A 57,671-nucleotide genomic window follows, 5' to 3' on the forward strand; every position below is an offset into this window, starting at 1 on the left:
CGTGGACAATGGTGGTTTTTTTTACCCACAATCCACCGGCCCCAAGGCCATAGATTTTCGCCGTTTTATCACCACTGGCGGTCACTAAATGGCGGCCATCGGCGCTGAACCTGGTTGCGGTGATACTCGCATTGTGTTTAATGGTGGTTTCTATTACCCATGATCCAGGGGTCTCCTGACCATAGACTTTCGCCTTGTTATCTTCACTTCTGATAATCAGATAGCGGCCATCGGCACTGAACTCGACTGAGTAGATAAAACCATCATGAGAAATGCTGGTTATTTCTTTCCATGATCCATCATCCTGCAGGTCACATATTTTCGTTGTATTATCAAAACTGACGGTTGCAAGATGGCGGCAATCGTCGCTGAAGGCGTGTGAGTGGACAAAATTATTATGGTTAATGGTGGCTTTGACTTCCCATGACCCAATGGCCTGCTGGCCGCAGATTTTCATAGTGTTATGTCCAACGCGTATCAACGCATGACGGCCATCGGAGCTGAGGCGGGCCCAATCGACACTACCCGGATCAGTAATGGTGGCTTTTGCTTGCAATGAGCCATCGTCCTCCTGACCATAGATTGTCGCAACGTCAGATGTATTGACAACCAACAGATGACGGCCATCGGCACTGAAGCTGGCCCACTTGATCGAAGTATCACAGTTAATAATGTATTTTGCTTCCCATGATCCATCGGTCTTCTGGCCATAGACTTTCAGCGTATTATCGAAACTGGCGGTCAACACATGGCGACCATCAGCACTGAAAGTGGCTGAAATGACGGAATTATTATGGGAAATGTTGGCTTTTGCTTCCCATGATCCATCCTCCTTCGTACCATAGATTTCCACCCTCAAACGACTGACGACCAACACATGCCGGTTATCGGCGCTGAAAAAGGCTTCATAGATCCAACCATTCCTGGGAATGGAGGCTTTTACTTTCCATGATCCATCGGTCTCCTGACTACAGATCTTCACTGTGTTATCCAAACTGACGGTCACTAAGTGGCGGCTATCGGCGCTTAAGGTGACTACAAAGATATCATTAGGATGGGTAATTTCGGTCTTTGTCTGTAAGTTAAATGTTTCACATTGAGACATCAGTTTACTGTTATTGAAAAGGAGCAGAGCAGGAAAAGAAGTACTCTTTTGTTGTTTTACGAGTGATTCGACAGTGTCCTTATTCGCAAACGGTTTCAACCAGTCACAGAGTTGCTGCTCATTTTTTGCGGTAGCGATGTTCTCCAGTTGATATTGGTGTGGTGAAGGAAACCGGCGATACCAGGCTCTTTCCAGAGCGTTATGGTTTTCAACAAGATCGCGAAGGTATCTGCATACCTTTGCTAAACGGGTAATCTCCCGAAAACCCAGATAGCGAATGATCATGGTTTTTGATTCGTCGGGCAAAGAGAAGAATGAAGACTGATTTTGGTTATACACACTAACGTCCCTGCCTGCGCTGACACCCGTTGGCGCTTGCTCGAGTCGAGACTGCTCAGTTGTTGGCGAGAGTAAACCGTCATTGCTGGAACGTTGGTTCAAAGGGATCAAGAGCAGCTCCTCCAGAGCTTTAGAGTTAATATTTATCCCCGCATAGAAAAAGGATATTTAAAATGAATAAGTCTGGTTCCCATGCTTTCAGGTCCTGTGGGACTCAGCGTGGGAACGAGTTGACTACCGTCATTCCCGGCTTCATTCTCGTCATTCCCGCGAAGGCGGGAATCCACACTGACTCTCCACCAGAACCCTACTGCCCGGTGTCCCCCTGGCCTTGTTATCCCCGAGAAGGCAGAGATCCACCGTTGGCGCTGGATTCCCGCCTTCGCGGGAATGACGACTTCAGAGCGTGAGAACGAGCTGTTGAAGTTTTGCGACACCCTCAGAGCGTGGGAACGAGTTGTTAAATTGATTCGATCTGTTTGACTCGGTTTTGTCATGGAAGTTCAATCTATTGATATAACGCTGTTTGCTAATCGGTTCAGAGTAAAAATACGTTCATCCGATCATCAATCGTTCTTCCATAGTTCAGTGATTCTCACCTTGTGATCTTCACTGGTGGTCACCAGATGTCGGCCATCGACGCCGAAGGTGGCTGAGATGACGGCTTTATCGTGTACGACGGTGGCTTTTTTTACCCAAGACCCATCCTTCCCCAGACCATAAATTTGCGCGGTGTTATCGTCACAGGCGGTCACCACAAGGCAACCATCGGCACTGAAGGTGGCTGATCGGACCCTATCTTTGTGGGCTATGGTGGCTTTTTTTACCCAGGATCCACCGGCCTCAAGTCCATAGATTTTCGCTGTTTTATCAAAACTGGCGGTCACTAAATGGCGGCCATCGGCACTGAACCCTGCTGACGTGATATGATCATTGTGTTCAATGGTGGCTTTTTTTGCCCATGATCCGGGGTTCTCCTGACTATAGACTTGCGCCGTATTATCATCTCTTCCGGTCACCAGATGGCAACCATCGGCGCTGAACTTGACAGAGTAGAAAAAAATATCATGAGAAATCGTGGTTATTTCTTTCCATGATCCATCGTCCAGCAGGCCACATATTTTCGTTGTATTATCGGAACTGACGGTTGCAAGATGGCGGCAATCGTCGCTGAAGGTGTGTGAGTGGACAAAATTATTATGGTTAATGGTGGCTTTGACTTCCCATGACCCAATGGCCTCCTGACCGCAGATTTTCATAGTGTTGTGTCCAACGCATATCAAAGCATGACAACCATCGGAGCTGAGGCAGGCCCAATCGACACTACCCAGATCAGTAATGGTGGCTTTTGCTTGCAATGAGCCATCGTCCTCCAGACCATAGATAGTCGCAACGTCAGGTGTATTGACAACCAGCAGATGACAGCCATTGGCGCTGAAGCTGGCCAATCTGATCGGAGTATCACAGTTAATAATGTGTTTTACTTCCCATGATCCATCGGTCTTCTGGCCATAGACTTTCAGCGTATCGGAAATGGCGGTCAACGCATGGTGACCATCAGTACTGAAGGTGGCTGAGAAGACCCAAAAATTATGGGCAATGGTGGCTTTTGCTTCCCATGATCCATCCTCCTTCATACCATAGATTTCCACCCTGGAACGACTGACGGTCAACACATGTCGGTTATCGGTGCTGAAAAAGGCTTCATAGACCCAACCATTCGTGGGAGTGGAGGCTTTTACTTTCCATGATCCATCGGTCTCCTGACTACAGATCTTCACTGTACCATCTACACTGGTGGTCACTAAGTGGCGGCTATTGGCGCTTAAGGTGACTACAAAGATATCATCAGGATGGGTAATTTCGATCTTTGTCTGTAAGTTAAATGTTTCACATTGAGACATCAGTTTACTGTTATTGAAAAGGAGCAGAGCAGGAAAAGAAGTACTCTTTTGTTGTTTTACGAGTGATTCGACAGTGTCCTTATTCGCAAACGGTTTCAACCAGTCACAGAGTTGCTGCTCATTTTTTGCGGTAGCGATGTTCTCCAGTTGATATTGGTGTGGTGAAGGAAACCGGCGATACCAGGCTCTTTCCAGAGCGTTATGGTTTTCAACAAGATCGCGAAGGTATCTGCATACCTTTGCTAAACGGGTAATCTCCCGAAAACCCAGATAGCGAATAATCATGGTTTTTGATTCGTCGGGCAAAGAGAAGAATGAAGACTGATTTTGGTTATACACACTAACGTCCCTGCCTGCGCTGACACCCGTTGGCACTTGCTCGAGTCGAGACTGCTCAGTTGTTGGCGAGAGTAAACCGTCATTGCTGGAACTTTGGTTCAAAGGGATCAAGAGCAGCTCCTCCAGAGCTTTAGAGTTAATATTTATCCCCGCATAGAAAAAGGATATTTAAAATGAATAAGTCTGGTTCCCATGCTTTCAGGCCCTGTGGGTCTCAGCGTGGGAACGAGTTGACTACCGTCATTTCCGGCTTCATTTTCGTCATTCCCGGCTTCATTCTCGTCATTCCCGGCTTCATTCTCGTCATTTCCGGCTTCATTCTCGTCATTCCCGGCTTCATTCTCGTCATTCCCGCGAAGGCGGGAATCCACACTGACTCTCCACCAGAACCCTACTGCCCAGTGTCCCCCTGGCCTTGTCATCCCCGAGAAGGCAGAGATCCACCGTTGGCGCTGGATTCCCGCCTTCGCGGGAATGACGACTTCAGAGCGTGAGAACGAGCTGTTGAAGTTTTGCGACACCCTCAGAGCGTGGGAACGAGTTGTTAAATTGATTCGATCTGTTTGACTCGGTTTTGTCATGGAAGTTCAATCTATTGATATAACGCTGTTTGCTAATCGGTTCAGAGTAAAAATACGTTCATCCGATCATCAATTGTTTTTCCATAGTTCGGTGATTCTCATCTTGTGATCTTCACTGGTGGTCACCAGATGTCGGCCATCGACGCAGAAGGTGGCTGAGATGACGGCTTTATCGTGTACAACGGTGGTTTTTTTTACCCATAATCCATCCTTCCCCAGACCATAAATTTGCGCGGTGTTATCGTCACAGGCGGTCACCACAAGGCAACCATCGGCACTGAAGGTGGCTGATCGGACCCTGTTTTTGTGGGCTATGGTGGCTTTTTTTACCCAGGATCCACCGGCCTCAAGTCCATAGACTTTCGCTGTTTTATCATAACTGGCAGTCACTAAATGGCGGCCATCGGCACTGAACCTGGCTGATATGATATCCCCATTGTGTTTAATGGTTGCTTTTTTTACCCATGATCCAGGGGTCTCCTGACCATAGACTTGCGCAGTATTATCATAACTTCCGGTCACCAGATGGCGACTATCGGCGCTGAACTTGACAGAGTAGAAATTATTATCATGAGAAATCGTGGTTATTTCTTTCCATGATCCATCGTCCTGCAGGTCACATATTTTCGTTTCATTATCGAAACTGACGGTTGCAAGATGGCGACAATCGTCGCTGAAGAAGTGTGAGTGGACAAAATGATTATGGTTAATGGTGGCTTTGACTTCCCATGACCCAATGGCCTCCTGACTGCAGATTTTCATAGTGTTATGTCCAACGCGTATCAACGCATGACGGCCATCGGGGCTGAGGCTGGCCCAATTGACACCACTCGGATCAGTAATGGTGGCTTTTGCCTGCAATGATCCATCGTCCTCCTGACCGTAGATTGTCGCAACGTCTGATATATTGATAACCAACAGACGACAGCCATCGGCGCTGAAGCTGGCCAATCTGATCGGAGTATCACAGTGAATAATGTATTTTGCTTCCCATGATCCATCGGTCTTCTGGCCATAGACTTTCAGCGTATCATCCAAACTGGCGGTCAACGCATAGCGACCACCATCACTGAATGCGGCTGAAAGGATCATACGATTATGGGGAATGGTGGCTTTTGCTCCCCATGATCCATCCTCCTTCGTACCATAGATTTCCGCCCTGAAACGACTGATGACCAACACATGGCGGTTATCGGTGCTGAAAAAGGCTTCATAGACCCAACTATTCCTGGGAATGGAGGCTTTTACTTTCCATGATCCATCGGTCTCCTGACTACAGATCTTCACTGTGTTATCCACACTGGCGGTCACTAAGTTACGGCCATCGGCGCTTAAGGTGACGACTGAGATCTTGCTGGGATGAGTAATTTCGTTTTTTGCCTCTAAGTTAAATGTTTCACATTGAGACATCAGTTTACTGTTATTGAAAAGGAGCAGAGCAGGAAAATAAGTACTCAGTCGTTGTTTTACGAGTGACTCGACAGTGTCTTTATTCGCAAACGGCTTCAACCAATCACGGAGTTGCTGCTCATCTTTTGTGGTAACGATGGTCTTTAGTTGATATTGGTGTGGTGAAGGAAACCGGCGATACCATGCTCTTTCCATAGATTTATCATTTTTAACAAGATCACGAAGATATTTGCATACCTTTGCTAAACGGGTAATCTCCCGAAAACCCACATAGCGAATAATCATGGCTTTTGATTCGTCGGGCAAAGAGAAGAATGAAGACTGATTTTGGTTATACACACTAACGTCCCTGCTTGCGCTGACACCCGTTGGCGCTAGCTCGAGTCGAGACTGCTCAGTTGTTGGCGAGAGTAAACCGTCATTGCTGGAACTTTGGTTCAAAGGGATCAAGAGCAGCTCCTCCAGAGCTTTAGAGTTAATATTTATCCCCGCATAGAAAAAGGATATTTAAAATGAATAAGTCTGGTTCCCATGCTTTCAGGCCCTGTGGGTCTCAGCGTGGGAACGAGTTGACTACCGTCATTCCCGGCTTCATTTTCGTCATTCCCGGCTTCATTCTCGTCATTCCCGGCTTCATTCTCGTCATTCCCGGCTTCATTCTCGTCATTTCCGGCTTCATTCTCGTCATTCCCGGCTTCATTCTCGTCATTCCCGCGAAGGCGGGAATCCACACTGACTCTCCACCAGAACCCTACTGCCCAGTGTCCCCCTGGTCTTGTCATCCCCGAGAAGGCAGAGATCCACCGTTGGCGCTGGATTCCCGCCTTCGCGGGAATGACGACTTCAGAGCGTGAGAACGAGCTGTTGAAGTTTTGCGACACCCTCAGAGCGTGGGAACGAGTTGTTAAATTGATTCGATCTGTTTGACTCGGTTTTGTCATGGAAGTTCAATCTATTGATATAACGCTGTTTGCTAATCGGTTCAGAGTAAAAATACGTTCATCCGATCATCAATCGTTCTTCGATAGCTCAGTGATTCTCACCTTGTGATCTTCAGTGGCAGTCACCAGGTGTCGGCCATCGACGCAGAAGGTGGCTGAGATGACGGCTTTATCGTGTACAACGGTGGTTTTTTTTACCCATAATCCATCCTTCCCCAGACCATAAATTTGCGCGGTGTTATCGTCACAGGCGGTCACCACAAGGCAACCATCGGCACTGAAGGTGGCTGATCGGACCCTATCTTTGTGGGCTATGGTGGCTTTTTTTACCCAGGATCCACCGGCCTCAAGTCCATAGATTTTCGCTGTTTTATCAAAACTGGCGGTCACTAAATGGCGGCCATCGGCACTGAACCCGGCTGACGTGATATGATCATTGTGTTCAATGGTGGCTTTTTTTGCCCATGATCCGGGGTTCTCCTGACTATAGACTTGCGCCGTATTATCATCTCTTCCGGTCACCAGATGACGACCATCGGCGCTGAACTTGACAGAGTAGAAAAAAATATCATGAGAAATCGTGGTTATTTCTTTCCATGATCCATCGTCCAGCAGGTCACATATTTTCGTTGTATTATCGGAACTGACGGTTGCAAGATGGCGGCAATCGTCGCTGAAGATGTGTGAGTGGACAAAATGATTATGGTTAATGGTGGCTTTGACTTCCCATGACCCAATGGCCTCCTGACCGCAGATTTTCAAAGTTTCATGTCCAATGCGGATCAGCGCATAACGGCCATCAGAGCTGAGGCAGGCCCAATTGACACCACCCGGATCAGTAATGGTGGCTTTTGCTTGCAATGATCCATCGACCTCCAGACCATAGATTGTCGCAACGTCAGATGTATTGACAACCAGCAGATGACAGCCATTGGCGCTGAAGCTGGCCAATCTGATCGGAGTATCACAGTTAATAATGTGTTTTGCTTCCCATGATCCATCGGTCTTCTGGCCATAGACTTTCAGCGTACCGGAACTGGCGGTCAACGCGTGGTGACCATCAGCACTGAAGGTGGCTGAGAAGACCAAAAAATTATGGGTAATGGTGGCTTTTGCTTCCCATGATCCATCCTCCTTCATACCATAGATTTCCACCCTGAAACGACTGATGACCAACACATGGCGGTTATCGGTGCTGAAAAAGGCTTCATAGACCCAACTATTTCTGGGAATGGAGGCTTTTACTTTCCATGATCCATCGGTCTCCTGACTACAGATCTTCACTGTGTTATCCACACTGGCGGTCACTAAGTTACGGCCATCGGCGCTTAAGGAGACGACTGAGATCTTGCTGGGATGAGTAATTTCGTTTTTTGCCTCTAAGTTAAATGTTTCACATTGAGACATCAGTTTACTGTTATTGAAAAGGAGCAGAGCAGGAAAAGAAGTACTCTTTTGTTGTTTTACGAGTGATTCGACAGTGTCCTTATTCGCAAACGGTTTCAACCAGTCACAGAGTTGTTGCTCATTTTTTGCGGTAGCGATGTTCTCCAGTTGATATTGGTGTGGTGAAGGAAACCGGCGATACCAGGCTCTTTCCAGAGCGTTATGGTTTTCAACAAGATCGCGAAGGTATCTGCATACCTTTGCTAAACGGGTAATCTCCCGAAAACCCAGATAGCGAATAATCATGGTTTTTGATTCGTCGGGCAAAGAGAAGAATGAAGATTGATTTTGGTTATATGCAGTAACATCGCTGCCTGCAAGGGTGCCCGTTGGCGCTTGCTCGAGTCCAGGCTGTTTGGGTGTTGGTGAGAGTGAACCGTCATTGCTGGAATTATTGTTCAAAGGGGTCATGTGCAGCTCCTCCAGAGCTTCAGAGTCAATATTTATCCGCGCGTAGAAAAGGACATTCGAAATGGATAACTCTGGTTTCCATGCTTTCAGGCCCAGTGGGTCCCCGTGCGGAAATCCATACCTATCTCACGCTGTAGAGTCCGCTTTTCAGGGAAGGTATGCATTCCCACGCAGAGCGAGGGTGTCGCAAAACTCTCTCCGGCGTGGGAACGCGTTGACTCCCGTCATTGCCGGCTTCATTCTCGTCATTCCCGGCTTCATTCTCGTCATTCCCGGCTGCATTCTCGTCATTTCCGGCTTCATTCTCGTCATTCCCGCGAAGGCGGGAATCCACACTGACTCTCCACCAGAACCCTACTGCCCGGTGTCCCCCGGCCTTGTCATCCCCGAGAAGGCAGAGATCCACCGTTGGCGCTGGATTCCCGCCTTCGCGGGAATGACGAATTCAGAGCGTGAGAACGAGCTGTTGAAGTTTTGCGACACCCTCAGAGCGTGGGAACGAGTTGTTAAATTGATTCGATCTGTTTGACTCGGTTTTGTCATGGAAGTTCAATCTATTGATATAACGCTGTTTGCTAATCGGTTCAGAGTAAAAATACGTTCATCCGATCATCAATCGTTCTTCAATAGTTCAGTGATTCTCACCTTGTGATCTTTGCTGGCGGTCACCAGGTGTCGGCCATCGACGCAGAAGGTGGCTGAGATGACGGCTTTATCGTGTACAACGGTGGTTTTTTTTATCCATAATCCATCCTTCCCCAGACCATAAATTTGCGCGGTGTTATCCTCACTGGCGGTCACCACAAGGCAACCATCGGCGCTGAAAGTGGCGGATCGGACCTTATCTTTGTGGACTATGGTGGCTTTTTTTACCCAGGATCCATCGGCCTCATGGCCATAGATTTCCGCTGTTTTATCATAACTGGTGGTCACCAAATGGCGGCCATCGGCGCTGAACCCGGCTGACGTGATATGATCATTGTGTTCAATGGTGGCTTTTTTTGCCCATGATCCGGGGTTCTCCTGACTATAGACTTGCGCCGTTTTATCATCACCGATGGTCACCAGATGACGACCATCGGCGCTGAACTTGACAGAGTGGACAAAACGATCGTGATAAATCGTGGTTATTTCTTTCCATGATCCATCGTCCTGCAGGTCACATATTTTCGCTGTATTATCGAAACTGGCGGTTGCAAGATGGCGGCAATCGTCGCTGAAGGAGTGTGAGTGAACAAAATTATTATGGTTAATGGTGGCTTTGACTTCCCATGACCCAGTGGCTTCCTGACTGCAGATTTTCAAAGTTTCATGTCCAATGCGGATCAGCGCATAACGGCCATCAGAGCTGAGGCAGGCCCAATTGACACCATCCGGATCAGTAATGGTGGCTTTTGCTTGCAATGATCCATCGACCTCCAGATCATAGATTGTCGCAACGTCAGATGCATTGACAACCAACAGATGACGACCATCGGCGGTGAAGTTGGCCAACCTGATCGGAGTATCACAGTTAATAATGTATTTTGCTTCCCATGATCCATCGGTATTCTGGCCATAGATTTTCAGCGTATTATCCATACTGGCGGTCAACGCATGGCGACCATCAGCACTGAGTGCGGCTGAGAAGACCCAACCATTATGGGAAATGGTGGCTTTTGCTTCCCATGATCCATCCTCCCTCATACCATAGATCACCGCCTTGCGACGACTGATGACCAACAGATGGCGGCTATCGACGCTGAAAACGGCTTCTTTGATCCAACCATTACCGGAAGTGGAGGCTTTTACTTTCCATGATCCATCGCTCTCCTGGCTACAGATCTTCACTGTATTATCCAAACTGGCGGTCACCAGGTGGCGGCCATCGGCGCTTAAAGTGACTGCTAAGATTTTGCTGTGATGGGTAACTTCGTTTTTTGCCTCTAAGTTAAATGTTTCACATTGAGACATCAGTTTACTGTTGTTAAAAAGGAGCAGAGCAGGAAAACAAGTACTCTTTTGCTGTTTTACGAGTGACTCGACAGTGTCTTTATTCGCAAACGGCTTCAACCAGTCACGGAGTTGTTGCTCATCTTTTGTAGTAGCTATGGTCTTTAGTAGATGTTGGTGTGGGGAAGGAAACCGGCGATACCATTCTCTTTCCAGAGTTTTATGGTTTTCTAAAAGGTCGCAAAGATATTTGCATACCTTTGCTAAACGGGTAATCTCCCGGAAACCCAGATAGTGAATAATCCTGGTTTTTATTTCATCGGGCAAACGGAAGAATGAAGATTGATTTTGGTTATATGCAGTAACATCCCTGCCTGCAACGATGCCCGTTGGCGCTTGCTCGAGTCGCAACTGCACAGGTGTTGGTAAGAGTGAACCGTCATCGCCGGAATTATTGTTCAAAGGGGTCATGTGCAGCTCCTTAAGAGTCAATATTTATCGTCACATTGAAAATCAATAACTCTGGTTCCCATGCTTTCAGGCCCTGTGGGTCCCAGCGTGGGAATGAGTGATTCGATCTGTTTGACTCTGTTTTGTCATGAAAGTTCAAACTATTGATACAACAACACTGTTTGCTAATCGGTTCTGAGCAAAAATACGTTCATTCGTTCATCAATCGTTCTTCCATAGTTCAGTGATTCTCACCTTGTAATCTTCACTGGTGGTCACCAGGTGTCGGCCATCGGCGCAGAAGGTGACCGAGATGACTGCTCTGTCGTGTACAAGGGTGGCTTTTTTCACCCATGATCCATCCTTCCCAAGGCCATAAATTTGCGCCGTGTTATCCTTACTGGCGGTCACCACAAGGCAACCATCGGCACTGAAGGTGGCTGATCGGACCCAATCTTTGTGGACTATGGTGGCTTTTTTTACCCAGGATCCACCGGCTTCACGGCCATAGATTTTCGCTGTTTTATCATAACTGGCGGTCACCAAATGGCGGCTATCGGCGCTGAACCCGGTTGAGATGATCCTCTCATCGTGTTTAATGGTGGCTTCTTCTACCCATGATCCAGGGGTCTCCTGACCATAGATTTTCACAGTAATATCATCACTTCCGGTCATAAGACGGCGAGAATCAGCGCTGAACTTGAGAGAGTAGAAAAAATGATTATGAGAAACCGTGGTTATTTCTTTCCATGATCCATCATCCTGCAGGTCAAATATTTTCGCTGTATTATTGGAACTGGCGGTTGCAAGATGGCGGCAATCGTCGCTGAAGGAGTATGAGTTGGCAAAATTATTATGGTTAATGGTGGTTTTTACTTTCCATGACCCGGCCTCCCGACCGTAGATTTTCAAAGTGTTAGGTCTAAAGCGGATCAACGCATGGCGGCCATCGGAGCTGAGGCAAGCCCAATTGACACCACCCGGATCAGCAATGGTGGCTTTTGCTTCCAATGATCCATCGTTCTCCAGACCATAGAATGTCGCAACATCAGATGTATTGACAACCAACAGATGTCGGCCATCGGCGCTGAAACTGGCCAATCTGGTCGAAGCATCACAATTAACAATGTATTTTGCTTCCCATGATCCATCGATCTTCTGGCCATAGATTTTCAGCGTATTATCCAAACTGGCGATCACCACATGACGACCATCAGCACTGGTGATGGCTGAGATGATCCAGGGATTATGGGAAATGTTGGCTTTTGCTTCCCATGATCCATCCTCATTCATACCATAGATTCTTGCCCTGAGACGACTGACGACCAACACATGGCGGTTATCGGTACTGAAAATGGCTTTTTGGACCCAACCATTATCGGGAGTGGAGGCTTTTACTTTCCATGATCCATCGGTCTCCTGACTACAGATCTTCACTATACCATCCAAACAGACGGTCACTAAGTGGCGGCTATCGGCGCTTAAGGTGGCTATCAAGATATGGTAAGGATGGGTAATTTCGGTCTTTGTCACTAAGTTAAATGTTTCACATTGAGACATCAGTTTACTGTTGTTGAAAAGCAGCAGAGCAGGAAAATAAGTACTCTGTTGTTTTTTTACGAGTGACTCGACAGTGTCCTTATTCGCAAACGGCTTCAACCAATCACGGAGTTGTTGCTCATCTTTTGTCGTAGCGATGGTCTTTAATTGATGCAGGTGTGGTGAAGGAAACCTTTGATACCAGGCTCTTTCCAGAGCTTTATGGTTTTCAACAAGATCGCGAAAATATTTGCATACCTTTACTAAACGGGTAATGTCCCGAAAACCCAGATAGCGAATAATCATGGTTTTTGATTCGTCGGGCAAACAAAAGAATGCAGATTGATTTTGGTTATATGCAGTAACATCCCTGCCTGCAACCATGCCAGTTGGCGCCTGCTCGAGTCGAGGCTGCTCAGGTGTTGAACCGTCATTACCGGAATTATTGTTCAAAGGGGTCATGAGCAGCTCCTTCAGAGCTTCAGAGTCAGTATTTATCCTCACATAGAAAAGGACATACAAAATCGATAACTCTGGTTCCCATGCCGTGGGAACCCATACCTATCTCACGCTGTAGAGTCTGCTTTTCAGGTGTGGTATGCATTCCCACAGAGCGTGGGTGTCGCAAAACCTCTGGCTCCCATGCTCCAGCGTGGGAACGGATTGACTTCCGTCATTCCCGGCTTCGTTCTTGTCATTCCCGCGAAAGCGGGAATCCACACTGACTCACCACCAGAACCATACTGCCCGGTGCCCCCCTGGCCTTGTCATCCCCGAGAAGGCAGAGACCCACTGTTGGCGCTGGATTCCCGCCTTCGCGGGAATGACGACTTCAGAGCGTGAGAACGAGCTGTTGAAGTTTTGCGACACCCACAGAGCGTGGGAACGAGTGATTCGATCAGTTTGACTCGCTTTTGTCATGGAAGTTCAAACTATTGAGTGTTTGCTAATCGGTTCTGAGCAAAAAGACGTTCATTCGTAGATCAATCGCTCTTCTAGTTCAGTGATTCTTACCTTGTAATCTTCACTGGTGGTCACCACATGTCGGCCATCGACGCAGAAGATGGCTGATATGAGGGCTTTATCGTGTACAACGGTGGCTTTTTTTACCCATGATCCATCCTTGCTTAGACCATAAATTTGCGCGCTGTTATCCTCACTGGCGGTCACCACAAGGCAACCATCGGTACTGAAGGTGGCGGATCGGACCTTATCTTTGTGGGTTATGGTGGCTTTTTTTACCCAGGAACCACCGGCCTCATGGCCATAGATTTTCGCTGTTTCATCATGACTGGCGGTCACCAAATGGTGGCCATCGGCGCTGAACCCGGCTGAGGTGATAGCCCCATTGTGTTCAATGATGGCTTTTTTTACCCATGATCCAGGGGTTTCCTGACTATAGACTTGCGCCGTTTTATCATCACTTCTGGTCACCAGATGGCAACCATCGGTGCTGAACTTGACAGAGTGGACATAACTATCATGAGAAATCGTGGTTATTTCTTTCCATGATCCATCGTCCTGCAGGTCACATATTTTTGCTGTATTATCGAAACTGGCGGTTGCAAGATGGCGGCAATCTTCGCTGAAAGTGGTTGACCTGATTACATCATTATGGGTAATGATCGCTTTTACTTCCCATGACCCAGTGGCCTGCTGACCGTAGATTTTCAAAGTCTCATAATCAACGCGGATCAACAAATGACAGCCATCGGAGCTGAGGCGGGCCCGACTGACACTATTCGTATCAGTAATGCTGGCTTTTGCTTCCAATGATCCATCGTCCTGCAGACCATAGATAGTCGCAACATCAGATGAATTGACAACCAATAGACGACGGCCATGGGTGCTGAAGCTGGCAAACCTGATCGGATTATCAAAGTTAATAATGTATTTTGCTTCCCATGATCCATCATTCTTCTGGCCATAGGTTTTCAGCGTATTATCGAAACTGGCGGTGAATACATGGCGACCATCAGCACTGAATGCGGCTGAGATGACCCAACGATTATGGGAAATGGTGGCTTTTGCTTCCCATGATCCATCCTCATTCATACCGTAGATTCTTGCCCTGAGACGACTGACGACCAACGCATGGCGATTATCGGTGCTGAAAATGGCTTTTTTGACCTCATTATTGGGAGTTGAGGCTTTTACTTTCCACGATCCATCGGTCTCCTGGCTACAGATCTTCAATGTGTCATCCAAACTGGCGGTCACTAAGTGGCGGCAATCGGCGCTTAAGGTGGTTATAGAGATTTTGTCAGGATGGGTCATTTCGGTTTTTGTCTTTAAGTTAAATGTTTCACTTTGAGACATCAGTTTACTGTTGTTGAAAAAGAGCAGAGCTGGAAAATAAGTACTCTTTTGTTGTTTTACGAGTGACTCGACCGTGTCTTTATTCGCAAATGGCTTCAACCAGCCACGGAGTTGTTGCTCATCTTTTGCAGTAGCGATGGTCTTCAGTTGATATTGGTGTGGTGAAGGGAACCGTCGATACCAGGCTCTTTCCAGAGCTTTATGGTTTTCAACAAGATCGCGAAGATATTTGCATACCTTTGCTAAACGGGTAATCTCCCGAAAACCCAGATAGCGAATAATCATGGTTTTTGATTCGTCGGGCAAAGAAAAGAATGCAGATTGATTTTGGTTATATGCAGTAACATCCCTGCCTGCAATGATGCCCGTTGGTGCTTGCTCGAGTCGAGGCTGCTTAGGTGTTGAACCGTCATTACTGGAATTATTGTTCAAAGGGGTCATGAGCAGCTCCTCCAGAGCTTCAGAGTCAATATTTATCCGCGCGTAGAAAAAGACATTCAAAATCGATAACTCTGGTTCCCATGCCGTGGGAACCCATACCTATCTCACGCTGTAGAGTCTGCTTTTCAGGTGTGGTATGCATTCCCACAGAGCGTGGGTGTCGCAAAACCTCTGGCTCCCATGCTCCAGCGTGGGAACGGGTTGACTTCCGTCATTCCCGGCTTCATTCTCGTCATTCCCGCGAAAGCGGGAATCCACACTGACTCACCACCAGAACCATACTGCCCGGTGCCCCCTTGGCCTTGTCATCCCCGAGAAGGCAGAGACCCACTGTTGGCGCTGGATTCCCGCCTTCGCGGGAATGACGACTTCAGAGCGTGAGAACGAGCTGTTGAAGTTTTGCGACACCCACAGAGCGTGGGAACGAGTGATTCGATCAGTTTGACTCGCTTTTGTCATGGAAGTTCAAACTATTGAGTGTTTGCTAATCGGTTCAGAGCAAAAATACATTCATTCGATCATCAATCGTTCTTCCATAGTTCAGTGATTCTCACCGTGTAATCTTCACTGGCAGTCACCAGGTGTCGGCCATCGACGCAGAAGGTGGCTGAGATGAGGGCTTTATCGTGTATAACGGTGGCTTTTTTTACCCATGATCCATCTTTGCTCAGACCATAAATTTGCGCGGTGTTATCCTTGCTGGCGGTCACCACAAGGCAACCATCGGCACTGAAGGTGGCGGATAGGACCTCATCTTCGTGGGTTATGGTGGCTTTTTTTACCCAGGTTCCATCGGCCTTACGGCCACAGATTTTCGCCGTTTTATCATGACTGGCGGTCACTAAATGGCGGCCATCGGCGCTGAACATGGCTGCGGTGATATACCCATTGTGTTTAATGGTGACTTCTTCTAGCCATGATCCAGGGGCCTCCTGACTACAGATTTTCGCCTTGTTATCATAACTTTTGGTCACCAGATGGCAGCCATCGACGCTGAACTCGACAGAGAGGACAAGGCTGTGATGAGAAATCCTGGTTATTTCTTTCCATGATCCATCGTCCTGCAGGTCACATATTATTGCTGTATTATCGCAACTGCCGGTTGCAAGATGGCGGCAATCTTTGCTAAAAGAGATTAAGCTGAGACCACTATTATGGGTAATGGTGGCTTTTTCTTCCCATGACCCGGCCTCCTGACTATAGATTTTTAAAGTCATCCATCCATCGCAGAACAACGCATGACGGCCATTGGAGCTGAGGAAGGCCCAGCTGTCACTACCCTCATCAGGAAGGGTGGCTTCTACTTCCCATGATCCATCCTCCTCCTGACCATAGATTGTCGCAACGCCAGATGTGTTGACAACCAACAGATGACGGCCATCGTCGCTGAAGCTGGCCAAACTGTTCGGAGTATCACAGTTAATAATGTATTTTACTTCCCATGATCTATCGTTATTCTGGCCGTAGATTTTCAGCGTATTATCCACAATATCCACATTATTCAAACCGGCGGTCAACACATGGCGACTATCAGCACTGAAGGTGGCTGAGAAGGTCGTACGATTATTGGGAATGGTGTCTTTTGCTTCCCATGATCCATCCTCGTTCATACTATAGATTTCCGCCGTGAAACGACTGACGACCAGCACATGTCGGTTATCGGCGCTGAAAAAAGCTTCATTGACCCATCCATTCCTGGGAATGGAGGCTTTTACTTTCCATGATCCATCGGTCTCCTGGCTACAGATCTTCAATGTATCATTTGAACAGGCGGTCACCAGGTGGCGGCTATCGGCGCTTAAGGTGGCTTTTAAGATTCTGTCAGGATGGGCAATTTCGATTTTTGTCTTTAAGTCAAATGTTTCACATTGAGACATCAGCTTACTGTTGTTGAAAAGGAGCAGAGCAGGAAAGTAAGTACTCTCATGTTTTTGTACGAGTGACTCGACAGTGTCCATATTCGCAAACGGCTTCAACCAGTCACGGAGTTGTTGCTCACCTTTTGTGGTAGCTATGGTCTTTAGTAGATATTGGTGTGGTGAAGGAAACCGTTGATACCAGGCTCTTTCCAGAGTCTCATTGTTTTCAACAAGATCGCGAAGGTGTTTGCAAACCCTGGTTAAACAGGTAATCTCCCGAAAACCCAAATAGCGGATAATCAAGTTTTTTGTTTCATTGGGCAAACAGAATAATGCAGATTGCTTTTGGTTATACAAAGTAACGTCCCTGCCTGCACTGACACCTGTTGGTGCTTCTTCTCGCCGAAGTTGCCTGATTGGCAAGAGTGAACCGTCATCGCTGGAATTGTTGTTCAAAGGGTTCATGAGCAGCTCCTCCCTGAGCTTCAGAGTCAATATTTGTCCCCGCACAGAAACATAGAATAAGGACATTCAAAATGGATTCGATCTACAATAGAGTCGATTTTGTCATGAAAGTTCAAACTATTGAGGTCAGTGGCATTAAGAAAAAGAAGAGCCCTGATCCGGGAAAAGGATAGAAAGGCATTTTTTTATTGAGAGCCCAGTGCAAAAATTGCCAAGGGTCTTTTGATCATACCTTCATTCGATCATCAATCGTTCTTCAATAGTTCTGTGATTCTCACCTTGTAATCTTCACTGATGGTCACCACATGTCGGCCATCGGCGCAGAGGTCGGCTGAAATGACTCTGTCATTGTGTTGAATGGTGGTTTTTTTTACCCAGGATCCATCCTCACTCAGACCATAAATTTGCGCTGTGTGATCCTTACTGGCGGTCACCACAAGGCAACCATCGGCACTGAAGGTGGCTGATCGGACCCAGCCTTTGTGGACAATGGTAGTTTTTTTTACCCAGGCTCCATCGGCCTCACGGCCATAGATTTTCGCCGTTTTATCATGACTGGCGGTCACCAAATAGCGGCCATCGGCACTGAACTCAGCTGTGATGATCCTCCCATTGTGTCTAATGGTGGTTTCTTCTACCCATGATCCGGGGGTCTCCTGACCACAGACTTTCGCCGTATTATCCTCACTTCTGGTCACCAGATGGCGACCATCGGCGCTGAACTTGACTGAGAAGACAAAACGATCATGAGAAAACCTGGTTATTTCTTTCCATGATCCATCATCCTGCAGGTCAAGTATTTTCACTGTATTATCTAAACTGATGGTTGCAAGATGGCGGCAATCGTCGCTGAAGTAGTGTGAGTTGGCAAAATTGTTATGGTTAGTGGTGGCTTTTACTTCCCATGAACCAATGGCCTCCTGACCGTAGATTTTCAAGGTGTTTGGTATAACGCGGATCAGCGCATGACGGCCATCGGAGCTGAGGCAGGCCCAATTGACACCACCCGGATCAGTAATGGTGGCTGTTACTTGCCATGATCCATCGTCCTCCAGGCCGTAGATTGTCGCAACGTCATATGTATTGACAACCAACAGATGACGGCCATCGGCGCTGAAGCTGGCCGACCTGATCGAAGCATCGCAGTTAATAATATATTTTGCTTCCCATGATCTATCAGTCTTCTGGCCATAGATTTTCAGCGTATTATCGCAACTGGCGATCAACACATGGCGACCATCAGCACTGCAGGTGGCTGAAATGACCGAGCTATTATCGGTAATGGTGGCTTTGACTTCACATGATCCGTCCTCGTTCATACCATAGATTCCCGCCCCTAAATGATTGACCACCAACAGATGGCGGCTATCGGCGCTGAAAATGGCTTCTTTGAACCAACCATTATTGGAAGTGGAGGCTTTTACTTTCCATGATCCATCGGTCCTCTGGCTACAGATCTTCACTGTATTATCCAAACTGGCGGTCACTACGTGGCGGCCATCGGCGCTTAAGGTGACTGCAAAGATATCATCAGGATGGGTAATTTCGGTTTTTGTTTCTAAGTTAAATGTTTCACATTGAGACATCAGTTTACTGTTGTTGAAAAGGAGCAGAGCAGGAAAATAAATACTCTTTTGTTGTTTTACGAGTGACTCGACAGCGTCCTTATTCGCAAACGGTTTCAACCAATCACAGAGTTGTTGCTCAACTTTTGTCGTAGCGATGGTCTTGAGTTGATATTGGTGTGGTGAAGGAAACCGGCGATACCAGGCTCTTTCCAGAACTTTATGGTTTACAACAAGATCGCGAAGATATCTGCATACCTTTGTTAAACGGGTAATCTCCCGAAAACCCAGATAGCGAATAATCATGGTTTTTGATTCGTCGGGCAAACAGAAGAATAAAGATTGATTTTGGTCATATGCAGTAACATCCCTGCCTGCAACGATCCCCGTTGGCATTGGCTCGAGTCGAGGCTGCTTAGGCGTTGGTGAGAGTGAACCGTCATTACTGGAATTATTGTTCAAAGGGTTCATGAGCAGCTCCTCCAGAGCTTCAGAGTCAATATTTATCCTCACATAGAAAAGGACATTCAAAATGGATTCGATCTACATAGAGTCGATTTTTTCATGGAAGTTCAAACTATTGAGGTCAGTGCCATTAAGAAAACGAAAGTCAGGCACTGTTAAACATGAAAGTACCAGTTTACGGCCAGTACGGAAGCGATGGTTAGCAGGGCGCTGCCAAAGGTGACAAGGTATTGTCGGTTGATGGTGGTGTGGATTTCGGTTTTTAGTTCGGCGTATGCCCTGATGTTGTCCATTTTTACTTCGTGGTAGCGGGCGTCTGATTCGGCTTTCTGTTCGTAGTAGCGGGCGTCTGACTCGGCTTTCATTTCTTTGAATTGAGCATCTGACTCGGCTTTCATTTCTTTGAATTGAGTGTCTGACTCGGCCTTCTGTTGTTTGAATTCGGCATCAAACTTGGCATTCTGTCGTTTGAATTCGGCATCAAACTTGGCATTCATTTCAGCCATTTTTTGACTGAAGTGTGCCTGATGCTGCAAGATGGCCTCCTGCATGATGAGCACGTCTTTCTTGCTGGCGTTGTGGTCCGGGTCGAGGGAGGCACTGACTTTTGCCGCCAGCTCCTCACTGATGCCGATGTTTTTCAGTTCGTTGAACAGCGTGTCCGTCACATTCAGCTCCTGTTAACCGATGGAAGAGGCTGAAGCATAGACCATGGATGAACAAACTACCTGGGCTGATTGATCCTCTGGCCAGTGCCGAGGATCAACCGAGGGCCCAGTGCAAAATTTGCCATCGGGCTTTTGATATAAAGCTGTTTGTTGATCGGTTCAGATTGAAAATACGTTCATTCGATCACTAAAATCTTCTTCCATAGTTCAGTGATTCTTACCCTGTGATCTTCACTGGTAGTAACTACATGTCGGCCATCGGCGCAGAAGGTGGCTGAGATGACTGCTTCATTGTGTACAACGGTGGCTTTTTTTACCCATGATCCATCCTTCCCCAGACCATAAATTTGCGCCGTTTTATCCTTACTGGCAGTCACCACAAGGCAACCATCGGCACTGAAGGTAGCGGATCGGACCTTATCTGTGTGGACTATGGTGGCTTTTTTTACCCAGGATCCACCGGCCTCACGGCCATAGATTTTCGCTGTTTTATCAAAACTGGCAGTCACTAAATGGCGGCCATCGTCGCTGAACCTGGTTGTGGTGATCCACCCGTTGTGTTTAATGATGGTTTTTTTTACCCATGATCCAGGGGTCTCCTGACCATAGACTTGCACCGTTATACGATCACTTCGGGCCATCAGATGGCGACCATTGGCGCTGAACCTGACAGAGTAGATAGAACTATCGTGAGAAACTGTGGCTATTTCTTTCCATGATCCATCGTCCTGCAGGTCACATATTTTGGCTGTATTATCGAAACAGCCGGTTGCAAGATGGCGGCAATCGTCACTAAAGGTGGTTGAGTTGACAATATCATTATGGGTAATGGTGGCCTTGACTTCCCATGATCCAATGGCTTCCTGACCGTAGATTTTCAAAGTGTAATGTCCAACCTGGATCAACGCATGACGGCCATCGGAGCTGAGGCAGGCCCAATTGACACCACTCTCACCATTAAGGTTGGCTTTTACTTCCCATGACCCATCGTCTTTCTGACCATAGATTATAGGAGCGTAAGATGAAGTAAGGACCAACAGACGACGGCCATCGGCGCTGAAGCTGGCCGACAAGATCGAAAGATCACAGTTGATATTGTATTTTACTTCCCATGATCCATCGGTCTTCTGGCCGTAGATTTTCAGCGTATTATTGAAACTGGCGGTCAACACATGGCGACCATCAGCACTGAATGTGGGTGAAATGACCGAACTATTATGGGAAAGGGTGGCTTTTGCTTCCCAGGATCCATCCTCATTCACACTATAGATTCCCGCCCTGAAACTACTGACGACCAACACATGCCGATTATCGGCGCTGAAAATGGCTTCTTTGGCCCAACCATTGTCGGAAGTGGAGGCTTTTACTTCCCATGATCCATCGGTCTCCTGGCTAAAGATCTTCACTGTATTGTCCAAACTGACGGTCACTAAGTGGCGGCCATCGCCGCTTAAGGTGACTGCAAAGATATTATTAGAACGGGTAATTTCGGTCTTTGTCTCTAAGTCAAATGTTTCACATTGAGACATCAGTTTGCTGTTGTTGAAAAAGAGCAGAGCAGGAAAATAAGTACTTTTTTGTTGTTTTACGAGTGACTCGACAGCATCCATAATCGTAAACGGTTTCAACCAGTCACGGAGTTGTTGTTCATCTTTTGTCGTAGCGATGGTCTTGAGTTGATATTGGAGTGGTGAAGGAAACCGGCGACACCAGGCTCTTTCCAGAGCGTTATGGTTTTCAACAAGATCGCGAAAATATTTGCATACCCTTACTAAACGGGTAATCTCCCGAAAACCCAGATAGCGGATAATCGTGGTTTTTGATTCGTCGGGCAAACAAAAGAATGAAGATTGATTTTGGTTATATGCAGTAACATCCCTGCCTGCAACGATGCCTGTTGGCACTTGCTCGAGTCGGGGCTGCTTAGGTGTTGGTGAGAGTGAACCGTCATTGCTGGTATTATTGTTCAAAGGGGTCATGAGCAGCTCCTCCAGAGCTTCAGAGTTCGCTTTTCAGTTGTTGTATGCATTCCCACGCAGAGCGAGGGTGTCGCAAAACTCTCTCCGGCTTGGGAACGCGTTGACTCCCGTCATTCCCGGCTTCATTCTCGTCATTCCCGCCTTCATTCTCGTCATTCCCGGCTTTATTCTCGTCATTCCCGGCTTCATTCTCGTCATTCCCGGCTTCATTCTCGTCATTCCCGCGAAGGCGGGAATCCACACTGACTCTCCACCAGAACCCTACTGCCCGGTGTCCCCCTGGCCTTGTCATCCCCGAGAAGGCAGAGATCCACCGTTGGCGCTGGATTCCCGCCTTCGCGGGAATGACGACTTCAGAGCGTGAGAACGAGCTGTTGAAGTTTTGCGACACCCTCAGAGCGTGGGAACAAGTTATTAGGACTTAGAGAGGACATCCAAAGGACTTATTCTCGTCATTCCCGGCTTCATTCTCGTCATTCCCGCGAAGGCGGGGGACTTAGAGAGGACATCCAAAGGACTTATTCTCGTCATTCCCGGCTTCATTCTCGTCATTCCCGCGAAGGCGGGAATCCACACTGACTCTCCACCAGAACCCTACTGCCCGGTGTCCCCCTGGCCTTGTCATCCCCGAGAAGGCAGAGATCCACCGTTGGCGCTGGATTCCCGCCTTCGCGGGAATGACGACTTCAGAGCGTGAGAACGAGCTGTTGAAGTTTTGCGACACCCTCAGAGCGTGGGAACGAGTTGTTAGGACTTAGAGAGGACATCCAAAACTGATTCGATCTATATAGACTCGATTTTGTCATGGAAGTTCAAACTACTGTTCTTCCATAGCTCAGTGATTCTCACCTTGTGATCTTCACTGGTAGTAACTACATGTCGGCCATCAGCACTGAAGCTGGCTGTGGCGATAATCTCATTGTGTTCAATGGTGGCTTTTTTTACCCATGATCCAGGGCTTTCCTGACTGAAGATTTTCGCCGTTTTATCATCACTTATACTCACCAGATGGCGACCATCGGCACTGAAATCGACAGAGCAGACAAAATTATCATGAGTAACCGTGGCTATTTCTTTCCATGATCCATCGTCCTGCAGGTCACATATTTTCGCTGTATTATCGTAACTGGCGGTTGCAAGATGTTGGCAATCTTCGCTGAAAGTGGCTGAGTTGATAACACGATTATGGATAATGATGGCTTTGATTTCCCATGATCCAGTAGCCTCTTGAGCGCAGATTTTCAAAGTGTTACGTCCAATGTAGAACAACGCATGACGGCCATCGGAGCTGAGGCAGCCCCAGTTGACACGGCTCCGATCAGTAATGGTGGCTTTTGCTTCCAATGGTCCATCGTCCTTCTGACCATAGATTGTCGCAACGTCAGATGTATCGACAACCAACAAATGACGGGCATCGGCGCTGAAACTGGCCGACTTGATCGAAGTATCACAGTTAATAATGTATTTTGCTGCCCATGATCCATCGGTCTCCTGGCTGCAGATCTTCACTGTATCATCCAAACTGGCGGTCACTAAGTGGCGGCTATCGGCGCTTAAAGTGGCTACCGAGATTTTGTCAAGATGGGTCATTTCGGTTTTTGTCTTTAAGTTAAATGTTTCACTTTGAGACATCAGTTTACTGTTGTTGAAAAAGAGCAGAGCAGGAAAATAAGTACTCTTTTGTTGTTTTACGAGTGACTCAACAGCGTCCTTATTCGCAAAGGGTTTCAACCAGTCACGGAGTTGTTGTTCATCTTTTGTCGTAGCGATGGTCTTCAGTTGATATTGGAGTGGTGAAGGCAACTGGCGATACCAAGCTCTTTCCAGAGCTTTATGGTTTTCAACAAGATCGCGAAGATGTTTGCATACCTCTGCTAAACGGGTAATCTCGCGAAAACCCAGATAGTGAATAATCTTGGTTTTTATTTCATCGGGCAAACAGAAGAATGAAGATTGATTTTGGTTATATGCAGTAACATCCCTGCCTGCAACCATGCCCGTTGGCACTTGCTCGAGTCGGGGCTGCTTAGGTGTTGGTGAGAGTGAACCGTCATTACTGGAATTATTGTTCAAAGGGGTCATGAGCAGCTCCTCCAGAGCTCCAGAGTCAATATTTATCCCCGCATAGAAAAGGACAGTCTTAAGTCCGACAGGCTGCTAGAGTCGGTTTTGTAATGGAAGTTCAAAATATTGGGGCCATTGGCATCAAGAAAAATCGCTCTTCAATAGTTCAGTGATTCTCACTTTGTAATCTTCACTGGTGGTCACCACATGTCGGCTATCGGTGCAGAAACTGGCTGTGATAACGGTTTTATTGTGCAGAACGGTGGCTTTTTTTACCCATGTTCCGTCCTTCCCCAGACCATAAATTTGCGCCGTGTTATCCTCACTGGCGGTCGCCACAAGGCATCCATCGGCACTGAAAGTGGCTGATCGGATCCAGCCTTCGTGGACAATGGTGGTTTTTTTTACCCACGATCCACCGGCCTCAAGGCCATAGATTTGAGCCGTTTTATCACCACTGGCGGTCACTAAATGACAGCCATCGGCGCTGAACCTGGTTGCGGTGATACTCCCATTGTGTTCAATGATGGCTTCTATTACCCATGATCCAGGGGTCTCCTGACCATAGACTTTCGCCGTATTATCACCACTGGCGGTCACTAAATGGCGGCCATCGGCGCTGAACTCGACTGAGTAGACAAAACTATCATGAGAAATCGTGGTTATTTCTTTCCATGATCCATCGTCCTGCAGGTCACATATTTTCGCTGTATGATCGAAACTGGCGGTTGCAAGATGGCGGCAATCTTCGCTGAAAGTGGTTAAGCCGATATTATGATTATGGGTAATGGTCGCTTTTACATCCCATGACCCAATGGCCTGCTCACCGCAGATTTTCAAAGTGTTATAACCAATACGGATCAGCGCATGACGGCCATCGGAGCTGAGGCGGACCTGACTGGCACCATTCGTATCAGTAATGGTGGCTTTTGCTTTTAATGACCCATCGTCTTCCAGATCATAGATTGTCGCAACGTCAGATGTATTGACAACCAGCAGATGACGGCCATCGGCGCTGAAGCTGGCAAAAATGACCGGAGTATCACAGTTAATGGTGTATTTTGCTTCCCATGATCCATCGGTATTCTGGCCGAAGATTTTCAGCGTATTATCGAGGCTGACGGTGAATACATGACGACCATCAGCACTGAATGTGGCTGAGCAGATCCAATGATTATGGGCAATGGTGGCTTTTGCTTCCCATGATCCATCCTCCTTCATACCGTAGATTTCCGCCCAGAGACGAAAGTCGACCAACACATGGCGGTTATCGGTGCTGAAAATGACCTTTTTGAACGAACCATTACTGGGAGTGGAGACTTGTACTTTCCATGATCCATCGGTCTCCTGGCTACAGATCTTCACTGTACCATCCAAACTGGCAGTCACTAAGTGGCGGCTATCGGCGCTTAAGGTGGCTGTTAAGATTTTTTCAGGATGGGTGATTTCGGTTTTTGTCTCTAAGTTAAATGTTTCACATTGAGACATCAGCTTACTGTTGTTGAAAAGGAGCAGAGCAGGAAAATTAGTACTCTGTTGTTTTTTTACGAGCGACTCGACAGTGTCCTTATTCGCAAACGGCTTCAACCAGTCACGGAGTTGTTGCTCATCTTTTGTGGTAACGATGGTCTTTAGTTGATACTGGTGTGGTGAAGTAAACCGTTGATACCAGGCTCTTTCCAGAGACTTATGGTTTTCAACAAGATCGCGAAGGTATTTGCATACCTTGGCTAAACAGGTAATCTCCCGAAAACCCAGATAGCGGATAATCATGGTTTTTGATTCGTCGGGCAAACAAAAGAATGAAGATTGATTTTGGTTATATGCAGTAACATCCCTGCCTGCAACGATGCCCGTTGGTGCTTGCTCGAGTCGAGGCTGCTCAGGTGTTGGTGAGAGTGAACCGTCATTACTGGAATTATTGTTCAAAGGGGTCATGAGTAGCTTCTCCAGAGCTTCGGAGTCAATATTTATCCTCACATAGAAAAGGACATTCAAAATGGATAACTCTGGTTCCCATGCTTTCAGGCCCTTTGGGTCCCAGCGTGGGAACGAGTGATTCGATCTATATGACTCGATTTTGTCATGGAAGTTCAAACTATTGAGGTCATTGGCATTAAGAAAAAGAAGAGCCCTGATCCGGGAAAAGGATAGAAAGGCATTTTTTTTATTGAGAGCCCAGTGCAAAAATTACCATCAGGCTTTTGATATAACGCCGTTTGCTAATCGGTTCTGAGCAAAAATACGTTCATTCGATCATCAATCGTTCTTCCATAGCTCAGTGATTCTCACTTTGTAATCTCCACTGGTGGTCACCACATGTCGGCCATCGGCGCAGAAGGTGGCTGAGATGACGGCTTCATTGTGTACAACGGTGGCTTTTTTTACCCATGACCCATCCTTCCCCAGACCATAAATTTGTGCCGTGTTATCTTGGCTGGCGGTCACCACAAGGCAACCATCGACACTGAAGGTGGCGGATCGGACCCTATCTTTGTGGGCTATGGTGGCTTTTTTTACCCAGGATCCACCGGCCTCAAGGCCATAGATTCTGGCTGTTCTGTCAGCACTGGCGGTCACCAAATGGCTGCCATCGGCGCTGAAACTGGTTGAGTTGATCAACCCATTGTGTTCAATGGTAGTTTTTTTTACCCATGATCCAGGGGTCTCCTGACCATAGACTTTCGCCCTATAATCACTACCTCTGGTCACCAGATGGCGACTATTGGCGCTGAACCTGACAGAGTAGATAGATTCATCATGAGAAACCGTGGCTATTTCTTTCCATGATCCATCGTCCTGCAGGTCACATATTTTCGCTGTATTATCGTAACTGGCGGTTGCAAGATGTTGGCAATCTTCGCTGAAAGTGGCTGAGTTGATAACACGATTATGGGTAATGATGGCTTTGATTTCCCATGATCCGGTAGCCTCCTGAGCCCAGATTTTCAAAGTGTTATGTCCGATGCAGAACAACGCATGACGGCCATCGGAGCTGAGGCAGGCCCACTCGACACGACTCTCACCAGCAAGGGTAGCTTCTGCTTCCAATGGTCCATCGTCCTTCTGACCATAGATTGTCGCAACGCCAGATGTATCAACAACCAACAAATGACGGGCGTCGGCGCTGAAGCTGGCCGTCCTGATCGGAGTATCACAGTTAATAATGTATTTTGCTTCCCATGATCCATCGGTCTTCTGGCCGTAGATTTTCAGCGTCTTGTCGAAACTGGCGGTCAACACATGGCGACCATCAGCACTGAAGGTGGCTGAGACGACCCAACGATTATGGGAAATGGTGGCTTTTGCTTCCCATGATCCATCTTCCTTCATACTATAGATTCGCGCCCAGAGAATACTGATGACCAACGCATGGCGGTTATCGGTACTGAAAATGGCTTTTTGGACCCAACCACTATCGGGAGTGGAGGCTTTTACTTTCCATGATCCATCGGTCTCCTGGCTGCAGATCTTCACTGTATCATCCAAACTGGCGGTCACTAAGTGGCGGCTATCGGTGCTTAAAGTGGCTACCGAGATTTTGTCAAGATGGGTCATTTCGGTTTTTGTCTTTAAGTTAAATGTTTCACTTTGAGACATCAGTTTACTGTTGTTGAAAAAGAGCAGAGCAGGAAAATAAGTACTCTTTTGTTGTTTTACGAGTGACTCAACAGCGTTCTTATTCGCAAAGGGTTTCAACCAGTCACGGAGTTGTTGTTCATCTTTTGTCGTAGCGATGGTCTTCAGTTGATATTGGAGTGGTGAAGGCAACTGGCGATACCAAGCTCTTTCCAGAGCTTTATGGTTTTCAACAAGATCGCGAAAATATTTGCATACCTTTACTAAACGGGTAATGTCCCGAAAACCCAGATAGCGAATGATCATGGTTTTTGATTCGTCGGGCAAACAGAAGAATGAAGATTGATTTTGGTTATATGCAGTAACATCCCTGCCTGCAACCCTGCCCGTTGGCGCTGGCTCGAGTTGAGGCTGCTCAGGTGTTGGTGAGAGTGAACCGTCATTACTGGAATTGTTGTTCAAAGGGGTCATGAGCAGCTCCTCCAGAGCTTCGGAGTTAATATTTATCCCCGCATAGAAAAGCGCGCATAGAAAAGGACATTCAAAATGAATAAATCTGGTTCCCATGCTTTCAGGCGCTTTGGGTCCCAGCGTGGGGACGAGTGATTCGATCTGTTTGACTCGGTTTTGTCATGGAAGTTCAAACTATTGAGGTCAGTGGCATTAAAAAGAAGAGCCCCGATCCGGGAAAAGGATAGAAAGGCATTTTTTTTATTGAGAGCCCAGTGCAAAAATTACCATCAGGCTTTTGATATAACGCTGTTTGCTAATCGGTTCTGAGCAAAAATACGTTCATTCGATCATCAATCGTTCTTCCATAGCTCAGTGATTCTCACTTTGTAATCTCCACTGGTGGTCACCACATGTCGGCCATCGGCGCAGAAGGTGGCTGAGATGACGGCTTCATTGTGTACAACGGTGGCTTTTTTTACCCATGACCCATCCTTCCCCAGACCATAAATTTGCGCCGTGTTATCGTGGCTGGCGGTCACCACAAGGCAACCATCGACACTGAAGGTGGCGGATCGGACCGTATCTTTGTGGGCTATGGTGGCTTTTTTTACCCAGGATCCACCGGCCTCAAGGCCATAGATTCTGGCTGTTCTGTCAGCACTGGCGGTCACCAAATGGCTGCCATCGGCGCTGAAACTGGTTGAGTTGATCAACCCATTGTGTTCAATGGTAGTTTTTTTTACCCATGATCCAGGGGTCTCCTGACCATAGACTTTCGCCCTATAATCACCACCTTTGGTCACCAGATGGCGACCATTGGCGCTGAACCTGACAGAGTAGATAGATTCATCATGAGAAACCGTGGCTATTTCTTTCCATGATCCATCGTCCTGCAGGTCATATATTTTCGCTGTATTATCGAAACAGATGACTGCAAGATGGCGGCAATCGTCGCTAAAGGTGGTTGCGCTGACAATATGATTATGTGTAATTGTGGCTTTGACTTCCCATGATCCAAGGGCTTCCTGACCGTAGATTTTCAAAGTGTTAGGTCCAACGCGGATCAACGCATGACGGCCATCGGAGCTGAGGCAGGCCCAATTGACATCACTCTCACCAGTAAGGTTGGCTTTTACTTCCCATGATCCATCGTCTTTCTGACCATAGATTATCGGAGTGTCAGATGAAGTAAGGACCAATAGACGACGGCCATCGGCGCTGAAGCTGGCCAACCAGATCGAAAGATCATAGTTAATACTGTATTTTACTTCCCATGATCCATCGGTCTTCTGGCCATAGATTTTCAGCGTATTATTGAAACTGACTGTCAACACATGCTGACCATCAGCACTGAAGGCGGCTGAAATGACCGAATTATTATGGGAAATGCTGGCTTTTGCTTCCCATGATCCATCCTCCTTCGTACCATAGATTTCCACCCTGAAACGATTGACGACCAACACATGCCGGTTATCAGTGCTGAAAAAAGCTTTTTTGACCCAACCATTTCTGGGAATGGAGGCTTTTAGTTTCCATGATCCATCGGTTTCCTGACTACAGATTTTCACTGTACCATCAAAACTGGCGGTCACTAAGTTACGGCTATCGGCGCTTAAGGTGACTACAAAGATATCATTAGGATGGGTCATTTCGGTTTTTGTCTTTAAGTTAAATGTTTCACTTTGAGACATCAGTTTACTGTTGTTGAAAAAGAGCAGAGCAGGAAAATAAATACTCTTTTGTTGTTTTACGAGTGACTCGACAGTGTCCATATTCGTAAACGGTTTCAACCAGTCACGGAGTTGTTGTTCATCTTTTGTCGTAGCGATGCTCTTCAGTTGATATTGGAGTGGTGAAGGAAACCGGCGATACAAGGCTCTTTCCAGAGCTTTTTGGTTTTCAACAAGATCGCGAAAATATTTGCAGACCTTTACTAAACGGGTAATCTCCCGAAAACCCAGATAGCGAATAATCATGGTTTTTGATTCGTCGGGCAAACAGAAGAATGAAGATTGATTTTGGTTATATGCAGTAACATCCCTGCCTGCAACCATGCCCGTTGGCGCTTGCTCGAGTTGAGGCTGCTTAGGTGTTGGTGAGAGTGAACCGTCATTACTGGAATTATTGTTCAAAGGGGTCATGAGCAGCTCCTCCAGAGCGCCAGGGTCAATATTTATCCCCGCATAGAAAAAGGATATTTAAAATGAATAATATCCGGTTCCCATGCTTTCAGGCCCTGTGGGTCCCAGCGTGGGAAAAAGTTGTTAAATTGATTCGATCTGTTTGACCCGGTTTTGTCATGGAAGTTCAAACTATTGAGGTCATTGGCATTAAGAAAAAGAAGAGCCCTGATCCGGGAAAAGGATAGAAAGACATTTTTTTATTGAGAGCCTGGTGCAAAAAATTGCCATCGGGCTTTTGACATAACGCTGTCTGCTAATCGCTTCTGAGCAATAATACGTTCATTCGGTCATCAATCCCTCTTCACCAGTTCAGTGATTCTCGCCGTTTTATCTTTACTGGCGGTCACCACATGTCGGCTATCCATGCTGAACTTGGCTGAGGTGACTGCACCCTTGTGGTTAATGGTGGCTTTTTCTACCCATGACCCACTGCTCCCCAGACCATAAATTTTCGCCGTTTTGTCGCAACTCGCGGTCACCACGAGGCATGCATCGGCGCTGAAAGTGGCTGACAGGACCCAATCGTCGTGGGTGATGGTCACTTTTTCTACCCATGACCCATCGGCCCGGAGGCCATAAATTTTCGACGTATTGTCAGCACTGGCGGTCACCACATGGCAGCAATCGGCGCTGAAATTGGCTGAGATGACTGCCTTCTCATGTTGAATGGTGATTTTTTCTTTCCATGATCCATCGCTCTGCAGGCCATGGATTCTTGCCGTTTCATCCTGGCTGGTGGTCACCAGATAAAGGCCATCGGCACTGAATTTGGCTAAGTAAACCGCATCATCGTGGGAAATGGTGGCGACTTCTTCCCATGACCCACTGGTCCGCAGGCTCTGGATTTTTGCCGTCTTATCTCCACTGGCGGTTACCATATGGCGGCCATCTGCACTGAAGGCAGCTGAGAAGACCGTGAGATTATGGGTAATAGTGGCTTTTACTCCCCATAATCCATTGGCCTGCTGACCGTAGATTGCTACATTGTTATCTCCACAGACCAACAAATGACTGCCATCGGAGCTGAAGCTGGCCCAATCGGCCACAGCATAATGGTGAATAATGGCCTCTTCTTCCCATGAACCATCGTCTGCCTGAGCACAGATTTTTGCCGTGCAATCGTCACTGGTGGTGACCAGGCGTTGGCCATCAGCACTGAAGGTGGCTGAGTTGACCCTTCTATTATGGAAAATGGTTTTTTTTACTTCCCATGACCCATCGTCCGCCCGACCACAGATTTTCGCTGTGTGATCACGACTGGCGGTCACCAAGTGACGGCCATCGACACTGAAGGTAGCTGATATGACCCGATTATAATGGTTAATGATGGCTTTTTTTTTCCATGATCCATTGGTCTTCTGGTCACAGATTCGCACCGTATTATCGAGACTTGCGGTCGCGAAATGTCGGCTATCGGCACTAAAGTCGGCCGTGTTGACATCGTCAAAGTGTTTGATTTTGGTTTTTGTCACGGGCTTGAATGTTTCACATCGAGCCATTTGTTTACTGTTGGTGAAAAGGAACAGCGCCGGAAAATAAGCATTATTCCGTTTTTTTACGAGTGACTTTACAGTGCCATTATTCGCAAACGGCTTCAACCAATCGCTGAGTTGTTGATCATTTTTTGCTGCAAAGATTGTTTTCAGTTGATATTGGTGTGGTGAAGAAAATCGGCGATACCATGCTCTTTCCAGAGCCTTATCTTTTTTTATGAGATGGTGAAAATATCTGCATACCTTTGCTAAACGGGTAATCTCCCGAATACCTAAACAGCGTATAATCATGGAATGTGTCAGGTCGGACAAATCGAGGAATGAAGGTGTTTTTTGGTCATTTACGGTAACCTGTCTGCCGGCGCTGACACCCGTTGGGATTCCCTCCAGTCGAGGTCGCTTGGGCGTTGGCGCGAGTGGACCGTCAATGCTGGAATGGCTTTTCATGGCGTCCATGTCTGATTTCTCCGTAGCTCTAAGGTCGGTATTTATCGTCGCTCAGGAAGGACATTCAAAATTGATTCGATCTTTTAGAGTTGGTTTTATAATGGGAGTTCATAACATTGAGGCCAGTGAAACTAACGAAAAACTGAGCCCTGATTCGGGAAAATGACAGAAAGACATTTTTTTATTCTATGATCAACCGTTCTTCTGAAGTTCAGTAATTCTTGCCGTGTCATCATAGCAGGTGGTCACCACATTTCGGATATCGGGGCTGAAGTTAGCTGAGTTGACAGTTCGCTTGTGTTCAATGATGGCTTTTACCCGCCATGACCCATCGGCTTCCAGACCACAAATTTTTGCTTTACAGTCCCGACTGGTGGTTACCAGATGATGGCCATCAGCACTGAAGGTGGCTGAAAGGACAGGGCCCTCATGGGTAATGTTGGCTTTTTTTGCCCAGGTTCCATCGGTCTGCAGACCATAAATTTTCGCCGTACGATCGTCACTGGCGGTTACCAGATGGCAACCATCGGCACTGAAGATGGCTGAGCAGACCCGATCATTATGGGTAATGGTGGTTATTCTTTCCCATGATCCATCGGACTTCAGGCCATAGATTTTTGCCGTGAAATCCCGGCTTGCGGTTACCAGATGGAGGCAATCGGCGCTGAAGTTGGCTGAGGTGATAAAATTACCATGTTGAATCGTGGCTGTTTTTTTCCATGATCCATCGACCTGCAGGTTAAAGATATTCGCCGTGTAATCGAAACTGGTGGTTACCAGATGGCAGCTATCGGTGCTGAAGTTGGCTGAGTCGATTGGGCTATCGTGTGGAATGACGGCTTTTCCTACCCATGATCCAGTGTCTGACTGACAATAGATTTCCAGAGCGAAATTTAAACCGTAGATCGCCAGATGACGGCCATCGGGGCTGAAACTGGCCGAAACGTTCTGACGAATGAGGTGAATAGTGTCCTCCAATTCCCATGATACATTGTCCACCTTAGCAAAGATTTTCGCCGTATGATCTTCAACGACAATCACCACACGGCGCCCATCTGCACTGAAGTTGGCTGACTTGACACCGACAACATGGGGAATGATGGCATTTGCTTTCCATGATCCATCGTCCTCCCGACCATAGATATTCACTGTCCTATCATAAATGGTGGCCAACACATGATGGCTGTCGGAGCTGAAGCTGGCCGACCTGACTGAACCGTTATGGGTAATGTTGGCGGTTTCTTGCCATGTCCCACCAGACTGCTGGCTATAGATTTTCAGCGTCCTGTCCAAACTGGCGGTTAACAGATGGCGGCTATCGGCGCTGAAGGTGGCTGTTTCGATTTTGTAGGAATGAGTAATTCTGGCTTTTTCTGCTAACTTGAATTTTCTACATTCAGACATCAGTTTACTGTTGATGAAAAGGAGCTGAAGAGGAAAATAAGTACTTTCCTGCTGTTTTAAAAGTGACTCGACAGTGTCTTTATTCGCAAACGGTTGCAACCAATCGCGGAGTTGTTGCTCATCTTTTGTCGCAATCATAGCTTTTAATTGATGTTGGTGTGATGAAGGAAACCGGCGATACCATGCACTTTCCATAGCTTTATGATTTTTAACAAGATCGCGAAGATATCTGCATACCTTTACTAAATGAGTAATCTCTCGAAAGCCCAGATAACGAATAATCATCGTTTTTGTTTCGTCGGGCAAACGGAAGAAGAAAGATTGATGTTGGTTATAGACAGTAACGTCCCTGCCCGCACTGATACCCGTTGGCGCGGCTTCCAGTCGAGGTTGCTTCGGTGTTGTCGAGGGTGGACCGTCAATGCCGGAATTGTTGTTAAGAGGATTCATTCTCGGATCCTTCAAAAATTCAGATTCAGTATTTATCCTTGCCTGGAAAGGACATTCAAAATTGATTAGACCGTTTAGACTCGGTTCTATGATGAAAGTTCACAAGTGGATCATTCGATGATCAGTCGTTCTTCTGCAGTTCAATGATTTTCGCCGTGCAATCTTTTTTACTTATGGTCAACACATTTCGGCCATCGGGGCTGAAGATGGCCCATAGGATCCCACAACTGTCAGAAATGATGGCTTTTTTCTCCCATGATCCTTTGGGTCCCGGGCCATAAATTTTCGCTGTACAATCCAGACTGGCGGTTACTAAATGACAACTATCGGGACTGAAGGCGGCTGACAGGACATAATCTCTGTGGCAAATAGTGGCTTTTACTTTCCATGATCCATCAGCCTGCAGGCAGTGGATTTTTGCCGTGTTATCCATACTGGTGGTCACCATATGGCTGCTATCAGGGCTGAAGCTGGCCGACATGATCCGGTCGTTATGCTTAAAGGTGTATTTTACTTGCCATGGCCCATCGGTTTGCGGGCCATGGATTTCTACCGTGTTATCCTCATATACGGTCAACAGATGGCGGCTATCGGGACTGAAGGTGGCTGAATAGAGCCGATCATTATGGGTAATGATGGTGATTTTTTCCCATGATCCATCGGACTGCAGGCCATAGATTTTTGCCGTACCCTCTTCGCTGGCGGTTGCCACATAGCTGCCATTGGCGCTAAAGCTGGCGGACCTGACTGAATTATCATGATTAATAGTGACTTTGACTTCCCATGAGCTATCGTCCTTCTGGCCGTAGATAGTTACATTGTTTTCTCCACAGACCAACAAATGACTGCTATCGGCGCTGAAGCTGGCCCCTAGGACCGTAGGATTTTGCCTGATAGTGTATTTTGTTTTCCATGATCCATCAGTCTCCTGGTCGTAGATTTTCACCGTCCCATCCATACAGCTGGTCAATAAGCAGCGACCATCGGTGCTGAAGGTGGCTGATGTGACCGAAAAACTGAGAGGGGTGGACATGGTGAGCTCAAATTCACGGGCAATGGTGTCTTTTACTTTCCACGAGCCATCGTCCTCCTGAGCACAGATTTTTGCATGGCAGTCGTGACTGTCGGTCACCATCAGATGACCATCGGGACTGAAAGTGGGTGACAAGATAAGACTCTCATGGGGAATGGTGGTGGTTTTTACTACCCATGATCCATCGGTCTTCTGGCCTGTGATTTTCGCTGTTTGATCAAGGTCGACAGTCACCAAATGGCTGCTATCGGGGCTGAAGGAAGCTTTATTTTTAGTCTCGACATTGGGAATTTCGATTTTTACCACCGGGCTGAATGTTTCACATTGAGACATCAGTTTACTGTTGGTGAAAAAGAGCTGAGCAGGAAAAAAAGTACTTTCTTTTTGTGTTAGAAGTGACTCGATAGTGTCCTTATCCGCAAATGCCTTCAACCAATCACGGAGTTGTTGTTCATCTTTTGTTCTGACGAGAGTATCCAGTGGATTTTGGTATGCTGAAGGAAACCGGCGGTACCATGCTTTTTCCAGAGCTTTTTCTTCGTTTACAAGATCGTAAAGATATTTGCATGTCTTTGCTAAACGGGTAACCTCGCGAAAAGCCAAATAGCGAACAATCATAGATTTTTGTTCGTCGGGCAAACAGAAAAATAAAGATTGATTTTGGTGATAGACACTAACGTCCCTGCCTGCACTGACAGCCGTCGACGTTCCTTCCACTGGAGGTTGCTCAGGTATTAACGAGAGTGAACCGTCATTGTTGGAATGGTTGTTCAAAGGGGTCATATCGGGCTCCTCCAAAGCTCCTAAGTCAATATTTATCCTCACTTGGAAAGGGCATTCAAAATTGATTAAACCTTTTAGAGTCGGTTTTATAACGGAAGTTCAAAATATTCAGACCAGTGGAATTAAGAGAAACCGTTCGCACAAAAAACCACCACTCGCTTTGCTCGGTCATTTCTGCAAAAACACGTCTAATGTCGCCTGCCGTTATCAGGCTTTGTACTCATACAATCATCAATCGTTCCCCTGTAGTTCAGTGATTTTCACCTTGTAATCTTCTTCACTGGCGGTCAATAGATGTCGGCTATCGGCGCTGAAGGTGGCTGAGAAGAGGCTTGCATTGTGTTGAATGGTGGCTTTTTCTACCCATGTTCCATCCCTTCTCAGGCCATAAATTTTTGCCTTTCTGTCATGACTGGCGGTCACCACAAGGCAACCATCGGCACTAAAGTTGGCTGACAGGATATAACCTTTGTGGACAATGGTGGCTTTTATTACCCATGAACCATCTTCCTGCAGGCCATAGATTTTTGCTGTGTGATCCAGATTGACGATTGCCAGATGTCGGCTATCGGCGCTGAAGTTAGCCGAGTCGATCGGCTGTGTGAAGGTAAAGCTGCCTTTTTCTAACCATTTTCCAGCGGCATTCCGGGTATAGATTTTTGCCGTATTATCACCATCAATGGTCACCACATGGCGGCTATCGGCGCTGAAGTTGGCTGAGAAGACCACAACATCATGCTTAATCAGGGCTGTTTGTTTCCATGATCCATCGGACTGCAGGCCATAGATTTTCGCCGTGCAATCTCTACTGGCAGTTGCCAGGTGGCAGCTATCGGCGCTGAAGTTGGCAGACTCGACCCTGCCTATGTGTAGAGGAGGGTCATTTTTTACCCATGATCCGGCGGCCCCCAGACTGTAGATTTTCAGACCGTCTCCTATAATACAAACCGCCAGATGACGGCCATCGGAGCTGAACCTGGTCACAACGATAAGTCTCTCATCGATAGTGCCCTCTATTTCCCATGATCCATCGTCCGACTGACTATGGATCCCCAACACACCATCGCCGAAGGTGAACACATGGCGCCCATCAGCGCTGAAGTCGGCTGAAATGATTGATTTTTCATGGAAAATGGAGGCCTTCAGATCCCATGACCCATCGTCCTCCAAACCATGGATTGTCGCTGTTTGTTTTAGACTGGCGGTTAACAGATGGCGGCCATCGGGGCTGAAGGCGGCTGAAATGAGCCAGTCTCTATGGGTAATGGTGGTTTTTTCTTCCCATGATCCATCATCCTTCAGGGCGTAGATTTTCGCTGTGTGATCTTTACTGGCGGTTAACAGATGGCGGCCATTGGGGCTGAAATTAGCTAGAGAAACCTTATCATTATGGAAAATGGTGGTTTTTGGTTTCCATGTTCCATCGTCCTCCTGACCGTAAACTTTCGCGGTATTATCATCACTTCCGGTCACCAGATGGCGACCATCGGTGCTGAAGGTGGCCGTGTTGACTATTGCACCATGGGTGATTTCGATTTTTTCCACTAACTTGAATTTTTCACATCGAGACATCAGTTTACTGCTGGTGAAAAAGAGTTGAGCAGGAAAAAAAGTACTTTCTTTTTGTGTTAAAAGTGACTCGATAGTGTCCTTATTCGCAAACGGCATCAACCAATCACGGAGTTGCTGCTCATCTTTTGTTTTGACGAGGGTCTTCAGTGGATTTTGGTATTCTGAAGGAAACCGGCGGTACCATGCTCTTTCCAGAGCTTTTTCATCTTTAACAAGATCGCGAAGGTATTTGCATGTCTTTGCTAAACGGGTAATCTCGCGAAAACCCAAATAGCGAACAATCATAGATTTTTGTTCGTCGGGCAAATAGAAGAATAAAGATTGCGTTTGGTTGTAGACAGTAACGTCTCTGCCTGTACTGACAGCCGTCGTCGTTCCTTCCATTGGAGGTCGCTCAGGTATTGACGAGAGTGAACCGTCATTGCTGGAATTGTTGTTCAAAGGGACCATGAGTAGCTCCTCCAGAGTCAATATTTATCCTCACATAGAAAAGGACATTCAAAATGGCTTCGTTCTAAATAGAGTCGGTTTTGTAATGGAAGTTCAAAATATTGAGTTAAGAAAAAGAAGAGCCCTGACCCGGGAAAAATACGCTCATTCGATCATCAATCGTTCTTCCATTAGTTCAGTGATTGTCGCCGTGTGATCATTACTTATGGTCAACACATTTCGGCCATCGGGGCTGAAGCTGACTAAGTAGACCGCAGCCCTGTGAGAAATGATGGCTTTTTCCCCCCATGATCCTGTGGGTTCCAGACCATAAATTTTCGCTGTTTTGTCATCACTCGCGGTCACTACCAGGCAGCTATCGGGACTGAAGCTGGCTAATTTGACCTCCTTATCGTGGTAAACAGTGGCTTTTACATCCCATGATCCATCAGCCTGCAGGCTATGAATTTTTGCCGTGTTATCCTCACTGGTGGTCACCATATGGATGCTATCAGGGCTGAAGCTGGCCGATGTGATCTGGGCGTTATGGGCAAAGGTGTATTCTTCTTTCCATGAACCATCGGTTTGCAGGCCGTGGATTTTTACCGTCTTGTCACTGATGGTCACAACATGGCCGCCATCGGGGCTGAAGGTGGTGGATTCGACCCAATTATCATGGGGAATGATGGCCGTTTTGTCCCATGATCCATTGGCCTGCAGGCCATAGATTTTTGCCTCGCAATCGACACCAGCGGTCACCACAAGACTGCCATCGGGGCTGAAGGTGGCCCTCACGACTGCAAGTGATTCGTTATGAGGAATGGTGGTTTTTACTTTCCATGAGCCATCGTCCTCCTGACCATAGATTGTCACAGTCTTGTCTCCACCTGAGGCCGACAAATGACTGCTATCGGGGCTGAAGCTGGCCCATTTGACCGGTGAATTATGCCAGATAGTGTATTTTGCTTCCCATGATCCATCGGTTTTCTGGCCACAGATTTTCAACGTTCTATCCAAACTGGCGGTCAATAAGTAGCGGTCATCAGTGCTGAAGCTGGCTGAACTGACAACAAAATCATGGTGAATGGTGGCTTTTACTTTCCACGATCCATCGTCTTCCAGAACACAGATTTTCGCTTGGTCGTCGGTACCTGCCACCATTTGATGACCATCGGCGCTGAAGCTGGTTGAGAAGACAAAACCTTCATTAGCAATGGCAAGTTTTGCTTCCCATGATCCATCGGTCTTCTGGCCAGTTATTTTCACTGCATCAAAGTCGGCAGTTACCACATGGCAGCTGTCAGGGCTGAAGGAGGCTTTTCGGATAGCCCCGGTATGGGGGATTTCGATTTTTTTCACCGGGTTGAATGTTTTACATTCAGACATCAGTTTACTGCTGGTGAAAAAGAGTTGAGCAGGAAAAAAAGTACTTTCTTTTTGTGTTAAAAGTGACTCGATAGTGTCCTTATTCGCAAACGGCATCAACCAATCACGGAGTTGCTGCTCATCTTTTGTTTTGACGAGGGTCTTCAGTGGATTTTGGTATTCTGAAGGAAACCGGCGGTACCATGCTCTTTCCAGAGCTTTTTCATCTTTAACAAGATCGCGAAGGTATTTGCATGTCTTTGCTAAACGGGTAATCTCGCGAAAACCCAAATAGCGAACAATCATAGATTTTTGTTCGTCGGGCAAACAGAAGAATAAAGATTCATTTTGGTTGTAGACAGTAACGTCCCTGCCTGCACTGACAGCCGTCGACGTTCCTTCCATTGGAGGTCGCTCAGGTATTGACGAGAATGGACCGTCATTGCTGGAATTGTTTTTCAAAGGGTTCATGTCGGGTTACTCCAAAGCTCCACAGCCAGTATTTATGCTCGCTTGAAGAAGGCATTCAAGCTTGATTAGATTCTGTTGCAGTTAGAGTCGATTTTGTAATGGAAGTTCATAACATTAATGTCAGTGAAACAATCAATCACCAATCATTCTTCTGTAGTTCAGTGATTCTTGCTTTGTTATCTCTGGAAACGGTCATCACAGTTCGGGCATCGGCGCTGAAGCTGGCTGAGACAACCTCCCCGTTGTGAGGAATGATGGCTTTTTCCCGCCATGATCCTGTGGGTTCCAGACCATAAATTTTCGCTGTTTTGTCATCACTGACGGTCACTACCAGGCAGCTATCGGGACTGAAGCTGGCTAATTTGACCTCCTTATCGTGGTAAACAGTGGCTTTTACATCCCATGATCCATCAGCCTGCAGGCTATGAATTTTTGCCGTGTTATCCTCACTGGTGGTCACCATATGGATGCTATCAGGGCTGAAGCTGGCCGATGTGATCCGGGCGTTATGGGCAAAGGTGTATATTTCTTTCCATGAACCATCGGTTTGCAGGCCGTGGATTTTTACCGTCTTGCCACTGATGGTCACCACATGGCCGCCATCGGGGCTGAAGGTGGCGGATTTGACCCAATTATCATGGGGAATGATGGCCATTTTGTCCCATGATCCATTGGCCTGCAGGCCATAGATTTTTGCCTCGCAATCGACACCAGCGGTCACCACAAGACTGCCATCGGGGCTGAAGGTGGCCCTCACGGCTGCAGATGATTCGTTATGAGGAATGGTGGCTTTTACTTTCCATGAGCCATCGTCCTCCTGACCATAGATTGTCACAGTGTTATCTCCATCTGAGACCAACAAATGGCTGACATCGGCACTAAAGCAGGCCGATATGATCGGAGAATTATGCCAGATAGTGTATTTTGGTTCCCAGGATCCATCGGTCTCCCGGGTGCAGATTTTCACCGTCATATCCAAACTGGCGATCAATAAGTAGCGGTCATCAGGGCTGAAGTTGGCTGAGCTGAGCGGAAGTCCATGGGAAATGGTGGTTTTTACTTTCCACGATCCATCGTCCTCCAGAACACAGATGTTGTTCGTACGGCTGCTACTACCAGCGGTCACCATTTGATGACCATCGGCGCTGAAGGTGGCTGAGAAGACAGCACCTTCATTAGGAATGGCGAGTTTTGCTTCCCATGATCCATCGGACTTCTGGCCAGTTATTTTCACTGCATCAAGAAAGGCGGCAGTTACCACATGGCAGCTATCAGGGCTGAAGGAGGCTTTTCGGATAGCCTCGGTATGGATGATTTCGATTTTTTTCACCGGGTTGAATGTTTTACATTGAGACATCAGTTTACTGCTGGTGAAAAAAAGCTGATGAGGAAAAAAAGTACTTTCTTTTTGTTTTAAAAGTGACTCGATGGTGTCCTTATCTGCAAATGTCTTCAACCAATCACGGAGTTGTTGCTTGTCTTTTGTTCTGATGAGAGTCTTCAGTGGATTTTGGTATGCTGAAGGAAACCGGCGGTACCATGCTTTTTCCAGAGCTTTTCCTTCTTTAACAAGATCGCGAAGATATTTGCATGTCTTTGCTAAACGGGTAATCTCGCGAAAACCCAAATAGCGAACAATCATAGATTTTTGTTCGTCGGGCAAACAGAAGAATAAAGATTCATTTTGGTGATAGACACTAACGTCCCTGCCTGCACTGACAGTCGTCGACGTTCCTTCCATTGGAGGTTGCTCAGGTATTGACGAGAATGGACCGTCATTGCTGGAATTGTTTTTCAAAGGGTTCATATCGGGTTACTCCAAAGCTCCACAGCCAGAATTTATGCTCGCTTGAAGAAGGCATTCAAGCTTGATTAGATTCTGTTGTAGTTAGAGTCGATTTTGTAATGGAAGTTCATAACATTAAGGTCAGTGAAACAATCAATCACCAATCATTCTTCTGTAGTTCAGTGATTCTTGCTTTGTTATCTCTGGAAACGGTCATCACAGTTCGGGCATCGGCGCTGAAGCTGGCTGAGACAACCTCCCCGTTGTGAGGAATGATGGCTTTTTCCCGCCATGATCCAGCAACCTGCAGGCCGCTGATTTTCGCCGTGTTATCATCGCTGGTGGTTACTACATGAAGGCAATCGGCGCTGAAGTTGGCAGAGTTGACCGCCCCGTTGTGGTGAATGCAGGCTTTTTCTTCCCATGATGCATTGAGCTTGTGGCTATAGATTTTCGCCGTGCTATCAGCACTGGCGGTCACCAGATGGCGGCCATCAGCGCTGAAGTTGGCTGCCCAGACCGCACCATCATGATGAATACTGGTTATTTCTTGCCATGATCCATCGGCTTGCAGGTCACAGATTTTTGCCGTGCTATCTAAACTGGCGGTCACCAGATGGCAGCTATCGGTGCTGAAGTTGACACAGGTGATTGTGCTCTTGTGTTGAAGCGGGGCTTTTTTTACCCATGATCCAGCGGCCCCCCGGGCATAAATTTTTAGAGTGTAATCTACACCGAGGATCACCAGGTGTCGGCCATCGGGACTGAGCCTGGCCGAAGTGACATAACGTTCATGAACAGTGTCCTCCAGTTTCCATGAGTTATCGTCCCACTGACTATGGGTCTTCACTGTTCTATCCCCACTGACGGTCACCACATGGCGGCCATCGGCACTGAAGTTGGCCAAATGAATCAATTTATCATGGGAAATGGTGGCTTTTACTTTCCATGATCCATCGTCCTCCAGACCATAGATCTTTGCTGTTTTATTGTGACTGGCGGTTAAGAGATGGCGGCCATCGGCGCTGAAGGTGGCTGAAATGACCCAATTATTATGGGTAATGGTGGTTTTTAATTCCCATGATCCATCGTCCTCCTGAACATATACTTTCACTGTTTTATCGGCACTGGCGGTCATCAGGTGGCGGCCATCGGCGCTGAAGTTGGCTGAGATGAGCAAATCTTCATGGGTAATGGTGGTTTTTGATTGCCATGATCCATCGTCTTGCTGAGCATAAATTTTCGCTGTTTTATCGGCACTGGCAGTCACCAGATGGCGGTCATCGGGGCTGAAGGTGGCGGTCTGGACTTTTCCAGCGTGGGTAATTTCGGTTTTATCCACAAACTTAAATTTTTCACACTGAGACATCAGTTTACTGTTAGTGAAAATTAACTGAGCAGGAAAATAAATACTCTTTTGTTGTTTTAAAAGTGACTCGACAGTGGCCCTACCGGCAAACGGCTTCAACCAATTACGGAGTTGCTGCTCATCTTTTGTCCTGACAATGGTCTTTGGCTGATATTGGTAGGGTGAAGGAAACTGGCGATACCAGGCTCTTTCCAGAGCTTTATTGTTTTCAACAAGACCGCGAAGATATCTGCATACCTTTTTTAAACGGGTAATCTCGCGAAAACCCAGATAGCGAATAATCATACGCTGTGTTAACTCGGGTAAATTCAGGAATGAACTTTGACTTTTCTCGTAGACAGTCACTTCCTTACCTGCACTGAAACCTGTTGGTGCTTCCTCCAGCTGAGGTTGCCCAAGTGTTGGTGAGAGTGAATTGTCAATGCTGGCGTTGCTGTTTACTGGGTCCATGCCTGATTTCTCTTAAACTCCAAAGTCACAACTTATCCCTGCCTGGAAAGGACATTCGAAATTGATTCGATCTGTTTGACCCGGCTTTATAATGGAAGTTCAATAGGCTCATTCGATCATCAATCGTTCTTCCATAGTTCAGTGATTCTCACCTTGTCATCGTCACTAACGGTCACTACATGTCGGCTATCGGCGCTGAAGTTTGCTGAGGTGACTGCATAATCGTGTTGAATGATGGCTTTTTCCAGCCATGATCCACCCGGTTGCAGGCCACTGATTTTCGCTGTGTCGTCATCACTGGTGGTCACAACGTGGAGGCCATCGGTGCTGAATGTGGCTGAGTTGACAATATCGTCATGAACAATTGTGGCTATTTCTTGCCATGATCCATCGGCCTGCAGGTTACAGATTTTCGCCGTGTTATCATGACTGGCGGTGACCAGATGGCGGCTATCGGCGCTGAAGGTCGCTGAGATAACAGATCGGTCATGATCAATTGTGACTATTTTCTTCCATGATCCATCGTCTTGCAGGCTAAAGATTTTTACTTTGCCATCCCCGCCGGCGGTCGCCAGGTGGCAGCTGTCGGCACTGAATTTGGCAGAGGCGGTGGTACTGTACACAAGGGAGTTTTTTTCTACCCATGACCCAGCAGCCCCCTGAACATAGATTTTTTGAACTGTATCTTCACCGAAGATCACCAGATGGCGGCCATTGGGGCTGAGATTGGCCGATCTGATAAATCTTTGATGAATAGTGTCCTCTACTTCCCATGATCCATCGTCCCCCTGGCTAAGGATTTTCACCTCATCACTTCCGGTGATCACCGCATGACGGCTATCAGCACTGAAGGAGGCTGAAAGGACCGGGATAGTATGGGTAATGGTGGTTTTTATTTCCCATGATCCATCCTCCTCCAGACCATAGATTTTCGCTGTTTTATCGTTACTGGCGGTGACCAGAAGACGGCCATCGTCGCTGAAGGTGGCTGTATTGATCTTGCAAGTGTGGGTAATGGTGGCTGTTATTTTCGATGTTTCATCGTCTTCCAGACCATAGATTCTTGCTGTTCTATCGACATTGACGGTCACCAGATGGTGGCCATCGTGGCTGACGTTGGCAGAGAGGACACTAGGATCATGGGAAATGGCGACTTTTGGTTCCCATGATCCATCGTCTTTCTGAACATAGATTTTCACTGTTCTATCGCGACGGTTCATCTGGTAGAAGTGATCGTGACCGGTGGTCACCAGATGGCGGTCATCGGGGCTGAAGGTGGCCGACTTGACTCTGTCTCTATAGGGGATTTCGGCTTTATCCACTAACTTGAATTTTTTACATTGAGACATCAGTTTACTGTTGATGAAAAGTAACTGAGCAGGAAAATAAAGACTCTTTTGTTGTTTTATGAGTGACTCGACAGTGCCCCTGTCCGCAAACGGCTGCAACCAATTACGGAGTTGTTGCTCATCTTTTGCCCTGAGGATGGACTTTAGTTGAAATTGGTACGGCGAAGGAATCTGGCGATACCAGGCTCTTTCCTGAGCTTTATCGTTTTCAACCAGATCGCGAAGCTGTTTGCACACCTGTTTTAAACGGGTAATCTCGCGAAAGCCCAGATAGCGAATAATTATACGCTGTGTTATTTCCGGTAAATTCAGGAATGAACTTTGATTTTCCTCGTAGACAGTCACTTCCTTACCTGCACTGAAACCTGTTGGTGCTTCCTCCGGCTGAGGTTGCCCAGGTGTTGGTGAGAGTGAATTGTCAATGCTGGCATTGCTGTTTACTGGGTCCATGCCTGATTTCTCTTAAACTCCAAAGTCACAACTTATCCCTGCCTGGAAAGGACATTCGAAATTGATTCGATCTGTTTGACCCGGTTTTATAATAGAAGTTCAAAAGAGTGAGCTATAAGTACCTAACCAGTTGGTTTCGCATATTCTGGACGGCGGCTTTTTCCATCCTTCTGCGTTCCAACTCTGGTTGCGTAGCTATGGCTACGCGCGTTCTTCCATAGTTCAGTGATTCTCATTTTGCGATCGTTAGTGACGGTCACCACATGTCGGCTATCGGCGCTGAAGATGGCTGAGATGACTTCAATATTGTGTTGAATGATGGCCTTTACCCGCCATGATCCACCCCGTTGCAGGCCACTGATTTTTGCCGTTTTATCACAGCTGGTGGTCACAACATGGAGACCATCGTTGCTGAATGTGGCTGAGCGGACAGAGTCGTCATGAACAATTGTGGCTGTTTCTTTCCATGATCCATCGGCCTGCAGGTTACAGATTTTCGCCGTGTTATCATTGCTGGCGGTGATCAGATGGTGGCTATCGGCGCTGAATCTGGCTGAGCGGACAGAATCGTCATGAACCAATGTGGTTATTTCTTGCCATGATCCATCGTCCTGCAGGTTACAGATTTTCACTGTGCGATCAAAACTGGCGGTTGCCAGGTGACAGCTATCGGCACTGAAAATGCAAAAAGTGATGCTACATCCGTGTTTGAGGCTGAGTTTTTCTACCCATGATCCAGTAGCCCCCTGACCATAGATTTTTAGAACAAAATTTACATATAAGATCATCAGATGACGGCCATCGGGGCTGAGCTTGGCCGTAATGGTAGATATTGCATAACTTGGACGACCTGCATGAATAGTGTCCTCTATTTCCCATGATCCATCGTTAACCTGACTAAGGATCTTTATCTTATTATCCCAGCCGATGGCCACCAGATGACGGCCATCAGCACTGAAGGTGGCTGAAAGGACCCAGTGAGTATGGGGAATGGTGGCTTTTATTGTCCATGATCCATCCTCCTCCAGACCATAGATTTTCGCTGTTTTGTCCTTACTGGCGGTGACCAGATGACGGCCATCGGCACTGAAGGTGGCTGTATTGATCTGGTGAGTATTGGTAAAGGTGGCTTTTACATTCGATGTTCCATCGTCCTCCAGACCATAGATTGTTAAAGTTTTATCGACATTGACGGTCACCAGATGGCGGCCATCGGGGCTGACCCTGGCCAAGAGGAAGCTGTGATCATGGGAAATGGCGACTTTGGGTTGCCATGATCCATCGTCTTTTTGAACGTAGATTTTCACTGTTTTATCGAAACTGGCAGTCACCAGATGGCGGCCATCGGGGCTGAAGGTGGGCATCATGACTTGGGATCTATGGGAGATTTCGGCTTTTACCACTAACTTGAATCTCTCACATTGAGACATCAGTTTACTGTTGATGAAAACTAACTGAGCAGGAAAATAAAGACTCTTTTGTTGTTTTATGAGTGACTCGACAGTGCCTCTGTCCGCAAACGTTTGCAACCAATTACGGAGTTGTTGTTCATCCTTTGCCCTGATGAGAGTCTTCAGTAGATTTTGGTATGCTGAAGGAATCTGGCGATACCAGGCTCTTTCCTGAGCTTTATCATCTTCAACAAGATCGCGAAGCTGTTTGCACACCTGTTTTAAACGAGTAATCTCGCGAAAGCCCAGATAGCGAATAATTATACGCTGCGTTATTTCCGGTAGATTCAGGAATGAACTTTGACTTTCCTCGCAGACAGTCACTTCCTTACCTGCACTGAAACCTGTTGGTGCTTGCCCCAGCTGAAGTTGCCCAGGTGTTGGTGAGAGTGCATTGTCAATGCTGGCGTTACTGTTTACTGGGTCCATGCCTGATTTCTCTAAAGCTCCAAAGTCAGTACTTATCCCTGCCTGGAAAGGACATTCGAAATTGATTTGATCTGTTAGACCCGGTTTTGTAATGGAAGTTCAAAAGAGTGTGGTCAGTGGAATGATTCGGTCATCAATCGTTCTTCCACAGTTCAGTGATTCTCACCTTGTAATCGCCACTGACGGTCACCACATGTCGGCTATCGGCGCTGAATATGGCTGAGGTGACTGTATTATTATGTTGAATGATGGCTTTTACCCGCCATGATCCACCCCGTTGCAGGCCACTGATTTTTGCCGTTTTATCACAGCTGGTGGTCACAACATGGAGACCATCGTTGCTGAATGTGGCTGAGCGGACAGAGTCGTCATGAACAATTGTGGCTGTTTCTTTCCATGATCCATCGGCCTGCAGGTTACAGATTTTCGCCGTATTATCATTGCTGGCGGTGATCAGACGGTGGCTATCGGCGCTGAATCTGGCTGAGCGGACAGAATCGTCATGAACCAATGTGGTTATTTCTTGCCATGATCCATCGTCCTGCAGGTTACAGATTTTCACTGTGCGATCAAAACTGGCGGTTGCCAGGTGACAGCTATCGGCACTGAAAATGCAACAAGTGATGCTACATCCGTGTTTGAGGCTGAGTTTTTCTACCCATGATCCAGCAGCCCCCTGACCATAGATTTTTAGAACAAATTGTTCATATAAGATCATCAGATGACGGCCATCGGGGCTGAGCTTGGCCGTAATGATAGATATTGCATGACTTGGACGACCTGCATGAATAGTGTCCTCTAGTTCCCATGATCCATCGTTAACCTGACTAAGGATTTTTATCTTATTATCCCAGCCGATGGCCACCAGATGACGGCCATCAGCACTGAAGGTGGCTGAAAGGACATAGTGAGTATGGGGAAAGGTGGCTTTTATTGCCCATGATCCATCCTCCTCCAGACCGTAGATTTTCGCTGTTTTGTCCTTACTGGCGGTGACCAGATGACGGCCATCGGCACTGAAGGTGGCTGTATTGATCTGGCGAGTATTGGTAAAGGTGGCTTTTACATTCGATGTTCCATCGTCCTCCAGACCATAGATTGTTAAAGTTTTATCGACATTGACGGTCACCAGATGGCGGCCATCGGGGCTGACCCTGGCCAAGAGGAAGCTGTGATCATGGGAAATGGCGACTTTGGGTTGCCATGATCCATCGTCTTTTTGAACGTAGATTTTCACTGTTTTATCGAAACTGGCAGTCACCAGATGGCGGCCATCGGGGCTGAAGGTGGACATCATGACCTGGGATCTATGGGAGATTTCGGCTTTTTCCACTAACTTGAATCTCTCACATTGAGACATCAGTTTACTGTTGATGAAAACTAACTGAGCAGGAAAATAAAGACTCTTTTGTTGTTTTATGAGTGACTCGATAGTGCCCCTGTCCGCAAACGTTTGCAACCAATTACGGAGTTGTCGTTCATCCTTTGCCCTGAGGATCGCCTTTAGTTGAAATTGCCAGGGTGAAGGAATCTGGCGATACCAGGCTCTTTCCTGAGTTTTATCGTTTTCAACAAGATCGCGAAGCTGTTTGCACACCTGTTTTAAACGGGTAATCTCGCGAAAGCCCAGATAGCGAATAATTATACGCTGTGTTAATTCGGGCATATTCAGGAATGAACTTTGACTTTTCTCGTAGACAGTCACTTCCTTACCGGCACTGAAACCTGTTGCTGCTTCCTCCGGCTGAGGTTGCCCAAGTGTTGGCAAGAGTGAATTGTCAACGCTGGCATTGCTGTCTATTGGGTCCATGCCTGATTTCTCCTAAGCTTCAAAGTCAGTACTTATCCCTGCCTGGAAAGGACATTCGAAATTGATTTGATCTGTTAGACCCGGTTTTGTAATGGAAGTTCAAAAGAGTGTGGTCAGTGGAATGATTCGGTCATCAATCGTTCTTCCACAGTTCAGTGATTCTCACCTTGTAATCGCCACTGACGGTCACCACATGTCGGCTATCGGCGCTGAATATGGCTGAGGTGACTGGATTATCATGTTGAATGATGGCTTTTACCCGCCATGATCCACCCGCTTGCAGGCCACTGATTTTCGCCGTGTTATCAGCACTGGCGGTCACCACATGGAGGCTATCGGGGCTGAAGTTGGCTGAGTGGACAGAATCGTCATGAACAATTGTGGTCATTTCTTTCCATGATCCATCAGCCTGCAGGTTACAGATTTTCGCCGTGTTATCATCGCTGGCGGTGACCAGATGACGGCCATCGGCGCTGAAGGTGGCTAAACAAACGAGATCGTCATGAACCATTGTGGCTATTTCTTGCCATGATCCATCGTCCTGCAGGTTACAGATTTTCACTTTTCCGTCCCGGCCGACGGTTGCCAGGTGGCGGCTATCGGCACTGAATTTGACTGAGGCAAAGCCCTCGTATTGAAGGGTGTTTTTTTCTACCCATGATCCGTTAGCCCCCTGACCATAGATTTTTAGAACAAAATGTTTAACGAAGATTACCAGATGAAGGCCATCGGGGCTGAGCTTGGCCAAAATGATAGAACTTTCACGAATAGTGTCCTCTACTTCCCATGATCCATCTTCCCCCTGACTAAGGATTTTCGCTTTATGATCCATACTAACGGTCACCAGATGGCGGCCATCAGCAGTGAAGTTGGCTGGAAGGACCCAGCAAGTATGGGTAACGGTGGTTTTTATTTCCCATGATCCATCCTCCTCCAGACCATAGATTTTCGCTGTTCTATCGTTACTGTTGGTTACCAGATGACGGCCGTCGGCGCTGAAGGCGGCTGAATTGACTCGGCGAGCATGGGTAATGGTGGCTTTTATTTTCGATGATCCATCGTCCTCCAGACCATAGATTCTTGCTGTTCTATCGACATTGGCGGTCACCAGATGGCGGCCATCGCGGCTGACGTTGGCGAAGAGGACACTGTGATCATGGGAAATGGCGACTTTTGGTTGCCATGATCCATCGTCCTCCTGAACATAGATTTTCACTGTTTTATCGAAACTGGCAGTTATCAGATGGCGGTCATCGGGGCTGAAGGTGGCCGTTTTGACTCTGTCTCTATGGGGGATTTCGGCTTTATCCACTAACTTGAATTTTTTACATTGAGACATCAGTTTACTGTTGATGAAAAGTAACTGAGCAGGAAAGTAAATACTTTTTTGTTGTTTTATGAGTGACTCGACAGTGCCCCTGTCCGCAAACGGTTCCAACCAATTACGGAGTTGCTGCTCGTCTTTTGCCCTGAGGATGGCCTTTAGTTGAAATTGGTAGGGTGAAGGAATCTGGCGATACCAGGCTCTTTCCTGAGCTTTATCGTTTTCAACAAGATCGCGAAGATATTTGCATACCTTTTTTAAACGGGTAATCTCGCGAAAGCCCAGATAGCGGATAATTATACGCTGTGTTAATTCGGGTAAATTCAGGAATGAACTTTGACTTTTCTCGTAGACAGCCACTTCTTTACCTGCACTGAAACCTGAGGCTGCTTCCTCTAGCTGAGGTTGCTCAGGTTTTGGCGAGAGTGAATTGTCAGTGCTGGCATTGCTGTTTATTGGGTCCATGCCTGAGTTCTCTTAAGCTCCAGAGTCACTACTTATCCCTGCCTGGAAAGGACATTCGAAATTAATTTGATCTGTTTGACCCGGTTTTATAATGGAAGTTCAAAAGAGTGGGGTCAGTGGAATGATTCGGTGATCAATCGTTCTTCCATAGTTCGGTGATTCTCACCTTGTGATCGTCACTGACGGTCACCACATGTCGGCTATCGGCGCTGAAGATGGCTGAGGTGACTGCACAATCATGTTGAACAATGACTTTTTCCAGCCAGAATCCACCGGCCTGCAGGCCAATGATTTTGGCCGTGTTATCTTCACTGGCAGTCACCACATGGAGACTATCGGGGCTGAATGTGGCTGAGTGGACAGAATCATCGTGAACAATTGTGGTCATTTCTTTCCATGATCCATCAGCCTGCAGGTTACAGATTTTCGCCGTGTTATCATCGCTTGCGGTGACCAGATGGCGGCCATCGGCGCTGAAAGTGGCTAAATAGACGGGATCGTCATGAACCATTGTGGCTATTTCTTGCCATGATCCATCGTCCTGCAGGTTACAGATTTTCACTTTGCCGTCCCAACCGGCGGTTGCCAGGTGGCGGCTATCGGCACTGAATTTGATAGAGGCAAAGCTCTCGTATCGAAGGGTGCTTTTTTCTACCCATGGTCCAGCAGCCCCCTGACCATAGATTTTTAGAACAAAATCTTTAACGAAGATCACCAGATGACGGCCATCGGGGCTGAGCCTGGCCAAAATGATAGAACTTTCACGAATAGTGTCCTCTACTTTCCATGATCCATCGTCCCCCTGACTAAGGATTTTCACCTTATGATCCCTACTGACGGTCACCAGATGGCGGCAATCAGCAGTGAAGTTGGCTGGAAGGACCCAGCAAGTATGGGTAATGGTGGTTTTTATTTCCCATGATCCATCCTCCTCCAGACCATAGATTTTCGCTGTTCTATCGTTACTGGTGGTGACCAGGTGTCGGCCATCGAGGCTGAAGATGGCTGAATTGACTCGGCGAGCATGGGTAATGGTGGCTTTTATTTTCGATGATCCATCGTCCTCCAGACCATAGATTCTTGCTGTTCTATCGACATTGGCGGTCACCAGATGACGGCCATCGCGGCTGACGTTGGCGAAGAGGACACTATGATCATGGGAAATGGCGACTTTCGGTTGCCATGATCCATCGTCCTTCTGAACATAGATTTTCACTGTTTTATCAAAACTGGCAGTTATCAGATGGCGACCATCGAGGCTGAAGGTGGCCGTTTTGACTCTGTCTCTGTGGAGGATTTCGGCTTTATCCACTAACTTGAATTTTTTACATTGAGACATCAGTTTACTGTTGATGAAAAGTAACTGAGCAGGAAAGTAAATACTTTTTTGTTGTTTCAGGAGTGACTCGACAGTGTCCCTGTCCACAAACGGCTTCAACCAATTACGGAGTTGTTGCTCATCTTTTGTCCTTACGATGGTCTTTGGCTGATATTGGTAGGGTGAAGGAAACTGGCGATACCAGGCTCTTTCCTGAGCTTTATCATTTTCAACAAGATCGCGAAGATATTTGCATACCTTTTTTAAATGGGTAATCTCGCGAAAGCCCAGATAGCGAATAATTATACGCTGTGTTAATTCGGGTAAATTCAGGAATGAACTTTGACTTTTCTCGTAGACAGTCACTTCCTTACCTGCACTGAAACCTGATGCTGCTTCCTCTAGCTGAGGTTGCTCAGGTTTTGGCGAGAGTGAATTGTCAATGCTGGCATTGCTGTTTATTGGGTCCATGCCTGATTTCTCTTAAGCTCCAGAGTCGCTATTTATCTCTGCCTGGAAAGGGCATTTAAAATTGATTCGATCTGTTTGACCCGGCTTTATAATGGAAGTTCAAAAGAGTGAGGTCAGTGGAATGATTCGATCATCAATCCTTCTTCCGCAGTTCAGTGATTCTCGCGATGCAATCTTCAGTGACGGTCACCACATGTCGGCTATCGGCGCTGAAGATGGCTGAGGTGACTGCACAATCATGTTGAACAATGACTTTTTCCAGCCAGAATCCACCGGCCTGCAGGCCAATGATTTTGGCCGTGTTATCTTCACTGGCGGTGACCACATGGAGGTCATCGGCGCTGAAGTTGGCTGAGTTGACCGCCCCCCTGTGGGTAATACAGGCTCGTTCTTTCCATGATCCATCGTCCTGCAGGCTGTAGATTTTGGCCGTGTTATCTTTACTGGCGGTCACAACATGGCGGCAATCGGCGCTGAAGTTGGCTGAGAAGACCCGATCGTCATGACAAATCCTGGTTATTTCTTTCCATGATCCATCGTCCTGCAGGTGACAGATTTTTACCGTGCGATCTAAACCGACGGTTACCAGATGGCAGCTGTCGGTGCTGAAGTCGGCAAAGTTGACTAGTCTCTTGTGCCGGAGAGTGCCTTTTTTTACCCATGATCCAGCGGACCCCTTACCATAGATTTTCACAACTTCATCTACATCGGAGATCACCAGATGATGGCCATCGGAGCTGAGCTTGGCCGAAGTGATTTTTCCGTCATAAACACTGTCTTTTACTACCCATGAGCCATCATCCATCTGACTGGAGATTTTCACACTAGCCCCATCGAAGGTCACCAGATTGTATCCATCAGCGCTGAAGGTGGCTGAAAAGATCATCCAATCATGGGAAATGGTGTTTTTTATTTCCCATTGTCCGTCTCCGTTCAGACCATAGATTTTTGCTGTGTCACAATCACTCATAGTTATCAGATGTTGGCCATCGGGACTGAAGTTGATTGCATTGCCAAAGCCAAAATGGGGAATGATGGTTTTTTCTTCCCATGATCCATCGTCGGCCAGGCAAGAGATTACCGCTATGTTGTTGTAACTCATGGTTACCAGATGGCGGCCATCGGGACTGAATTTGGCTGCAAGGACCTTGTCCCTATGGAAAATGGTGGCTACTGGTTCCCATGATCCATTGTCTTGCTGAGCATAAATTTTCGCTGTTCTATCGTTACTGGCGGTTGCCAGATGGCGATCATCGGGGCTGAAATTGAGCATTCTGACTTCTCCATAATGGATAATTTCGAGTTTTTCCACTAACTCGAATTTTTCGCATTGAGACATCAGCTTACTGTTGATAAAAAGTAACTGAGCAGGAAAGTAAATACTTTTTTGTTGTTTTAAGAGTGACTCGACAGTGTCCCTATCCGCAAACGGCTTCAACCAATTACAGAGTTGTTGCTCATCTTTTGTCTTGATAATGGTCTTTGGCTGATATTGGTAGGGTGAAGGAAACTGGCGATACCAGGCTCTTTCCTGAGATTTATCATTTTCAACAAGATCGCGAAGATATTTGCATACCTTTTTTAAACGGGTAATCTCGCGAAAGCCCAGATAGCGAATAATTATACGCTGTGTTAATTCGGGCAAATTCAGGAATGAACTTTGACTTTTCTCGTAGACAGTCACTTCCTTACCGGCACTGAAACCTCTGGGTACTTCCTCCTGCTGAGGTTGCCCAGGTGTTGGCGAGAGTGAATTGTCAATGCTGGCATTGCTGTTTATTGGGTCCATGCCTGATTTCTCTTAAGCTCCAGAGTCGCTATTTATCTCTGCCTGGAAAGGGCATTTAAAATTGATTCGATCTGTTTGACCCGGTTTTATAATGGAAGTTCAAAAGAGTGAGGTCAGTGGAATGATTCGATCATCAATCCTTCTTTCGCAGTTCAGTGATTCTCACCTTGTTATCTTTAGTGACGGTCACCAGATTTCGGCTATCGGTGCTGAAACTGGCTGAGGTGACTTTATTGTTGTGTTGAATGGTGGCTTTTTCCCGCCATGATCCATCGAGTTGCAGGCCACTGATTTTCACCATGTTGTCATCACTGGCAGTCACCACATGGAGGCAATCGGCACTGAAGTTAGCTGAGTTGACCGCCCCCTTGTGGGAAATGCAGGCTTGCTCTTTCCATGACCCATCGTCCTGCAGGCTATAGATTTTCGCCGTGTTATCTTTACTGGCGGTCACCACATGGCGGCAATCGGCGCTGAAGTTGGCTGCGAAGACCTCACTATCATGATGAATCCTGGTTATTTCTTGCCATGATCCATCGTCCTGCAGGTGACAGATTTTCGCCGTGCGATCACTACTGGCGGTTACCAGATGGCAGCTGTCGGCGCTGAAGCTGGTAGAGTTGATCAGGCTCCTGTGACTAAAAGTGGCTTTTTTTACCCATGATCCAGCGGCCCCCTGACCATAGATTTTTACACCTGCAGCTAAACCGGAGATCACCAGATGACGGCCATCGGAGCTGAGCCTGGCCGAAGCGATATATCTTTCATGAATAGCGCCCTCTACTGCCCATGAGCCATCGTCCAACTGACTACTGACTTTCACGCTATCCACACTGACGGTCACCAGATTGCACCCATCAGCGCTGAAGGTGGCTGAAGTGATCATTCCTTTATGGGAAATAGTGTTTTTTACTCCCCATTGTTCATCTTCGTCCAGGCCATAGATTGTCGCTGTGTTATCGTCACTGGCGGTTACCAGATGTTGGCCATCGGGACTGAAGTTGACTGAATAGCTCCAGCCATAATGGCCAACGGTGGTTTTTTGTTGCCAGGATCCATCGTCTCCCAGACGATAGATTTTCGCTGTTTTATCGTAACTGACGGTTACCATATGGCGGTCATCGGGGCTGAATTTGGTTGAGGCGACAACACCCTTATGGGAAATGACGGCTTTTGGTTCCCATGATCCATCGGTTTTCTGGTGGTAGATTTTCGCTGTTTTATCGTCACTGGCGGTTGCCAGATGGCGTTCATCGTGGCTGAAGTTGACTGTCTGGACTTTTTTATCATGGATAATTTCGATTTTTTCCACTAATTTGAACGTTTTACATTGAGACATCAGTTTACTGTTGATGAAAAATAACTGAGCAGGAAAATAAATATTCTTTTGTTGTTCCATGAGTGACTCGACCGTGCTCATATCCGCAAACGCCTGCACCCAATTACGAAGTTGTTGCTCATCTTTTGTCCTGACGATGGTCTTTAGTTGAGATTGAAAGGGTGAAGGAAACTGGCGAATCCATGCTCTTTCCAGCGTTCTATTATTTTCAACAAGATCGTGAAAATATTTGCATACTCTTTTTAAACGGGTAATCTCGCGAAGACCCAAATAGCGAAAAATCAGGGACTTTTCTAAATCGGGCAGATCAAAGAATGGAGATTTACTTTTCTCATAGACAATCACTTCCCTGCCGATACTGAAACCTGCAGGTGCTTCCTCCCGCTGTGGTTGCTCAGGTGTTGAACTGTCATTGCCGGAATTGATGTTTAAAGGGTTCATATCGGGCTCCTCCAAAGCGCCTGAGTCAGTTTTAATCCTTGCTCAGAAAGGGTAATCAAAATTTGTTCAATTCTGATGGAGTTGGAGTCGGTTTTATAATGGAGGTTCATAACATTAAGGCCAGCGAAACTGACAAAAAAAACAGAGTCCTGATTCGTGAAAATGATAGAAAGGTATTTTTTTATTAAGATCGTGAAAATATTTGCATACCCTTAGGCTTTCAAATGGTCTGTTTATATTTTTTACCTGAATGCCCGTATTCATGACTTGGGTGCAATTCCGTACATTAAAAATGCCACACTTTCCCGGGAACATTTTATTTTCTGCCATGTCTAAATTACGTGTCCTGAATTATCCAGCTTTCGAAGGTGAAAAATTGAAAAAGACATGGAAACCATCCGGTATAAGAAAATATCTGGTGGGTTCGCTGTTCTGCTTTGTTTCAAGCGCTATTGCCAGTTCTGAACCGAGTATTGACGCTGTGCTTGCGGAATTGAATTCAAGGACAGAACCTGTGAACTATCAAAAAGTCAGGCGTCTGGCTGGCGGGCGCGGCCCCATTTACTCCATTGATCAGTACCCTGGTTATATTCTGAAAATCGACCGGGGAAATTTAGGTCGAGTGCTCTCTGCCAGGTCATTTTTTGAGGCTTTTGGCTTGAAACACCTGTTTGTTCCACAAATGCTCCCAATGATCGTAGGTGGTCAGCCGATGCTGCTTACAGAGCGGGTCAACATACCAACAGATAGTTTTGCAAACTATATGGAGTACAGTCTGAACCGCAAAGGTTATAGTGATGCTATTAAGGATCTGACGGCGCTGGCCTGCATGAGGGGTATTCCTGACTTTACCATTAATGGAATGCTGACAGGAGAGCGTATTCGTTACGATAATATTCCTCCTTTTCAAACAGTGGATAACAATGGCAATACTCAATACAAGGTCGCTATGATTGACCTTGATTATTACGATGACACTGTACCCGTCCGCCGCCCCCCTGCATTAGAGACTGTTCGCGAAGTTGCGGAAGCTTTTCCCTGGGCTTTGGACGATATTCTGGAAATCGCTTCCTATCATCAAAGCTGCTTACTGACAGGTGATGAGATCCGTTGGTTGCGTGATTTCGCTTATCAGCAGTCAATCAGAAGGTACACAATGTATGAAGAATATCATGATTATCTGTTAGCCAAAGGCATTAATCCGATGTCAGCTTCCGTGCACCTGGATACACTCTATCAGGAACCCGGGGCGTTCAAACTGACATTGAGGCACGACTATGATCCAGAGGTTTTTAATCTGGCAGAGGCTGTTTACAATACAGCGAAAGAGAAAATGCGAGTTAAGAAAAAACAGAATGTTAAAGGCTATGCTGCCCGTATCAGCTACGTGAACAGTTGTGCCCTTGAATACCTGAGATATATTCAACAGCAGTATATAGATGCCTATATGGATTACAATAAGGGTATTGAACAAGGTAATGAATTATTGTTGAAAGCAGTTGCTTTATTAGAAGAAAACAAACTGATTTACAGAGCATCTGTTGAT

Annotated in this window: 38 protein-coding genes (2 of these 38 only partly in view); 8 read left to right on the forward strand and 30 right to left on the reverse strand. The window is 46.9% G+C overall.

Annotated features, from left to right (window positions below; translation table 11 throughout):
• Positions 1–1,555 carry the 5' portion of an F-box-like domain-containing protein gene (locus ACO6V5_RS20180; protein ID WP_422412580.1) on the reverse strand. The gene continues 236 nt to the left of window position 1, outside the view, so only the first 1,555 of its 1,791 coding nucleotides appear in the window; it begins with the start codon at positions 1,553–1,555; the stop codon falls past the left edge of the window.
• A gap of 62 nt (positions 1,556–1,617) precedes the next feature.
• On the opposite strand from ACO6V5_RS20180, the gene ACO6V5_RS20185 reads away from it, so the two are divergent.
• The gene (locus ACO6V5_RS20185) at positions 1,618–1,854 is read left to right on the forward strand and encodes a hypothetical protein (protein WP_422442025.1); all 237 of its coding nucleotides are present in this window, start codon (positions 1,618–1,620) and stop codon (positions 1,852–1,854) included.
• A 156-nt stretch (positions 1,855–2,010) separates the two neighbouring features.
• Here ACO6V5_RS20185 and ACO6V5_RS20190 read toward each other — a convergent pair whose 3' ends face one another.
• Complete coding sequence (locus ACO6V5_RS20190) at positions 2,011–3,798, reverse strand: F-box/WD repeat-containing protein (protein WP_422442023.1); 1,788 nt, start codon at positions 3,796–3,798, stop codon at positions 2,011–2,013.
• A 62-nt stretch (positions 3,799–3,860) separates the two neighbouring features.
• Here ACO6V5_RS20190 and ACO6V5_RS20195 point away from each other — a divergent pair, with 62 nt between their 5' ends.
• The gene (locus tag ACO6V5_RS20195) at positions 3,861–4,181 is read left to right on the forward strand and encodes a hypothetical protein (RefSeq protein ID WP_422442022.1); all 321 of its coding nucleotides are present in this window, start codon (positions 3,861–3,863) and stop codon (positions 4,179–4,181) included.
• A 156-nt stretch (positions 4,182–4,337) separates the two neighbouring features.
• Here ACO6V5_RS20195 and ACO6V5_RS20200 read toward each other — a convergent pair whose 3' ends face one another.
• Complete coding sequence (locus tag ACO6V5_RS20200) at positions 4,338–6,128, reverse strand: F-box/WD repeat-containing protein (RefSeq protein ID WP_422414194.1); 1,791 nt, start codon at positions 6,126–6,128, stop codon at positions 4,338–4,340.
• Between the two features lie 62 nt (positions 6,129–6,190).
• Here ACO6V5_RS20200 and ACO6V5_RS20205 point away from each other — a divergent pair, with 62 nt between their 5' ends.
• Complete coding sequence (locus ACO6V5_RS20205) at positions 6,191–6,532, forward strand: hypothetical protein (RefSeq protein WP_422442021.1); 342 nt, start codon at positions 6,191–6,193, stop codon at positions 6,530–6,532.
• Between the two features lie 156 nt (positions 6,533–6,688).
• Here the strand turns inward: ACO6V5_RS20205 and ACO6V5_RS20210 are convergent, their stop codons facing one another.
• The gene (locus ACO6V5_RS20210) at positions 6,689–8,476 is read right to left on the reverse strand and encodes an F-box/WD repeat-containing protein (protein ID WP_422442020.1); all 1,788 of its coding nucleotides are present in this window, start codon (positions 8,474–8,476) and stop codon (positions 6,689–6,691) included.
• Between the two features lie 214 nt (positions 8,477–8,690).
• Here ACO6V5_RS20210 and ACO6V5_RS20215 point away from each other — a divergent pair, with 214 nt between their 5' ends.
• Positions 8,691–9,005: a hypothetical protein gene (locus ACO6V5_RS20215; protein ID WP_422492145.1), complete on the forward strand. Its 315-nt coding sequence runs from the start codon at positions 8,691–8,693 to the stop codon at positions 9,003–9,005.
• An 83-nt stretch (positions 9,006–9,088) separates the two neighbouring features.
• Here ACO6V5_RS20215 and ACO6V5_RS20220 read toward each other — a convergent pair whose 3' ends face one another.
• Both ACO6V5_RS20220 and ACO6V5_RS20225 read right to left on the reverse strand, forming a co-directional pair.
• The gene (locus ACO6V5_RS20220; protein ID WP_422413125.1) at positions 9,089–10,879 is read right to left on the reverse strand and encodes an F-box/WD repeat-containing protein; all 1,791 of its coding nucleotides are present in this window, start codon (positions 10,877–10,879) and stop codon (positions 9,089–9,091) included.
• A 201-nt stretch (positions 10,880–11,080) separates the two neighbouring features.
• Positions 11,081–12,859, reverse strand: a complete 1,779-nt coding sequence (locus tag ACO6V5_RS20225; RefSeq protein WP_422413127.1) for an F-box/WD repeat-containing protein — start codon at positions 12,857–12,859, stop codon at positions 11,081–11,083.
• Positions 12,860–12,988: 129 nt separating this feature from the next.
• Here ACO6V5_RS20225 and ACO6V5_RS20230 point away from each other — a divergent pair, with 129 nt between their 5' ends.
• Positions 12,989–13,240 (forward strand): hypothetical protein, encoded by a 252-nt coding sequence (locus tag ACO6V5_RS20230; protein WP_422413129.1) that lies wholly within the window; start codon positions 12,989–12,991, stop codon positions 13,238–13,240.
• Positions 13,241–13,369: 129 nt separating this feature from the next.
• On the opposite strand, the gene ACO6V5_RS20235 is transcribed toward ACO6V5_RS20230, so the two are convergent.
• The gene (locus tag ACO6V5_RS20235; protein ID WP_422135976.1) at positions 13,370–15,157 is read right to left on the reverse strand and encodes an F-box protein; all 1,788 of its coding nucleotides are present in this window, start codon (positions 15,155–15,157) and stop codon (positions 13,370–13,372) included.
• A 129-nt stretch (positions 15,158–15,286) separates the two neighbouring features.
• Here ACO6V5_RS20235 and ACO6V5_RS20240 point away from each other — a divergent pair, with 129 nt between their 5' ends.
• Positions 15,287–15,538 (forward strand): hypothetical protein, encoded by a 252-nt coding sequence (locus tag ACO6V5_RS20240; RefSeq protein WP_422135975.1) that lies wholly within the window; start codon positions 15,287–15,289, stop codon positions 15,536–15,538.
• A gap of 140 nt (positions 15,539–15,678) precedes the next feature.
• On the opposite strand, the gene ACO6V5_RS20245 is transcribed toward ACO6V5_RS20240, so the two are convergent.
• The 4 genes from ACO6V5_RS20245 to ACO6V5_RS20260 all read right to left on the reverse strand — a co-directional run bounded on the left by ACO6V5_RS20245 (position 15,679) and on the right by ACO6V5_RS20260 (position 22,158).
• Entirely contained in the window at positions 15,679–17,481 is a 1,803-nt protein-coding gene (locus ACO6V5_RS20245; protein ID WP_422413134.1) for an F-box/WD repeat-containing protein, read from the reverse strand.
• A gap of 245 nt (positions 17,482–17,726) precedes the next feature.
• Positions 17,727–19,517, reverse strand: a complete 1,791-nt coding sequence (locus ACO6V5_RS20250; RefSeq protein ID WP_422413136.1) for an F-box protein — start codon at positions 19,515–19,517, stop codon at positions 17,727–17,729.
• Between the two features lie 149 nt (positions 19,518–19,666).
• Positions 19,667–20,179, reverse strand: a complete 513-nt coding sequence (locus ACO6V5_RS20255; RefSeq protein WP_422413138.1) for a hypothetical protein — start codon at positions 20,177–20,179, stop codon at positions 19,667–19,669.
• A 176-nt stretch (positions 20,180–20,355) separates the two neighbouring features.
• Positions 20,356–22,158, reverse strand: coding sequence for an F-box/WD repeat-containing protein (locus tag ACO6V5_RS20260; RefSeq protein WP_422413140.1), 1,803 nt, complete (start codon positions 22,156–22,158; stop codon positions 20,356–20,358).
• A gap of 100 nt (positions 22,159–22,258) precedes the next feature.
• Here ACO6V5_RS20260 and ACO6V5_RS20265 point away from each other — a divergent pair, with 100 nt between their 5' ends.
• A complete protein-coding gene (locus tag ACO6V5_RS20265) occupies positions 22,259–22,522 on the forward strand; it encodes a hypothetical protein (protein WP_422135970.1) in 264 nt (87 codons plus the stop codon).
• 132 nt (positions 22,523–22,654) lie between these two features.
• Here ACO6V5_RS20265 and ACO6V5_RS20270 read toward each other — a convergent pair whose 3' ends face one another.
• The 19 genes from ACO6V5_RS20270 to ACO6V5_RS20360 all read right to left on the reverse strand — a co-directional run bounded on the left by ACO6V5_RS20270 (position 22,655) and on the right by ACO6V5_RS20360 (position 56,125).
• Complete coding sequence (locus ACO6V5_RS20270; protein WP_422442014.1) at positions 22,655–22,882, reverse strand: hypothetical protein; 228 nt, start codon at positions 22,880–22,882, stop codon at positions 22,655–22,657.
• 59 nt (positions 22,883–22,941) lie between these two features.
• Positions 22,942–24,240 carry an F-box/WD repeat-containing protein gene (locus ACO6V5_RS20275; protein ID WP_422135969.1) on the reverse strand — a complete coding sequence of 433 codons (1,299 nt, stop codon included), beginning with the start codon at positions 24,238–24,240 and terminating at the stop codon, positions 22,942–22,944.
• A 123-nt stretch (positions 24,241–24,363) separates the two neighbouring features.
• Positions 24,364–26,160, reverse strand: a complete 1,797-nt coding sequence (locus ACO6V5_RS20280; protein ID WP_422409907.1) for an F-box/WD repeat-containing protein — start codon at positions 26,158–26,160, stop codon at positions 24,364–24,366.
• A gap of 321 nt (positions 26,161–26,481) precedes the next feature.
• Positions 26,482–28,272 carry an F-box/WD repeat-containing protein gene (locus ACO6V5_RS20285; RefSeq protein ID WP_422409905.1) on the reverse strand — a complete coding sequence of 597 codons (1,791 nt, stop codon included), beginning with the start codon at positions 28,270–28,272 and terminating at the stop codon, positions 26,482–26,484.
• 332 nt (positions 28,273–28,604) lie between these two features.
• Entirely contained in the window at positions 28,605–30,395 is a 1,791-nt protein-coding gene (locus ACO6V5_RS20290) for an F-box/WD repeat-containing protein (protein ID WP_422135966.1), read from the reverse strand.
• 332 nt (positions 30,396–30,727) lie between these two features.
• A complete protein-coding gene (locus ACO6V5_RS20295; protein WP_422409903.1) occupies positions 30,728–32,386 on the reverse strand; it encodes an F-box/WD repeat-containing protein in 1,659 nt (552 codons plus the stop codon).
• A gap of 183 nt (positions 32,387–32,569) precedes the next feature.
• Positions 32,570–34,231 (reverse strand): F-box/WD repeat-containing protein, encoded by a 1,662-nt coding sequence (locus tag ACO6V5_RS20300; RefSeq protein WP_422409901.1) that lies wholly within the window; start codon positions 34,229–34,231, stop codon positions 32,570–32,572.
• A 121-nt stretch (positions 34,232–34,352) separates the two neighbouring features.
• Positions 34,353–36,047 (reverse strand): F-box/WD repeat-containing protein, encoded by a 1,695-nt coding sequence (locus ACO6V5_RS20305; RefSeq protein ID WP_422409899.1) that lies wholly within the window; start codon positions 36,045–36,047, stop codon positions 34,353–34,355.
• A 231-nt stretch (positions 36,048–36,278) separates the two neighbouring features.
• Positions 36,279–38,069, reverse strand: coding sequence for an F-box/WD repeat-containing protein (locus ACO6V5_RS20310; RefSeq protein WP_422409897.1), 1,791 nt, complete (start codon positions 38,067–38,069; stop codon positions 36,279–36,281).
• 144 nt (positions 38,070–38,213) lie between these two features.
• Positions 38,214–39,884 carry an F-box/WD repeat-containing protein gene (locus ACO6V5_RS20315; protein ID WP_422135961.1) on the reverse strand — a complete coding sequence of 557 codons (1,671 nt, stop codon included), beginning with the start codon at positions 39,882–39,884 and terminating at the stop codon, positions 38,214–38,216.
• Between the two features lie 136 nt (positions 39,885–40,020).
• On the reverse strand, positions 40,021–41,691 hold the full coding sequence (locus ACO6V5_RS20320; RefSeq protein WP_422409894.1) for an F-box/WD repeat-containing protein: 1,671 nt from the start codon (positions 41,689–41,691) through the stop codon (positions 40,021–40,023).
• A gap of 136 nt (positions 41,692–41,827) precedes the next feature.
• Positions 41,828–43,489 (reverse strand): F-box/WD repeat-containing protein, encoded by a 1,662-nt coding sequence (locus ACO6V5_RS20325; protein ID WP_422409892.1) that lies wholly within the window; start codon positions 43,487–43,489, stop codon positions 41,828–41,830.
• Between the two features lie 119 nt (positions 43,490–43,608).
• Positions 43,609–45,288, reverse strand: a complete 1,680-nt coding sequence (locus tag ACO6V5_RS20330; protein ID WP_422409890.1) for an F-box/WD repeat-containing protein — start codon at positions 45,286–45,288, stop codon at positions 43,609–43,611.
• Positions 45,289–45,410: 122 nt separating this feature from the next.
• A complete protein-coding gene (locus ACO6V5_RS20335; protein ID WP_422409888.1) occupies positions 45,411–47,168 on the reverse strand; it encodes an F-box/WD repeat-containing protein in 1,758 nt (585 codons plus the stop codon).
• Between the two features lie 133 nt (positions 47,169–47,301).
• Positions 47,302–48,978, reverse strand: coding sequence for an F-box/WD repeat-containing protein (locus ACO6V5_RS20340; protein ID WP_422409886.1), 1,677 nt, complete (start codon positions 48,976–48,978; stop codon positions 47,302–47,304).
• Between the two features lie 133 nt (positions 48,979–49,111).
• Positions 49,112–50,767, reverse strand: a complete 1,656-nt coding sequence (locus ACO6V5_RS20345) for an F-box/WD repeat-containing protein (protein ID WP_422409884.1) — start codon at positions 50,765–50,767, stop codon at positions 49,112–49,114.
• Positions 50,768–50,900: 133 nt separating this feature from the next.
• Positions 50,901–52,556 carry an F-box/WD repeat-containing protein gene (locus ACO6V5_RS20350; protein ID WP_422409882.1) on the reverse strand — a complete coding sequence of 552 codons (1,656 nt, stop codon included), beginning with the start codon at positions 52,554–52,556 and terminating at the stop codon, positions 50,901–50,903.
• Between the two features lie 133 nt (positions 52,557–52,689).
• Complete coding sequence (locus ACO6V5_RS20355) at positions 52,690–54,345, reverse strand: F-box/WD repeat-containing protein (RefSeq protein WP_422409880.1); 1,656 nt, start codon at positions 54,343–54,345, stop codon at positions 52,690–52,692.
• Between the two features lie 133 nt (positions 54,346–54,478).
• Positions 54,479–56,125 (reverse strand): F-box/WD repeat-containing protein, encoded by a 1,647-nt coding sequence (locus tag ACO6V5_RS20360; protein ID WP_422409877.1) that lies wholly within the window; start codon positions 56,123–56,125, stop codon positions 54,479–54,481.
• 376 nt (positions 56,126–56,501) lie between these two features.
• On the opposite strand from ACO6V5_RS20360, the gene ACO6V5_RS20365 reads away from it, so the two are divergent.
• A protein-coding gene (locus tag ACO6V5_RS20365; protein WP_422135950.1) for a hypothetical protein crosses the window boundary here: on the forward strand, positions 56,502–57,671 show its 5' portion. 33 nt of this gene lie beyond the right edge of the window; the window shows 1,170 of its 1,203 coding nt (coding positions 1–1,170); it begins with the start codon at positions 56,502–56,504; its stop codon lies off the right edge, out of view.

This window comes from Endozoicomonas sp. ALD068 (assembly GCF_049310145.1).
GTDB lineage: Bacteria > Pseudomonadota > Gammaproteobacteria > Pseudomonadales > Endozoicomonadaceae > Endozoicomonas_A.

Excerpts from the sequence above, each read along its gene's own strand:
- ACO6V5_RS20185 (WP_422442025.1), top strand. The coding sequence starts at position 1,618 with ATGAATAAGTCTGGTTCCCATGCTTTCAGGTCCTGTGGGACTCAGCGT.
- ACO6V5_RS20195 (WP_422442022.1), top strand. The coding sequence starts at position 3,861 with ATGAATAAGTCTGGTTCCCATGCTTTCAGGCCCTGTGGGTCTCAGCGT.
- ACO6V5_RS20205 (WP_422442021.1), top strand. The coding sequence starts at position 6,191 with ATGAATAAGTCTGGTTCCCATGCTTTCAGGCCCTGTGGGTCTCAGCGT.
- ACO6V5_RS20210 (WP_422442020.1), bottom strand. The coding sequence starts at position 8,476 with ATGACCCCTTTGAACAATAATTCCAGCAATGACGGTTCACTCTCACCA.
- ACO6V5_RS20220 (WP_422413125.1), bottom strand. The coding sequence starts at position 10,879 with ATGACCCCTTTGAACAATAATTCCGGCGATGACGGTTCACTCTTACCA.
- ACO6V5_RS20225 (WP_422413127.1), bottom strand. The coding sequence starts at position 12,859 with ATGACCCCTTTGAACAATAATTCCGGTAATGACGGTTCAACACCTGAG.
- ACO6V5_RS20235 (WP_422135976.1), bottom strand. The coding sequence starts at position 15,157 with ATGACCCCTTTGAACAATAATTCCAGTAATGACGGTTCAACACCTAAG.
- ACO6V5_RS20245 (WP_422413134.1), bottom strand. The coding sequence starts at position 17,481 with ATGAACCCTTTGAACAACAATTCCAGCGATGACGGTTCACTCTTGCCA.
- ACO6V5_RS20250 (WP_422413136.1), bottom strand. The coding sequence starts at position 19,517 with ATGAACCCTTTGAACAATAATTCCAGTAATGACGGTTCACTCTCACCA.
- ACO6V5_RS20260 (WP_422413140.1), bottom strand. The coding sequence starts at position 22,158 with ATGACCCCTTTGAACAATAATACCAGCAATGACGGTTCACTCTCACCA.
- ACO6V5_RS20275 (WP_422135969.1), bottom strand. The coding sequence starts at position 24,240 with ATGACCCCTTTGAACAATAATTCCAGTAATGACGGTTCACTCTCACCA.
- ACO6V5_RS20280 (WP_422409907.1), bottom strand. The coding sequence starts at position 26,160 with ATGACCCCTTTGAACAATAATTCCAGTAATGACGGTTCACTCTCACCA.
- ACO6V5_RS20285 (WP_422409905.1), bottom strand. The coding sequence starts at position 28,272 with ATGACCCCTTTGAACAACAATTCCAGTAATGACGGTTCACTCTCACCA.
- ACO6V5_RS20290 (WP_422135966.1), bottom strand. The coding sequence starts at position 30,395 with ATGACCCCTTTGAACAATAATTCCAGTAATGACGGTTCACTCTCACCA.
- ACO6V5_RS20295 (WP_422409903.1), bottom strand. The coding sequence starts at position 32,386 with ATGGACGCCATGAAAAGCCATTCCAGCATTGACGGTCCACTCGCGCCA.
- ACO6V5_RS20300 (WP_422409901.1), bottom strand. The coding sequence starts at position 34,231 with ATGAATCCTCTTAACAACAATTCCGGCATTGACGGTCCACCCTCGACA.
- ACO6V5_RS20305 (WP_422409899.1), bottom strand. The coding sequence starts at position 36,047 with ATGACCCCTTTGAACAACCATTCCAACAATGACGGTTCACTCTCGTTA.
- ACO6V5_RS20310 (WP_422409897.1), bottom strand. The coding sequence starts at position 38,069 with ATGGTCCCTTTGAACAACAATTCCAGCAATGACGGTTCACTCTCGTCA.
- ACO6V5_RS20315 (WP_422135961.1), bottom strand. The coding sequence starts at position 39,884 with ATGAACCCTTTGAAAAACAATTCCAGCAATGACGGTCCATTCTCGTCA.
- ACO6V5_RS20320 (WP_422409894.1), bottom strand. The coding sequence starts at position 41,691 with ATGAACCCTTTGAAAAACAATTCCAGCAATGACGGTCCATTCTCGTCA.
- ACO6V5_RS20325 (WP_422409892.1), bottom strand. The coding sequence starts at position 43,489 with ATGGACCCAGTAAACAGCAACGCCAGCATTGACAATTCACTCTCACCA.
- ACO6V5_RS20330 (WP_422409890.1), bottom strand. The coding sequence starts at position 45,288 with ATGGACCCAGTAAACAGCAATGCCAGCATTGACAATTCACTCTCACCA.
- ACO6V5_RS20335 (WP_422409888.1), bottom strand. The coding sequence starts at position 47,168 with ATGGACCCAGTAAACAGTAACGCCAGCATTGACAATGCACTCTCACCA.
- ACO6V5_RS20340 (WP_422409886.1), bottom strand. The coding sequence starts at position 48,978 with ATGGACCCAATAGACAGCAATGCCAGCGTTGACAATTCACTCTTGCCA.
- ACO6V5_RS20345 (WP_422409884.1), bottom strand. The coding sequence starts at position 50,767 with ATGGACCCAATAAACAGCAATGCCAGCACTGACAATTCACTCTCGCCA.
- ACO6V5_RS20350 (WP_422409882.1), bottom strand. The coding sequence starts at position 52,556 with ATGGACCCAATAAACAGCAATGCCAGCATTGACAATTCACTCTCGCCA.
- ACO6V5_RS20355 (WP_422409880.1), bottom strand. The coding sequence starts at position 54,345 with ATGGACCCAATAAACAGCAATGCCAGCATTGACAATTCACTCTCGCCA.
- ACO6V5_RS20360 (WP_422409877.1), bottom strand. The coding sequence starts at position 56,125 with ATGAACCCTTTAAACATCAATTCCGGCAATGACAGTTCAACACCTGAG.